Source organism: Paraliobacillus sp. JSM ZJ581 (assembly GCF_044383835.1).
Taxonomy (GTDB): Bacteria; Bacillota; Bacilli; order Bacillales; family Amphibacillaceae; genus Paraliobacillus.
The window spans coordinates 1-46664 of the sequence record NZ_JBISEP010000025.1 but is presented as its reverse complement, the minus strand read 5'-3'; the positions used below and the strand labels follow the sequence as shown (position 1 = coordinate 46664).

Annotated in this window: 49 protein-coding genes, 11 tRNA genes, 2 pseudogenes and 1 other annotated feature; of the genes and pseudogenes, 10 read left to right on the top strand and 52 right to left on the bottom strand. The window is 35.6% G+C overall.

Translation table 11 applies throughout. The features are described from left to right. Positions 1 to 76 precede the first annotated feature (76 nt). The 12 genes from ACH6CY_RS12725 to ACH6CY_RS12670 all read right to left on the bottom strand — a co-directional run bounded on the left by ACH6CY_RS12725 (position 77) and on the right by ACH6CY_RS12670 (position 1861). Positions 77 to 153, bottom strand: a tRNA-Ile gene (locus ACH6CY_RS12725). A gap of 6 nt (positions 154 to 159) precedes the next feature. Continuing rightward, positions 160 to 233, bottom strand: a tRNA-Gly gene (locus ACH6CY_RS12720). A gap of 34 nt (positions 234 to 267) precedes the next feature. Beyond that, positions 268 to 344, bottom strand: a tRNA-Pro gene (locus tag ACH6CY_RS12715). A gap of 3 nt (positions 345 to 347) precedes the next feature. Next, positions 348 to 424 (bottom strand) — tRNA-Arg (locus ACH6CY_RS12710). A 61-nt stretch (positions 425 to 485) separates the two neighbouring features. Continuing rightward, a tRNA-Leu gene (locus ACH6CY_RS12705) sits at positions 486 to 569 on the bottom strand. 27 nt (positions 570 to 596) lie between these two features. Further along, a tRNA-Lys gene (locus ACH6CY_RS12700) sits at positions 597 to 669 on the bottom strand. A gap of 111 nt (positions 670 to 780) precedes the next feature. Beyond that, positions 781 to 855 (bottom strand) — tRNA-Gln (locus tag ACH6CY_RS12695). Between the two features lie 4 nt (positions 856 to 859). Continuing rightward, positions 860 to 936, bottom strand: a tRNA-Asp gene (locus ACH6CY_RS12690). A 26-nt stretch (positions 937 to 962) separates the two neighbouring features. Then, positions 963 to 1034, bottom strand: a tRNA-Glu gene (locus ACH6CY_RS12685). A 15-nt stretch (positions 1035 to 1049) separates the two neighbouring features. Beyond that, a tRNA-Ser gene (locus ACH6CY_RS12680) sits at positions 1050 to 1140 on the bottom strand. A gap of 2 nt (positions 1141 to 1142) precedes the next feature. Then, positions 1143 to 1217: transfer RNA gene (locus ACH6CY_RS12675), tRNA-Asn, on the bottom strand. Positions 1218 to 1414: 197 nt separating this feature from the next. Further along, complete coding sequence (locus ACH6CY_RS12670) at positions 1415 to 1861, bottom strand: SprT family protein (protein WP_374067706.1); 447 nt, start codon at positions 1859 to 1861, stop codon at positions 1415 to 1417. A gap of 259 nt (positions 1862 to 2120) precedes the next feature. On the opposite strand from ACH6CY_RS12670, the gene cmpA reads away from it, so the two are divergent. Beyond that, positions 2121 to 2237, top strand: coding sequence for a cortex morphogenetic protein CmpA (gene cmpA, locus ACH6CY_RS12665; protein WP_374067705.1), 117 nt, complete (start codon positions 2121 to 2123; stop codon positions 2235 to 2237). Positions 2238 to 2255: 18 nt separating this feature from the next. On the opposite strand, the gene ACH6CY_RS12660 is transcribed toward cmpA, so the two are convergent. From ACH6CY_RS12660 to acpS, 15 genes are all read right to left on the bottom strand, one after another. Beyond that, positions 2256 to 4424, bottom strand: a complete 2169-nt coding sequence (locus ACH6CY_RS12660) for a Tex family protein (RefSeq protein WP_374067704.1) — start codon at positions 4422 to 4424, stop codon at positions 2256 to 2258. Positions 4425 to 4532: 108 nt separating this feature from the next. Then, positions 4533 to 5126 carry a PP2C family serine/threonine-protein phosphatase gene (locus tag ACH6CY_RS12655; RefSeq protein ID WP_374067703.1) on the bottom strand — a complete coding sequence of 198 codons (594 nt, stop codon included), beginning with the start codon at positions 5124 to 5126 and terminating at the stop codon, positions 4533 to 4535. 2 nt (positions 5127 to 5128) lie between these two features. Next, positions 5129 to 5914: an RNA polymerase sigma factor SigB gene (sigB, locus tag ACH6CY_RS12650; RefSeq protein ID WP_374067702.1), complete on the bottom strand. Its 786-nt coding sequence runs from the start codon at positions 5912 to 5914 to the stop codon at positions 5129 to 5131. After that, positions 5886 to 6362 carry an anti-sigma B factor RsbW gene (rsbW, locus tag ACH6CY_RS12645; RefSeq protein WP_374067701.1) on the bottom strand — a complete coding sequence of 159 codons (477 nt, stop codon included), beginning with the start codon at positions 6360 to 6362 and terminating at the stop codon, positions 5886 to 5888. Before rsbW ends, sigB begins: the two co-directional genes overlap by 29 nt. Further along, positions 6362 to 6697, bottom strand: a complete 336-nt coding sequence (locus ACH6CY_RS12640) for an anti-sigma factor antagonist (RefSeq protein ID WP_374067700.1) — start codon at positions 6695 to 6697, stop codon at positions 6362 to 6364. Before ACH6CY_RS12640 ends, rsbW begins: the two co-directional genes overlap by 1 nt. Positions 6698 to 6753: 56 nt before the next feature. Beyond that, entirely contained in the window at positions 6754 to 7764 is a 1011-nt protein-coding gene (locus ACH6CY_RS12635; RefSeq protein ID WP_374067699.1) for a PP2C family protein-serine/threonine phosphatase, read from the bottom strand. Between the two features lie 17 nt (positions 7765 to 7781). After that, positions 7782 to 8183, bottom strand: coding sequence for an anti-sigma regulatory factor (locus ACH6CY_RS12630; protein WP_374067698.1), 402 nt, complete (start codon positions 8181 to 8183; stop codon positions 7782 to 7784). A 2-nt stretch (positions 8184 to 8185) separates the two neighbouring features. Continuing rightward, on the bottom strand, positions 8186 to 8542 hold the full coding sequence (locus ACH6CY_RS12625; protein WP_374067697.1) for an STAS domain-containing protein: 357 nt from the start codon (positions 8540 to 8542) through the stop codon (positions 8186 to 8188). 5 nt (positions 8543 to 8547) lie between these two features. Beyond that, positions 8548 to 9417 carry an RsbT co-antagonist protein RsbRA gene (locus tag ACH6CY_RS12620; protein WP_374067696.1) on the bottom strand — a complete coding sequence of 290 codons (870 nt, stop codon included), beginning with the start codon at positions 9415 to 9417 and terminating at the stop codon, positions 8548 to 8550. Positions 9418 to 9874: 457 nt separating this feature from the next. Then, on the bottom strand, positions 9875 to 10225 hold the full coding sequence (locus ACH6CY_RS12615) for a type II toxin-antitoxin system PemK/MazF family toxin (RefSeq protein ID WP_374067695.1): 351 nt from the start codon (positions 10223 to 10225) through the stop codon (positions 9875 to 9877). A 4-nt stretch (positions 10226 to 10229) separates the two neighbouring features. Beyond that, on the bottom strand, positions 10230 to 10505 hold the full coding sequence (locus ACH6CY_RS12610; RefSeq protein WP_374067694.1) for a CopG family ribbon-helix-helix protein: 276 nt from the start codon (positions 10503 to 10505) through the stop codon (positions 10230 to 10232). A gap of 117 nt (positions 10506 to 10622) precedes the next feature. Continuing rightward, positions 10623 to 11738, bottom strand: a complete 1116-nt coding sequence (gene alr / locus ACH6CY_RS12605; RefSeq protein WP_374067693.1) for an alanine racemase — start codon at positions 11736 to 11738, stop codon at positions 10623 to 10625. Positions 11739 to 12197: 459 nt separating this feature from the next. Beyond that, positions 12198 to 13220, bottom strand: coding sequence for a LolA family protein (locus ACH6CY_RS12600; protein WP_374067692.1), 1023 nt, complete (start codon positions 13218 to 13220; stop codon positions 12198 to 12200). 56 nt (positions 13221 to 13276) lie between these two features. Beyond that, the gene (locus ACH6CY_RS12595) at positions 13277 to 14794 is read right to left on the bottom strand and encodes an NAD(P)H-hydrate dehydratase (RefSeq protein ID WP_374067691.1); all 1518 of its coding nucleotides are present in this window, start codon (positions 14792 to 14794) and stop codon (positions 13277 to 13279) included. Between the two features lie 63 nt (positions 14795 to 14857). After that, complete coding sequence (gene acpS / locus ACH6CY_RS12590) at positions 14858 to 15217, bottom strand: holo-ACP synthase (protein ID WP_374067690.1); 360 nt, start codon at positions 15215 to 15217, stop codon at positions 14858 to 14860. A gap of 177 nt (positions 15218 to 15394) precedes the next feature. Here acpS and ACH6CY_RS12585 point away from each other — a divergent pair, with 177 nt between their 5' ends. Next, positions 15395 to 16180 (top strand): rhomboid family intramembrane serine protease, encoded by a 786-nt coding sequence (locus ACH6CY_RS12585; protein ID WP_374067689.1) that lies wholly within the window; start codon positions 15395 to 15397, stop codon positions 16178 to 16180. Between the two features lie 134 nt (positions 16181 to 16314). Here ACH6CY_RS12585 and cshA read toward each other — a convergent pair whose 3' ends face one another. Then, positions 16315 to 17778, bottom strand: a complete 1464-nt coding sequence (gene cshA, locus ACH6CY_RS12580; protein WP_374067688.1) for a degradosome RNA helicase CshA — start codon at positions 17776 to 17778, stop codon at positions 16315 to 16317. A 595-nt stretch (positions 17779 to 18373) separates the two neighbouring features. Between cshA and ACH6CY_RS12575 the strand changes: the two genes are divergently transcribed. Continuing rightward, positions 18374 to 19231: a DegV family protein gene (locus tag ACH6CY_RS12575; protein WP_374067687.1), complete on the top strand. Its 858-nt coding sequence runs from the start codon at positions 18374 to 18376 to the stop codon at positions 19229 to 19231. Positions 19232 to 19535: 304 nt separating this feature from the next. On the opposite strand, the gene ACH6CY_RS12570 is transcribed toward ACH6CY_RS12575, so the two are convergent. From ACH6CY_RS12570 to ACH6CY_RS12515, 12 genes are all read right to left on the bottom strand, one after another. Then, on the bottom strand, positions 19536 to 20231 hold the full coding sequence (locus ACH6CY_RS12570) for an alpha/beta hydrolase (protein WP_374067686.1): 696 nt from the start codon (positions 20229 to 20231) through the stop codon (positions 19536 to 19538). Between the two features lie 121 nt (positions 20232 to 20352). Continuing rightward, a complete protein-coding gene (locus tag ACH6CY_RS12565; protein ID WP_374067685.1) occupies positions 20353 to 20721 on the bottom strand; it encodes a YppG family protein in 369 nt (122 codons plus the stop codon). A gap of 72 nt (positions 20722 to 20793) precedes the next feature. Beyond that, a complete protein-coding gene (locus tag ACH6CY_RS12560) occupies positions 20794 to 21039 on the bottom strand; it encodes a glutaredoxin family protein (protein WP_374067684.1) in 246 nt (81 codons plus the stop codon). A 254-nt stretch (positions 21040 to 21293) separates the two neighbouring features. After that, positions 21294 to 21758, bottom strand: a complete 465-nt coding sequence (locus ACH6CY_RS12555) for a MarR family winged helix-turn-helix transcriptional regulator (RefSeq protein WP_374067683.1) — start codon at positions 21756 to 21758, stop codon at positions 21294 to 21296. A 25-nt stretch (positions 21759 to 21783) separates the two neighbouring features. Then, the gene (locus tag ACH6CY_RS12550) at positions 21784 to 23196 is read right to left on the bottom strand and encodes a hypothetical protein (RefSeq protein WP_374067682.1); all 1413 of its coding nucleotides are present in this window, start codon (positions 23194 to 23196) and stop codon (positions 21784 to 21786) included. Then, positions 23193 to 23882: an ABC transporter ATP-binding protein gene (locus ACH6CY_RS12545; protein ID WP_374067681.1), complete on the bottom strand. Its 690-nt coding sequence runs from the start codon at positions 23880 to 23882 to the stop codon at positions 23193 to 23195. Before ACH6CY_RS12545 ends, ACH6CY_RS12550 begins: the two co-directional genes overlap by 4 nt. A gap of 44 nt (positions 23883 to 23926) precedes the next feature. Further along, positions 23927 to 24424: a GNAT family N-acetyltransferase gene (locus ACH6CY_RS12540; RefSeq protein WP_374067680.1), complete on the bottom strand. Its 498-nt coding sequence runs from the start codon at positions 24422 to 24424 to the stop codon at positions 23927 to 23929. Between the two features lie 122 nt (positions 24425 to 24546). Next, positions 24547 to 24879 (bottom strand): thioredoxin family protein, encoded by a 333-nt coding sequence (locus tag ACH6CY_RS12535; RefSeq protein ID WP_374067679.1) that lies wholly within the window; start codon positions 24877 to 24879, stop codon positions 24547 to 24549. Positions 24880 to 24929: 50 nt separating this feature from the next. After that, the gene (locus ACH6CY_RS12530; RefSeq protein ID WP_374067678.1) at positions 24930 to 25748 is read right to left on the bottom strand and encodes a DUF368 domain-containing protein; all 819 of its coding nucleotides are present in this window, start codon (positions 25746 to 25748) and stop codon (positions 24930 to 24932) included. 315 nt (positions 25749 to 26063) lie between these two features. Then, positions 26064 to 26975: an alpha/beta hydrolase gene (locus ACH6CY_RS12525; RefSeq protein ID WP_374067677.1), complete on the bottom strand. Its 912-nt coding sequence runs from the start codon at positions 26973 to 26975 to the stop codon at positions 26064 to 26066. A 49-nt stretch (positions 26976 to 27024) separates the two neighbouring features. After that, positions 27025 to 28191 (bottom strand): CapA family protein, encoded by a 1167-nt coding sequence (locus ACH6CY_RS12520; RefSeq protein WP_374067676.1) that lies wholly within the window; start codon positions 28189 to 28191, stop codon positions 27025 to 27027. A 75-nt stretch (positions 28192 to 28266) separates the two neighbouring features. After that, the gene (locus ACH6CY_RS12515; protein WP_374067675.1) at positions 28267 to 28959 is read right to left on the bottom strand and encodes a copper homeostasis protein CutC; all 693 of its coding nucleotides are present in this window, start codon (positions 28957 to 28959) and stop codon (positions 28267 to 28269) included. Between the two features lie 164 nt (positions 28960 to 29123). Between ACH6CY_RS12515 and ACH6CY_RS12510 the strand changes: the two genes are divergently transcribed. The 4 genes from ACH6CY_RS12510 to ACH6CY_RS12495 all read left to right on the top strand — a co-directional run bounded on the left by ACH6CY_RS12510 (position 29124) and on the right by ACH6CY_RS12495 (position 31072). Beyond that, positions 29124 to 29675, top strand: coding sequence for an HD domain-containing protein (locus tag ACH6CY_RS12510; RefSeq protein WP_374067674.1), 552 nt, complete (start codon positions 29124 to 29126; stop codon positions 29673 to 29675). A 12-nt stretch (positions 29676 to 29687) separates the two neighbouring features. Next, positions 29688 to 30467: an enoyl-ACP reductase FabI gene (locus tag ACH6CY_RS12505; protein WP_374067673.1), complete on the top strand. Its 780-nt coding sequence runs from the start codon at positions 29688 to 29690 to the stop codon at positions 30465 to 30467. 101 nt (positions 30468 to 30568) lie between these two features. After that, the gene (locus ACH6CY_RS12500) at positions 30569 to 30721 is read left to right on the top strand and encodes a YfhE family protein (RefSeq protein ID WP_374067672.1); all 153 of its coding nucleotides are present in this window, start codon (positions 30569 to 30571) and stop codon (positions 30719 to 30721) included. 129 nt (positions 30722 to 30850) lie between these two features. Further along, the gene (locus ACH6CY_RS12495; protein ID WP_374067671.1) at positions 30851 to 31072 is read left to right on the top strand and encodes an ABC transporter permease family protein; all 222 of its coding nucleotides are present in this window, start codon (positions 30851 to 30853) and stop codon (positions 31070 to 31072) included. A gap of 49 nt (positions 31073 to 31121) precedes the next feature. On the opposite strand, the gene ACH6CY_RS12490 is transcribed toward ACH6CY_RS12495, so the two are convergent. From ACH6CY_RS12490 to ACH6CY_RS12475, 4 genes are all read right to left on the bottom strand, one after another. After that, positions 31122 to 31931: a ZIP family metal transporter gene (locus tag ACH6CY_RS12490; RefSeq protein WP_374067670.1), complete on the bottom strand. Its 810-nt coding sequence runs from the start codon at positions 31929 to 31931 to the stop codon at positions 31122 to 31124. Positions 31932 to 32329: 398 nt separating this feature from the next. Then, positions 32330 to 34153 (bottom strand): translational GTPase TypA, encoded by a 1824-nt coding sequence (gene typA, locus ACH6CY_RS12485; RefSeq protein WP_374067669.1) that lies wholly within the window; start codon positions 34151 to 34153, stop codon positions 32330 to 32332. 149 nt (positions 34154 to 34302) lie between these two features. Then, positions 34303 to 35625, bottom strand: coding sequence for a sensor histidine kinase (locus tag ACH6CY_RS12480; RefSeq protein WP_374067668.1), 1323 nt, complete (start codon positions 35623 to 35625; stop codon positions 34303 to 34305). Beyond that, the gene (locus ACH6CY_RS12475; RefSeq protein ID WP_374067667.1) at positions 35622 to 36320 is read right to left on the bottom strand and encodes a response regulator transcription factor; all 699 of its coding nucleotides are present in this window, start codon (positions 36318 to 36320) and stop codon (positions 35622 to 35624) included. Before ACH6CY_RS12475 ends, ACH6CY_RS12480 begins: the two co-directional genes overlap by 4 nt. 473 nt (positions 36321 to 36793) lie before the next feature. On the opposite strand from ACH6CY_RS12475, the gene ACH6CY_RS12470 reads away from it, so the two are divergent. Continuing rightward, positions 36794 to 38107 carry a S1C family serine protease gene (locus tag ACH6CY_RS12470; RefSeq protein ID WP_374067666.1) on the top strand — a complete coding sequence of 438 codons (1314 nt, stop codon included), beginning with the start codon at positions 36794 to 36796 and terminating at the stop codon, positions 38105 to 38107. A gap of 163 nt (positions 38108 to 38270) precedes the next feature. On the opposite strand, the pseudogene ACH6CY_RS12465 reads toward ACH6CY_RS12470, so the two are convergent. From ACH6CY_RS12465 to ACH6CY_RS12445, 5 genes and pseudogenes are all read right to left on the bottom strand, one after another. Then, positions 38271 to 38519: pseudogene (locus ACH6CY_RS12465) on the bottom strand (transposase); the annotation flags it as partial. Positions 38520 to 39040: 521 nt separating this feature from the next. Further along, a complete protein-coding gene (locus ACH6CY_RS12460; protein ID WP_374067665.1) occupies positions 39041 to 39421 on the bottom strand; it encodes a transposase in 381 nt (126 codons plus the stop codon). Positions 39422 to 40058: 637 nt separating this feature from the next. Continuing rightward, positions 40059 to 40751, bottom strand: a complete 693-nt coding sequence (locus tag ACH6CY_RS12455) for a TraR/DksA C4-type zinc finger protein (protein WP_374067664.1) — start codon at positions 40749 to 40751, stop codon at positions 40059 to 40061. Positions 40752 to 40920: 169 nt separating this feature from the next. Next, complete coding sequence (locus ACH6CY_RS12450; RefSeq protein ID WP_374067663.1) at positions 40921 to 41220, bottom strand: hypothetical protein; 300 nt, start codon at positions 41218 to 41220, stop codon at positions 40921 to 40923. A 103-nt stretch (positions 41221 to 41323) separates the two neighbouring features. Next, positions 41324 to 41521 (bottom strand): cold-shock protein, encoded by a 198-nt coding sequence (locus ACH6CY_RS12445; RefSeq protein ID WP_374067662.1) that lies wholly within the window; start codon positions 41519 to 41521, stop codon positions 41324 to 41326. A 330-nt stretch (positions 41522 to 41851) separates the two neighbouring features. Between ACH6CY_RS12445 and trhO the strand changes: the two genes are divergently transcribed. After that, positions 41852 to 42820 carry an oxygen-dependent tRNA uridine(34) hydroxylase TrhO gene (trhO, locus tag ACH6CY_RS12440; protein ID WP_374067661.1) on the top strand — a complete coding sequence of 323 codons (969 nt, stop codon included), beginning with the start codon at positions 41852 to 41854 and terminating at the stop codon, positions 42818 to 42820. A 458-nt stretch (positions 42821 to 43278) separates the two neighbouring features. Further along, entirely contained in the window at positions 43279 to 43755 is a 477-nt protein-coding gene (locus ACH6CY_RS12435; protein ID WP_374067707.1) for a glutathione peroxidase, read from the top strand. Between the two features lie 61 nt (positions 43756 to 43816). Here the strand turns inward: ACH6CY_RS12435 and proS are convergent, their stop codons facing one another. The 3 genes and pseudogenes from proS to ACH6CY_RS12420 form a co-directional block, all read right to left on the bottom strand. After that, entirely contained in the window at positions 43817 to 45253 is a 1437-nt protein-coding gene (gene proS / locus ACH6CY_RS12430) for a proline--tRNA ligase (protein WP_374067660.1), read from the bottom strand. A 61-nt stretch (positions 45254 to 45314) separates the two neighbouring features. Beyond that, positions 45315 to 45523, bottom strand: a binding site (T-box leader). A gap of 278 nt (positions 45524 to 45801) precedes the next feature. After that, a complete protein-coding gene (locus ACH6CY_RS12425; protein WP_374067659.1) occupies positions 45802 to 46464 on the bottom strand; it encodes an ABC transporter ATP-binding protein in 663 nt (220 codons plus the stop codon). Then, positions 46461 to 46664 (bottom strand): annotated as a pseudogene (locus tag ACH6CY_RS12420) (peptide ABC transporter permease); the annotation flags it as partial. The gene ACH6CY_RS12425 and the pseudogene ACH6CY_RS12420, both read right to left, overlap by 4 nt.

The window sequence follows — 46664 nt, the reverse complement described above, 5'->3', positions numbered from 1 at the left end:
GTTCGCTCACTCATTACTTGACTAGCATGTTACTTCTTAACATATTGGTTGTTTTGTTCAGTTTTCAAAGATCAAATGGTGGGCCTGAGTGGACTCGAACCACCGACCTCACGCTTATCAGGCGTGCGCTCTAACCAGCTGAGCTACAGGCCCATTTATTGGAGCGGGTGAAGGGAATCGAACCCTCGACATCAGCTTGGAAGGCTGAGGTTTTACCACTAAACTACACCCGCGTAAATCATAAATGGGAATGATTAAATTATGAGATGGTCGGGAAGACAGGATTTGAACCTGCGACCCCTTGGTCCCAAACCAAGTGCTCTACCAAGCTGAGCTACTTCCCGTAATGGCGCGCCCGAGAGGAGTCGAACCCCTAACCTCTTGATCCGTAGTCAAACGCTCTATCCAATTGAGCTACGGGCGCTCAGTAAAGCAACACCTTTCAATATAACACATACTAACTTTTAAAGTCAATATTTTTTTGATGCGGTCGAGAGGACTTGAACCTCCACGGGGTTAACCCCCACTAGGCCCTCAACCTAGCGCGTCTGCCATTCCGCCACGACCGCATAAAGTGTCAGCCACACTTTAGTTGATGAGCCATGGAGGATTCGAACCTCCGACCCTCTGATTAAAAGTCAGATGCTCTACCGACTGAGCTAATGGCTCAAAATTACAAAACTACAATTTAATTTCAAGCTTCAAAACAGAAAACCTTCCGAAAACAAATTTGTTTCAAAGGTTTTGTGAAAGAAACATATTTGAATATTAAAAATAAAATGGCTGGGCTAGCTGGATTCGAACCAGCGCATGACGGTACCAAAAACCGTTGCCTTACCGCTTGGCCATAGCCCAAAAATGGCGGTCCGGACGGGACTCGAACCCGCGACCTCCTGCGTGACAGGCAGGCATTCTAACCAACTGAACTACCGGACCGGGCCTATTTGTTACAATATAATAAGTGACCCGTACGGGATTCGAACCCGTGTTACCGCCGTGAAAGGGCGGTGTCTTAACCGCTTGACCAACGGGCCATAAGACATAAAAAATGGCGGAGAAGGAGGGATTTGAACCCTCGCGCCGCTTACACGACCTACACCCTTAGCAGGGGCGCCTCTTCAGCCACTTGAGTACTTCTCCACTGGCTCCACAGGTAGGATTCGAACCTACGACCGATCGGTTAACAGCCGATTGCTCTACCACTGAGCTACTGTGGAATAGTATGTTTTTAAATAACTATCAGCGACGATAAAAATTATACCTTTTAAAAAACAGTTTGTCAACACACTTTTAAAACTTTCATCTCAAAGTGAAATCAAAGTACATTTTGCCAAACCTTTTTTAAATGCTTATATAATTTAACACGAAATATCTGTGCTCGTCAATGGTTTCCAACGAAATACAACATATTTTTTTATATTTCTTTTATAAGCTTGCCATAACATTTGCCACAACAAAACTTTGATGTATTTATTCTACGTTTTCTTCTATACACTTGTTTACATTTAGTACATCTATATTTGTGTAAAAGTTCGCTTTTTAAAGTCGGAAGTGGCTGACAATATCGCGGTGAACCGGTTTTACTTAGCAACCACTTGAAGTCCCTGTCACCATGTTTATACCCTTTTCCTTCAATATGTAGGTGATAATGACACAGTTCATGCTTAATAATCCCTTCAAATTCGCTCATCCCATAGACTGTTAAGTACTTTTCATTCAACTCAATTTTTCGTTGTGATGGTAAATACCTTCCTCCAGTAGTTCGTAATCGAGGATTAAATGCCACAGAATCAATGAAAGGTTTGTCAAAATAAGTTAATGATATACGATTAACTAATTGATGTAATTGTGATGCGTTCATAATCTCCCCCTACATTAAAATAAACCGAAGCAATTAACATTACTTCATTTAATAAAGGTCTTGGACAAATCACGATACAAGTCAATACGTCATAAAGTGTATTATCCTTATTCCTTTTTGACACAGCTCTTGCACGAAGTAAAACAAAAAGCACTTATCATTATACATCTTTTTTATGACCAATTTCCAATATTATATTCACTTCTTTTACTTAAAATACGTTTACTTACTTTATAACGAAAATTTGGAGGTGAAAGGAATGCCAAATTGGTTTAGAAAACAAATGGCCGATGCTTTTCTAACAAAAGATATTTGCCAAATTAAAATGTTAAATCAATGCTGGTTTTTTTATGTGGGTAGAAGGATATCAAAATAATTCGATACCCTTCAATAATTAATCTTCTTTTATCATCGTTAAAGCTATTCGTTGCTTTTGAACGTCAACACGATCTACCCAGACGGTGATTACATCTCCTACAGAAGCAATATCCATTGGATGTTTGACAAAGCTTTTCGACATTTTTGATATGTGAACAAGCCCATCTTGCTTGACACCGATATCAACAAATACACCGAAATCTACTACATTACGAACCGTCCCTTGCAATTCTAGCCCTGATTGTAAATCTTCCATAGAAAGTACATTTTTCTTCAATAAAGGTTTAGCCAAATCATCTCGCGGGTCGCGCGCTGGTGTTCGTAAAGCTTTCAAGACATCAGATAATGTGTGTTTCCCAATTTGCAACGTTTCTAATATATGATCTGTTTCAAGCGTATCTAGTTGTTGTTTAAGTTTATCTGTTCCGATGTCTTCTGATGTACAACCTAACATCTGGAGTAAATTTCTAGTCACTTGATAGCTTTCAGGATGTATAGGTGTTCTATCTAGCGGTTCTATTCCGTCAACGATACGTAAGAAGCCGATACTTTGTTCATAGGTTTTGTTTCCAAGTCGAGGTATTTTCTTTAATTGTTTTCGTTCAGTAAATTTCCCTAACTCTTCTCTTTGCTTAATCACATTGTTTGCTACAGTTTTACTTAGACCGGATACATATTGTAATAAGGAAGAAGAAGCTGTATTAACATTTACACCAACTTGATTTACCACTGTTTCTACAACAAACTTCAATGATTCATTCAAACTTTTTTGACTTACATCATGCTGATATTGTCCGACACCAATCGATTTTGGGTCAATCTTCACTAATTCAGCAAGTGGATCTTGTACACGTCTTGCTATTGATACAGCACTTCTTTCTTCAACTTGTAAGTCTGGGAATTCTTCTCTTGCTAGCTTTGAAGCAGAGTACACACTAGCTCCAGCCTCGTTTACAATCATATACGATACAGATAAATGATGTTTTGCTATTAGATCTGCAATAAATTGCTCGGTTTCTCTCGAAGCTGTACCGTTACCGATAGCAATTAATTCAACAGGATATTTTTTCATATATTCCAATACCATTTTCTCTGCACCTTTTACGTCATGCTTTGGCGCCGTTGGATAAATCACATTAATAGCATGTACTTTACCAGTTTCATTGACAACAGCTAACTTACAACCTGTACGAAACGCTGGGTCTACACCGAGTACTGTCTTTCCTTTTAAAGGCGGTTGTAGTAAAAGGTTCTTTAAATTTTTTGAAAAAATATCTATCGCTTGCTTTTCAGCCATTTCCGTTAATAAATTTCTAATTTCTCTTTCAATAGATGGTTGAATTAAACGTTTATAGCTATCTAATACTGCCTCACCCAAAAACTCTCGGATAACTTCTTGCGCACTCGATTTAATAATTTTACTCTTCAAATAAGATTCTATACTATCAACAGGTGATACAATTGAAACTTTGAGTATTCCTTCTTTTTCACCACGATTAACAGCTAATATGCGATGGGCAACTACCGTCCGAATAGGCTCCTCGTAGGAATAATACATTTCATATACGCCTTTTTCATCGTCAGTTTTGTCTTTTTCTTCTGTTTTAATTATGCCTTTTTTATATGTAGCATCGCGAATATACTCTCTGTATGCTGCCTCATCAGAAATCCATTCTGCAATAATATCATTTGTTCCTTGTAAAGCATCTTCAACTGTTAACAGTTCATCTTCTTCAGATAAATAGGCTTGAGCTTCTGTATGTAAGTCGATATTTTTTTGTTCCCAAATCAGCATCGCTAAAGGCTCTAAACCTTTTTCTTTTGCAACGGTTGCTCTTGTTCTTCTTTTTTGCTTAAACGGACGATATAAGTCTTCTACTCGCTGTAATTGTGTTGCATCAACAATATCTTTACGCAACGATTCCGTTAACTTTCCTTGTTCATCAATTAAACGAATAACTTCCTCTTTACGTTCAGCTAAGTTTAGTGCATAGCTCCATTTATCTTCAATTTGTTTTATTTGCACCTCATCCAGTGCTCCGGTCTGCTCTTTACGATAACGTGCAATAAATGGTACTGTATTGCCTTCTTCTAATAAAGCAATTACTTGTTTAATTGATGGTATGGCAATTGCCGTTTCTGTCGCAACCCATTTCATTAGTCCCTCTTGGTTCCATTCTGCCATCGTGCTACCTCCTAACTATTCCTTATATAGTGTATCAAACAATTTGCTATTTCCCAAGATTAACTCGACTGGAATAAAAAAGCTCTTATCTTTTACGATAAGAACTTTTCAAACTTTATACTTCATAACAAGTAATGTCGTATCATCATCCATAGCATCAGATAAATAATACTCAAATAATTCAGTGATTTTCGACACATCTTTTCCTAAAAAGTAATTAGAGGATAAATCTATAGAATCAACTCCATCAGAAAACATAACAAAAACCATTTCATCTAATAAATTATCACGTAAAACTTTTAACGGTCTCGGAAATCCGGCTAAATAGCCAGCGTTAGGAATGTTTCGTTTTTTTTCTGATTTATTAGAAATCGTCATGATACCAATATTACCAATGGAAGAAAATGTGTATTCTTTATCTTTAAAATCAATTTTTAATATACCTAGAACTACTCCACGCTTACCAATCAATTTTCCATTACACATTTTAACAATCTGTTCTATCGAAGCATCTGCATTTGATTCAATAATATCCATCACTAATTGTGAAGACTCTTTTGCATATTCTCCGCTACCTAAACCATCTGCCAGCGCACAAATAAAGCCTTGATCCGTTTCTTTATAGTAATAACTATCTCCACAATAATAGTTACCTTTTTTAGACTTTTGGAATACAGAGACGTCCATATGTGTTTGTGCCACGTTTATGCTCCTGTTCCATTAGCTTGTAAAGCTTCTCGAAGTTTTTTTAATGCTCGGCGTTGAATTCTTGAAACATGCATTTGAGAAATACCTAATAATTCTCCTGTTTCTTTTTGGCTTCTATTTTCAAAATAAGTGTATTGCAGGATGTTCTGTTCACGTTCCGATAAAATTGGTAAAATTTTCTCGAGTAACATGCGTTGATCCGTCATTTTAAAACCACTATCTTGTTCACCGATTAAATCTAAGATGGAGACTGTACTTCCATCAGAGTCTGCTTCAATTTGCTTATCAACAGAGAGTGCTTTATAACTTTGCCCCATCTCCATTGCTTCTAATATTTCTTCTTCCGATACTTCAAGGTATACTGCGATATCTCTCACAGATGGAGAGCGTTGTTGTTCGGTCATCAACTGCTCGGTTGCTTTTTTAATTTTTGGTCCTAACTCTTTAATTCGTCTTGGGACATGCACACTCCATGTTTTATCACGAATAAACCGTTTAATTTCACCAATAATTGTCGGAATAGCAAACGATTCGAATGATTTACCTAATGTTGGATCATATCTTCTAATTGCCGCTAACAATCCTAGCATCCCTACCTGTACCAGATCTTCATGTATCATACTATTCTTTGCATACTTTCTCGCAATGGAATGTACAAGATCTTGATACATCAAGACTACTTTTTCTTGTATTTCTTCGTCTTTAGGATTTTCTTGTAGATGCTGTATCCATTGGTAAATCTCATCCCCACGTTTATTGTGTGGCTGAGATTTGGTCGTCATCTAATCCCACCTCATTTGCATGAAGGTATTTTGTCATTAGTACAATTACCCCATACTCATTTTTTATCTCTACTTTATCCATTAGTGCATTAATTAAGAATAGACCAAAACCTCCCTCTCGTAGATCTTCAACTGATTCAGACTGGCGATATGGTCCTATTCCTTCTTTTACCTTAGCTAAATCAAAGCTTCCACCATGATCAGCTACCATAACTTCTAAACGATTATCATACAAGCCAAACCCTATCGTCACTTCCCCTTCGTCAGCTTCTTCATAGGCATGTGTTGTCGCATTGGTCATTGCTTCTGAGATTGCGACTTTTAAGTCTTCAATTTCCTCATAAGAAAAACCCATACGATTGGCTACCCCTGATACACTTAGGCGTACGACACCTACATATTCAGGTTTTGCAGGTACTTTTATTTCTACAAAATCAAATCGTTCCATTAATTCCCACCTCGAACTGTTGACTCGATTGTTATAATACTATCTAAACTTGTGATTTCAAATAAACGTCGTACTCGATCTTGAAGTTGAACTAATTTAAGTTTAGAATTATGTTCTTTTGATGATTTTAATGCACTAATAAAAACGCCTAAGCCTGTGCTATCCATATAATTTACCTTTTCTAAATCAACCAAAATTTCCATTCCAGTTCTTTTTGTCAAAGGTAGTAATTGTTCTTTTAAACTCGGCGCTGTATAAGCATCTATTTCTCCAGCCAACACTAAATGTAAAGCGGTCTCTTTTTCAACCAATTCCACATCTAAATTAATATTCATTTAGCTACCTCCAATAATCTTTAATTGCTTAAAACATTACCCTCTATTCATACCAACTAAACCATCTTTTGAATGATGATTAATGTGAAATCATCTCTAAATTGAAATTCTTGTAGTCGTTCAAAATGCTTGTATACTTGCTCCACTGCTTGTTGAGCTGGTAAATGTATGTATGCTTGGATCACTTCTAAAATTTCATCACGTTCAATAAATCGGTCACCAACCCGACATTCAGTCACACCGTCAGTTAGTAGAACAATACGATCATTTTTATTAATTTTCTTCTCATACTGCTGATAAACCGCATTATCTGTAGCACCTAACACTAATCCTTTCGCTTCAATTTCTTCAAATCTCTGATTGTCTGCGTGATAATAAAAACCCGGTTCATGCCCTGCTGAAGCATACGAGAACATTTCTGTATTTGGATTGTATAATCCGTAAAACATGGTAACAAACATGCTTGGATCAACATTTCGTTCTACAACTCTATTTAAATTTTCTAGAATGGCACTCGGATTCCTTTGGCTTTCCGGAAAACTATCCATTGAGTATTTAATCATAGACATTGCTAGAGCTGCTGGTATTCCTTTGCCGATCACATCAGCAATAGCGATACCTAATGTATCATCACGATCAGTTACAAAATGATAATAATCACCGCTCATTTGATTGGCAGCAACGCTAATAGCACCTATCTCTAAACCTTTTATTGTAGGTTTAACAGTAGATAAAAGTGTTTCTTGCATTTTTGCCGCTACAGATATTTCAGATTTCAATTCAGATTGTTTCTCTCTTAAAGTTTGAAATTCTTGATAAGCTAAGCCATATGAAATCATTGCTTCTAATAAAAAGTTCAACGAATCATCTACTTCTTCTGGCAAATCAGGATATAATTCTTTCAAGGCTTTAATATGAACATTTACAATTTCTTCAGGTGAAATATTATGTTGCATGGATAACTTACTAAACTGTTCTGCTTGATAGAGCGCTGTTTCATTTTTAGTTAATAAATATTCTTTTAATAATTTACGATAATGTTCCAAATCAAGTTTAATAGTTTCCAATTAAACACCTCCTAAAACTACCTTACCCACTTTGCTGTTCTAATTTCCGTTCCTTCTCCGTACGTAGAAATAATATCAAAATGATCCATCAATCTTTTCACACCAGGCAAACCTGCCCCTAAACCACCAGAAGTAGAGTAGCCATCTTCCATTACTTGACTAATATCCCTAATTCCAGGTCCGTCGTCTTTTGCGATAATTTCTAGACCTTTATGCTCTAAATCCTCAATAATTTCAAAACAAATCTTACCCGTACCTGCATAAAGATAAATATTTCGAGCAAGCTCTGAAATTGCTGTTGCAATCCGCGCTTGATCTACCGTGCCAAATCCAAGTTCTTTTGCTTTATCTCTTCCTAGCTGCCTAGCACCAACAATATCCCATTCTTTTCTAATGTGTACGCAGGATTTGAAGTTCATCCTCAGTCCTCCATTTCCTGGCGAAGTCTAATCAAACCTTGCTCCAAGTTTAATGCTGTTGGAACGTCCTGCAAATGAATCCCTAAATCAATCAATGTCATTGCCACTGCAGGTTGAATGCCAGTTAAAACTACTCTCGCCCCCATTAAGTCAGACATTGTCACTACATCACCTAACACTTTTGCAATAAAAGAATCAATAATATCAACAGATGTTAGGTCGATGACAACACCAGTTGCCCCGCTTTTATGAATTTTGCTCAATAAATCCTCTTGAAACTGAATCGCTGTTTGATCATCCAAATCAATTTGAATAGAAATTAATAAATAATTATGTAGCTTTAAAATCGGTATTCTCATGTTAATCACTCCTTTTTTAAAGAACTTAGCAGTTGCTCTACAGCCTGCTCTTTTTCCTGCGAATGAATAATCTTTCTATCTGTTAATTCAAGCGCTGTTTCAAACCCTTTTCTTAAGGAACTTTTTGTTGGGAATTTCCCTAAATCAATACCTAAATTAACAATAGTCTGTGCTATCTCTGGTCTAATACCTACCAAGATACAAGTAGAACCAATCAATCTTACTGCTTCTGCAGCCTGAATAATATGATGGGCAACCATAGTATCCACTACTGGCACACCCGTAATATCAATTAATACAACTTCTGCATTATGTTTAATGACGCCTTCCAATAAATTCTCCATAATTAACTTCGCACGTTCTGTATCGATTGTACCGATAAGCGGCATAATGGTAATGTTTTTCATTACAGGAATTAGTGGAGCGGATAATTCTTGTAAAGCCACACGTTGTAAGGAAACAGTGTGTTCCCAGCTTCCTGAATACTCATTTACTAAGCGATTAATAATTGGATCAACCCAACCATCAACCAAGTTTAAAACGGTAGAGAAATACTCTGAATCAATTTGCTCTGATTGACTTAAAATGAAATCAATCGTTACTCGTCTAAATGAATACAGCCCATCAGTGATATAGCTTAAAGGCCAACCTAAATTAATTAGTCGTTCAGAAAAATGTTCTAATTCAGAAGTTAAACCTTGTTTATCTAGGCTAGTAAATATAACATTAACAAATTCACGACTCGTACTTTGAAATAGCTCTTCAGAAATAGCAGATGTATACTCATTTTTTCTTTTTTCCGATATTTCTTCTAACCAGTTTTTAATAATCGTATCACTATTTTCGACAACAATCGACTGTAATTTTCTATGCATCAATAACCCTCCAATTTTAAATCTAATGTTCAATTTATTGTAACACTTTTTTCTGCCTTATTAATAATTTATCATTGTTTTAAAAAAAGAAACAGAATATTTTGTTCTGTTAAATTACAATTCTCCCTATTTTTCAACAATTCCAGTTAACCAAATGACTTAAATAAAACATTATTCCTTAATAGACAATACGAACGATGATTTTAATAGGTAGTAGCATATTAATACAACAACGCCAAACGTACTATTTAAATACATCAAAGACGATAGACATTTTATATTATCTTCCATACTGAAAACAACTAAAACGGCTTTAGCTCTAAATTACATAGAGCTAAAGCCGTTTTAGTTGTTTTTTATTTTTCCACTATCCACTTGACTAGAGGGCTTCAAAAAACCTATTATCATTTAGTTATTATCTTACCTTGTTTTCTTTTGTGCCAGACATTTATGTTATTTAAAAATCAGCTAATCCTAGGCTAATCTCTAATGCCTTATCGATTTTTTCCATCATATTATCGTCCAAATACGTAATTTTGTCGGTCAATCGTTGTTTATCTATTGTTCTAACTTGTTCTAATAAAATAACAGAGTCACGTTCAAATCTATACTTCTCTGCATCTATCTCTACATGTGTAGGTAGTTTTGCTTTTTGGATTTGTGCAGTAATTGCAGCTACAATAACTGTTGGACTAAAACGATTTCCTATATTATTTTGCAGGACCAATACTGGACGTATGCCCCCCTGTTCTGATCCAACAACAGGAGAAAGGTCGGCGAAATAAACTTCGCCTCTTTTTACTATCAAAACACTACACCCCGCTTACTAGGCGCTCTAATGTGTTTTCTGCCTCCCCTTCAGCCTGAAAAGCTTCTGAAGCAATATTTAAATTAATTTTAGCCATTTCCATATAACCACGTTGCATCGATTCACGTATATAACTTTTCTTTTTATCTCTTACATAGGATTTGGTTGCTTGATACACAATTTCATTTAGGTCGCTATTCTCATTTTTCATTAGATTATCCACCTCATTAAGTAGGTTTTTAGGTAATCGTACAACTACTTCTTGCACACTTTCTGACAAACCGTACACCTCCACCAAATCTGTATATCCGAATTATTCATCCAATATTATCATATCATTATGAAAAGAGCATTGCAAAGGCATTTTTATCTTTTTGAAAATTTGTAAAAAAATAAATTATTTTAAATAAATACGCGGAATTCGATCACTTAACATACAAGCTATTTCATAATTAATCGTTTCTAAACGTTCAGCAATTTCATCCATCGTGATTTCTTCATCAAACTGCTTGCCGATTAATGTAACCTGTGTGCCAATAGCATACGATTGGTCCAGTTTAATCATGCATTGATCCATGCAAATTTTCCCAACAATCGGTAGTTTCCTTCCTTTAATTAAAACATCCATACCTGTTAATCTTCTATCTATCCCATCAGCATAACCAAGTGGAATCGTACCTATCCATTCCGGTTTATCCGTTGTATATGTTGCGCCATAACTAATTGACCTACCAGCAGGCACTTGTTTGACATGAATTAATTTCGTGTGTAAAGACATCGCTGGAAGAAGGTCAATTGGTTTTTCTTTTTTAATAATTGATGATGGATAAAGTCCATACATACTTATTCCAAAACGAACAGCATGATTCATTTCTTTCGGAAAACGCATACTAGCAGCACTATTTCCCATGTGAAGTGTTAAATCACTTTTATACGCTTGAAGTGTTTGTTGAAAATCAGCCCAATTTAATTGTTGTCGATCATAATAAGTTAGATCCTTTTCATCAGCAGTAGAGAAATGGGTAAACGCACCTTTTAATTGCAACCGTGGATCATTACATAATGCTAAAAGTGTTTCTAATTCTGTTTTGGTAGTAACACCAAGCCTTCCCATTCCTGTATCTAATTTTAAATGAAGAGAAAGTTTACCTATGAAGGAGGATTGCTTGACTTTTTCTAACCAACTTTTCTGAAAAAAAGTCAATGTAATATCATGTTTCACCGCAACAGGAGCGTAGACCGGGTCGACCCATCCAAGTACAAGAATTGGCGCTAATATACCAGATTTTCTTAAGTGAATTGCTTCCTCCAACAAAGCAACAGCTAACATGGATGCTCCTGCTTCTAACGCTGCTTTTGCTATTTCCACATCGCCATGTCCATAGCCGTTCGCTTTTACTACTGCGAATATTTCTGTATTTGTTGGCAAATGTCTCTTTAATTGATTTATATTATAGTTAATTGCATCTAAATCTACTTCTATCCAAGCAGGACGGTATGAAACTTCTTCCATGTATAATCTCTCCTTAAGTAGAAAGAACAAAGGCACAAACACCTATTTAGCAATGTACAAACTAGAGCACTCCGCAATGAAGGTAAGGGGAACATGGTCAACTAGACGTAAACCAGTGTTGACTTATCATAGTAAGGAGCGTAACGTTTGCTAGTTACTGGGCGTTAGAGCCTGACGTGGCCGCTTCAGTTGAACTATTTAATACAGCCTAATTTTTATACTTTCATGTCCATCAAATAAAACGATCAATGTGTTATTGTGAATATATTTATAATCAATACTTTAACTCAATTCCTTATCACAAGCAACATCTACTTCATTAAACCCAAGATAATAATTAGTTCGATTGAGTGGAAAACATTACACATCGCCTCACCCTTTTTAGCCAAAAATAAAAGCAGAGCCCTTTGGTTAGAGGTATCTGCTTGTTAAGCATGTTCATTTATTTCTAAGCTTCTGTTATTTGGTCGTTTGTGTTGTTATTGAAGTGGCTACCTCAAGCATTTCTTCTTTCGTTAAGTCTTTGCTTGCTAAATAGTAATCTACCCCTTGGTAACTCCATTCAATGGAAGCAGCTGTTTGAGCAGCCACTGTAAATCCTAAACTTACTGGGTCACCAGACACCATTTTTGGGGATACCACAGTAGTTGGATATGCAGTAACTTTCTCTTGTACGAGTGTAAAATTCTTTTCCCCCTCATAAGTTAACAATACACGTTGACCTTCATCTAAATCTACTTCTGATGTCTCTGCTAATGTACTTCCTAATAATTCATTCGGGTACAATACCTTTAGCTCTTCATCTTTTTTTTCCGCTACGTCTTTGGCAACAGGGATACCAAATAAACTACTAGTCATATTATGATCCATCTCAAACATATTGTCTTCAAACTTAGGGTCTAGTTTGAATGTAGAAAAACTTACTTTCACAACAACTTTATCATCCTGATCTAACACTTTTACCATAACAGGGGTTAATTGTTTCTTATCAAAATAAATCTCTTGAGAAGGTAATGTATTGTTATTCTGATAATTTGTCTTTGTTTTAAAAACATAGTGATTCTCTGTTGTTTTAAATGTGGCATCTTTATCATTTAAAATATCGGAAACGAGTGATTGATACAGATACGGTTGACTACTATTGGTTGGCCAATCACTTTGAAATTTAAAGCTTTTGTTTAATGCAGGAGTTAATACAAAAACTCCATCATCATTTTTCAAAATGATTTGACTACCCGCTTCATCTTGATTATTCTTCAATAACACACGATAGTAAGCTTTCTTCTTATGCGCAATATCCATATCATAGCTTTGCTCTTTTTCACCTGTTTTAAGTTCCATTGTAGCTTCCGCTTGATAACCACTCATTTCTTCTAACGTTTTTTCTAACTTCGTAATGACATCTTCTTTGGATTTTTCACCACATGCACCAAGTATAACTAATGCAAAGATAACCAAACCAACGGTGAAATACTTTTTCATGGCCACAACTCCTTCGATTCAAGATCCAAGGACAAAGGGAATGACCAGCGTTTCCATCAATCTAAAAATGTACGAAAAACAGAGGGTAGTGCCTCAATCACGTCTGTTGCCAAAAGATCATAAGTTGAATGATTAAAATTAACTAATGTGTCAGCAGCTTTCCCGTGAATAAAGCAACTATTCATAATAGCTGATTCCAACGATTGTTGTTGCATAATCATGGCAAGTATAATTCCCGCTAATGTATCCCCACTTCCACCTTTAGCAAGTCCAGCATTTCCTGTTACATTTACCCATTGCTTACCTGTTGGAGTGGTAACAAGGGTATAGGTTCCTTTTAACACAAGATAAACTTGATAAGTCTGGGCAAATTCTTTTGTTACATCAAATGCATGATTAGTCACATCAGTTATGGAACTTTTCATTAAACTCGCCATTTCCCCAGGATGTGGTGTTAAAATAGTAGGCGCCTTTCGATCGGATAAAATTTTCAGGGAATCTGTTAAGTGATTTAACCCGTCAGCATCAACAATGATAGGGATATCTGCTTGACCCAGGAGACGGTTAGTAAATAACCGCGCCTCCTCCGTTCTGCCCATTCCCATCCCAATCACACACGCATCATAACCTGATAAATTCACTGTTTGATCTATAATTCCTCCATTTTGATTGACTAATGAAAGGAATGTAGCTTCAGGACACCTTGCAGCAATTGTAGAGATAGCTTGTTCAACCGTAGCAATAGTAAGTAAACCTACACCTGAACGAAGTGCCGCTTTTGCCGTCATTGTAATTGACCCTGGCATTCCTACACTACCTCCAACAATCATCCCTCTTCCATGTGTACCTTTATGAGAAAATGCTGAACGTTTTGGTAATGAAGCTTGTACGTTTTCCGCTTGCCAAATTCCTCTTTTAACTTGTTTAGAAATGGTTTCGATCGGCAAGCCGATAGGTACAACATCCCATTCCCCATAATAAGATGCATATTTTGGTAAAAATACACTGAGTTTTGACGCCTCAATCATATAGGTATAATCCGCACACACTACTTCTTCAACGTCTCCTATCCCATCTGCTGGCACACCACTAGGAAGATCAACAGAAATTGTTATACAGTTAGAAGCATTAACGGAAGCAATTATTTCCTTGATTGGTGAACGTACACTTCCTTTCACACCTAACCCAAGCATTGCATCAACTATGATATCTGCCGTTTCAATCATTGTTTTAAACTCAGATATTGACTTGAATTGCTCCACTTGCAGACCAAATCGCTCTAGCACACGTTTGTGATACACTGCGTCGCCTACTATTTTTTCATTTGAAACTACTTGGGCGATTCTTACTTGATAGCATTGGTTATATAAACTCCGTGCAATTACATACCCATCCCCACCGTTATTCCCGCTTCCCACAAGAATTAATACCTTAGTACGTTTATTAATATGTTGTTTGATTTTTTCTGTTAGAGCTTGTCCTGCATTTTCCATTAGAATCCTGCCATCCAACCCTTTATCCTCTGTTGCTATTCGATCGATTTCGTACATTTCTGATGCGGAAACAATATACACTTTATTCCCTCCTACCCGCAGTAAACTATATGTAACTACTTCATAAAATATGCTGAATTAACTTTATTTGCTTTCGATAACGACTTGCGCGACAGCATAATGCTCACTATGTGAAATGGAAACATGCACATGCTTGTCAGCAGTGAAGGCTGAATATACCGATGGAGCCCCTTGTTTATTAGTCGTCACTTCAATATCTTTAAATCCTAATTTACCAATTCCTGTTCCATAAGCTTTAGCAAATGCTTCTTTGGTTGCAAAACGCCCAGCTAAAAATTCAATTTTTCGTTTGTCTGTTGTACACTTGTTTAGCTGTTTCATTTCTTGATCTGTTAATATTTTTGCAGAAAATCGTGATTGTCTTCTATATATTTTTTTAACCCTATTTAATTCAATAATGTCTATACCAATGCCACTGATCATCTTTATTGATCACCCTTTTTGTTTATCTATCATTTAGTATATCGAATATCTGATCCTAATAACAGTCGTATGGTAATATAATAAAATAGAAATGTTTTTGGTATACATTTATCATGAAATGGTATACGCTTTTTATTGTTATATAAAACAAATGATACGAAATTTGATTAAAGGAGCATGGAAATGTTTTTTCGCACTGAATCTTTTAAAGATTTTATTCGATTCTATCCAATGATTACTGGAATTATTGCCATTCAGTTAGTGGTATGGTTGTTAACTACTTTTTCAAACACACTTGCAGAACTTATTATTTTTCAATGGGGTGGAGGTTGGAATTTAGCCATTGCTTCCGGACAATATTGGCGACTATTCACTTCTATTTTCATCCACAGCCCAGAATCATTTAGTCATGTCTTGTTTAACTCTTTTTCATTAGTGTTATTCGGTCCAGCTATCGAGCAAATGGTTGGTAAATGGAAATTCATTTTTATTTACTTGTTCACTGGTATTGCTGGCAATATTTTCACTTTCTTAATCGACCCCAGCCCAATGTATTTACATTATGGCGCATCTGGTGCAGTCTATGGATTAATTGGTTTATATATTTATATGACATTTTTCCGAAAAGATTTAATTGATCCTTCTAGTTCACAAATGATTGTGATCATCTCAATCATTGGACTACTGATGACATTTATACGACCTGGTATAAATATCTACGCACACTTATTTGGCTTTATTGCAGGTATTGCCTTAGGACCAATTATCCTAACGAAAGCAACACCCTTTTCTCCTTGGCGTAACAATAGGAGACAACAAAGAGACCCGAATGGAGTTAACTTCAATCCAAATCGATGGAGAAAAAGGAAAATACTAACTGGAAAAAATACCGGAAATATCATTTGGGGAATCATTATCGCTTTAGTCATACTAGGTTTCCTAGGCAACATTTTTAACTTATAAAAAAAAGAAAAAGCCAATGCACTTACTTGCACTGGCTTTTTCTGATTACATCACCTATTGACGGCAATTTATTTAGCAATAATAAATATCTACGAAATTAAAGAGCACAAGCTTAAACGTAAAACTAATTTAAATTATTGTTTCTTATTTGACGCTCGTTTATTTTGGAATTTACGGTTTCTACCACCAGCTTGTTTCCCTTTGCGATAAAAATTACGTTTATTATCTCCACGATAATTTTTACGTTTTGATTTATCATTTTTAGCTTTTTTCACACTCACCGGTTGCACAGATGAAAGTGTAACAGGTGTCTGTCTACGTTCTTTTGTCATCATTTTCAAAGCAGCCGCTACAACGGTAACAGAGTCATGTTGATTTAGTAATTCAGCAGCTGTTTCACGATAGTCTTGTAAATTTGCTTTTTCAATCGTACGATCCAGTTTTTCTACGGTAATCTGTTGTTGTCCACGACGCGCCTCATCAAACGATGGTGCTTGCATACGTGTCATTTTACTTTTTGTCGTTTTTTCAATTAAATGAAGATGTGGCATTTCTCTTGGTGTAATAAAGGAAATCGCTTCTCCACCTTTTCCAGCACGACCTGTACGACCAATTCGGTGCACATAGCTTTCTGGATCCTGCGGCACATCAAAGTTATATACATGAGTCACGCCAGAAATATCCAACCCACGAGCAGCAACATCAGTAGCAACTAGAATTTCAATACGACCGTTTTTAAATTTGTTTAATACAGACATACGTTTTCCTTGCGTTAAGTCACCATGAATACCTTCTGCACGGAAGCCTCTTGCATGTAAACCCTCTGTAACTTCATCTACTCTTTTCTTCGTGCGCCCAAAGATAATTGCAAGCTCTGGTGCATGAATATCTAATAGATTGGTCAGTGTATCAAATTTTTGCTTTTCATTGATTTCTACGAAGAATTGATTAATGTTAGAAACCGTCATTTCTTTTGCTTTCACTTTCACTTCTTCTGGTTTCTTCATCAGTGTTGTAGCAATTTCTCTAATTTCTTTTGGCATCGTTGCAGAAAAAAGTAATGTTTGGCGTTGTTCAGGGATCGCTTTTAAAATATCACGAATATCATCAATGAATCCCATGTTTAACATTTCATCTGCTTCGTCTAGTACAGCTGTGTGTACATGACTAATATTAATTGTCTTACGACGGATATGATCAAGTAAACGCCCTGGTGTTGCCACAACGATATGAGGGCCGTCTTTTAAGGCGCGAATCTGACGCTCCATATGTTGGCCACCATAAACCGGTAATGTTCGCACACCTTTAAATTTTCCTAGACGGTGAATTTCCTCAGAAACTTGGATGGCTAACTCTCTTGTTGGCGCTACAACCAAGCCTTGAATTTTCTTTTGATCTTTATCAATTTTTTCGATCATTGGAATACCAAACGCAGCCGTCTTTCCTGTACCTGTTTGAGCCTGTCCAATAACATCTTTTCCTTCTAGACCTAAAGGAATTGTTTGCTCTTGTATTGGTGTTGCTTCTTCAAAGCCCATTTTCTCAAGAGCTTTCATAATTGGTTTTGAAATACCTAAAGATTGAAATGTTGTTGTCACTTTCTTTTCCTACTCCTTCTTTTTATATCTCATAGTTCGCACGTTTAACACGTTAACAACTTCTTTTGTATGTTAAGATGTATTTATTTTGATCATTTATTGATTAAAATAACGGCTTTTCTGCCTTAATGATTGTCAGCATTTATTCTGAATCCAAACGTTCCTTGATAAGTTATTCCTAACTTACTCCAACAACAGTTTAGAGAAATACGTTCCGTTAGCTTTCGGATGAAAGAAGGGTATCATAAACCCTTGAATCATTAACGTGAAAAAAGCCTTCCTCCACACACGGAAGAGGCTTATTATCGAGCATTCAATGGATTATTACATCTTATCATACTCTCTTTATTAATTCTACATAGAAAAGCAATGTATTTCAAATTTTTATATTAAAAGGTAAACGAACTGTCAGAAGGGTTATCTTAATTTTGTCTTTATTTTTAACCAATAAAAAATAAATATACCTCCTTTTTGTCACGGAAACCTTCATGCTAGTTGGTACGATGTTAACTTTTTTCAATCTAAGTATTATTTTAGACAAATTACGATTAATAAATGGTATAATACAATTATATTTTTTCAAAAAGGTGATGACATGCAAGTACAATTAATTACAGATAGTAGTGCAGACTTACCAAAAGATTTAAAAGAAAGATTTAACATTATTACAACTCCATTATTTGTTCATTTTGGTAATGAGCAATATATTGGTGACGAACTGGACACGTCTACTTTTCTTAAAAAGTTAAACGAGTCTGATTCATTTCCGAGTTCCTCTGCCCCTGGCCCTCAGGAATATTATGAAGCATTCAAAGCAATCCCAGAAGAAGTACCAATTATATTTTTAGGTATTTCTAAAGGAATAAGCAGTGCCTATAATCATGCCGTCATGGGGAAAGACATGCTTTTAGAAGAACAACCGAATCGAGAAATAGAAGTTTTTAGTACCAACACATCTTCTCCAGGGTTAATATTATTGTTAAATGAAGCCGGGGAAAAACTTTCAGAAGGATATACTTTTGATCAACTAGTAACACACCTACACGATAGAGTTGATCAGACAGTGACCTTATTTGTTTTAAAAACAATAGATAATTTAGTTCGCGGCGGTCGTCTCGATAAAGTAAAGGGTGCCATTGCAAAAACATTAAATATTAAGCTATTATTACACGCAGATCAAGACGGAAAAGTTGAAGTGTTGGAGAAAGTTAGAGGAGATAAGAAAGCGTTAAGACGGTTTGTCGAGCAAATCGGTGACTATGTTAGTCATGCAGAAAATAAAGTGTTAGCGATAACACATTGCAACGCTAAAGAGCGTGCTGAACATGTTATACAAAACATTAAGGAAACGTATGGTTTTAAACAAGCCATATTATCTGACATCGGTTCTGTGATTTCCACCCACACAGGCGAAGGATCATTAGTTATTTCCTTTTTTAAAGATAAAAAATAACTACACTTAAATCTATTTTACTGATCTTAGATATGTAGTATTTCAACAGGTGTTTTCCACAATAATGTTATGTATGTGGTCAACACTGCTTTTTATAATGTTATGTCTCAAGAATTGTTATTGATCATTACAATCGTTACAATGATACGGTTATTCATTAGATTCCTTAATCATTCTAAGACACAAGTATAAACTGTCGATTTTGAAACGAAAGTCGACCGAATAACTTTTTATCTGTTAGATTGTAATTTTAAAAATGAAAATATGATGTTTAATTAGTAAAGAGAACAATTTCTATGTAATACTAAGTAGAAATTGTTCTTTTTAAAAATCGTAATACTGCATCATTTACCACATCTTTATCTTTCCCCAAACAAATATGATGCTTAGAGTCAGAATAGTAAATGACTTCAATATCTGTGGGAATCTCTTCAGCAAGGTAATGCGTTGACTTATATGGCACCATCCCATCCTGTATACCTTGGGCTACAAATACAGGACAAAATATATTTTTTAAAGCTGGTTTAGTGTATTTCATACACTTCAAAAATTCAATATAAGCTCGGAGTGGTACATGCCCTCTTTTATGTTGATATATTTTATATAATAAATTATCTTGTAATCGACCGACGATTCGATCTTTAATCATATCACCTATGTCTAAACCCATCTGCGCAATATTGATATACCTTCTAGAAGGTGACAATAAAACTAATTTAGCTACTTCATATTTCGAAGCCAAATAGGAAGCAATCATCCCCCCCATCGAAAACCCAATAATATATACCGTATCGACTTCTTGTTTCAACTCAATCAAAGCTTCTTCAGCTGTTTGGATCCACTCGGTATACGATACACCCTCTAATGCTAAATGCACACCATGACCAGGTAACAGTGGTGACTTGATGATCCATTCGGTATGCTCTTTCAAATATGCTACCAAAGGTTCTATCTCATATAACCCTCCAGTAAAACCGTGAATACATAAACACCCAATCATGTATACATCCCTTTCTTTTTATTTTACTATCCCCTTAATTATTTGTGCTTATACTTATTTAAACCCTATCTAAATAAAGTAAACCAAACAATGATCCTTGCCAATTAATTGACAAGGACCGCTACTTAAACCCCTTTAAAAATGATCCAATTCCTTTAATCATAGGTGTGACTTGTTGATACGTATTTGCCACTTGCCCCACTGTACTTAACATTTTATCTAAATCCATCTGTCCATCCTTATCTTGAAAATATTGGATAAATCCTTTTGCTTGTTGACCATACGTATTGAATGCACTTTGCGATTGTTCAGGATACCATTCCGCCGGGTGCGGTGGTTTTGAGAAATATTGATAAGGGGTTGAAACGTTTGTTTGTTTCTGCATTGCATTATTTTGTTTCTGACCATATGCATTTGGATTATTATAGAAATAAGTAGGATCATTTTGATAAGGCTGAAAAGGGAATGGAGCTCTTCTCTGTTTCGACATAGAAGCGAACACCTCTTTTTCAAGCTTTTTCTTTATCTTATGCAATAAACGATCCATTTGTTCTTTTATCAACTATGAAATCATTAGTTCACTTTCTAGTTTACGCTTCTGAAATCCTAGTATAACACGGTCATTAATCTGTGTTACTGGTGTTGCATAAATATGTTGTTCTTGAAGTTCTTTTAAATATTTTTTGTCTTCTGTAATATTTTTAAGTTTATAAGCAATATTTGCTTGTTTTAGAAAATCAATTAGCTTATTTGACTCAGAACAATTATTACTTACATAAATGATAACTTCTTGTTTCACTTCCATCATAGCCTCCTCCTCAAATATGTTTGTTTTTCAAGTTGATTACTAAACGGTACCTATTCACTAAGTTTTTGAAATCCATTCGTAATATATAGGTCTCTTTAACTAATTCACTTTATCAATTACCCACTATACGATTAATTAAAACTTATTTGTTACATCATTCTCATAATTGTCATATATTTTAAATATTTGTTTAGTAAATTAAATGGGAACGCTATAACTTTAGTGCCATCGTTGAGGAAGAGCAATATATTTTATTATTTCAAACGATCCGCATAGGTTCCTAGCTTTTTCAAAAGTTGAATAGCCCCTAGCTTCTCGGCTTCCGTTAAACCATTTGTAATTGCTTCAATTTGTTTCCAATGGGAAGGGAATATATCATTCAGTAACACTTCACCTTTTTCTGTGATGGAAGCATAAGTGATTCGGCGATCACACGTATCAGGGATTCGATTGATATATCCTTTTTTTTCTAATTTATTCACAACATAAGTAATACTTCCACTGGCTAACAATATTTTATCGCCAATTTTTTGTAACGCCTGATCTCCTTCGTGATATAACAGCTCTAACACTGCAAAGTCTGTCGTGTTTAAGCCTTTTTTTCTAATGTCATCTGCTACTTGGTCAGATACAGATCGATATGCTTTAGATAGTACAACAAATAATTTCAAAGAGGGGTCTTGCTTCTTACGTTGGTATAACTTTTTTTGCTCGTCCATACTTATTCCTCTTTCTAATAGTAATTTAATTTTTTTCCCGCTTTTTACGGATTATCATCCATATTAACACAACAGCTAACAAACTGACTGGTGGGGTAGTAAGACTCTTTATCACAGAAAAGAATAAGAGTACTAGCCATAATATAAGTATCATAGGTATTTTTTCAAAGGTTTTTGTTAACGTATTTATTTTTTCACGTAGTAACATTTGAATGCACGCATGGGCGACCATAGCGAAAAATAATAATTGGACAGGAAACCAGATGAATGACTCGGTAATAATAAGTAGTATGATCCCAGCAATCAGAAGTAAGCATCCACCTCCAACGTATATCCATTTTAAAAACGCTTGTTTCCATCTATCAATTTGCCATGGCAAACTATAGATTAATTTTTCTTGAAATAGACCAATAAAAAAGCTTACACTAATTTGGGCATAAAGAAAGATACTGATAGCCATCCCTATACCAAATAGTTGCTCGCTTTTAAAAATTGGAGCAATCATGACGACGAGTATACCGCCAACACCTTTAATCAGTTGGTCTTTATGTTGTGAAAAATATATCAACAGTAGACGATCGTACACCTTTTTAGATGCATCTATAGGAAAAGGTCGTTTTAATCGTTTATTACGTACATAATGATGGAATAGTCCTTTTCGTTTTGGAGGTTGAATCTTGATCTCTGACATTCTATTAATAAAAAACATATTCCAAATTAATTTATCATTTGTTTCAACAATTGTTTGCCAATTCACACGTTGAAATATTCGTTTCCAAAATAACAGGTTGATAATAAATAAACTGATTATTATAAACCCCACCAAAAATGCTTGAGCAGTTAAAAAGGAAAAAACGAACCCAAATATACTAAAAACAAAGCCCATCACTATAATAACAACCATTTTAATCAACCAAGATTGTTGGTAAAGTAACCATTGTGGAATAATCATTAACCATTGCGTAGTAATAAAAAGTAATAGCATCATACTTAAAAAAATAAATGAAAATGATGTAAAGACTTTCAGTACAATTGTAACCAAGATCACGTAGAGAGATAATCGAATATGCTTGTCTATTGCACAATAATACCAAAGCTGATTTCGTTGATAAGGAAGCATGCTGAGCATCAGTTCGGCACTAGAAAATAATACGCCAGGACGTGTAAAACTTAAGGATACAGCTCGCATAACTACAAAAAAGATTGCTAGATAATAATGGTTCGAAAGATAGTTCTCGATTCCTTGAAAGAAGGATTGGAATTGAAGAAGCGTGTCATAAGCAATCATTAAACCCATAATCATAAAGAAACCGCAATATGCCAAAATAACTTTATCAAAAGCAACACCAAATGCTAACTTATAAAGTTTTCGCTTCTTTTTCGAACGGTTATGCTGTATCTGTCGATAAGCATTGTAAGAGGAGATCACTATACTCATGTTTCAAACCTCCGTTTCAGTGATGTAAACTGTGTGATTTCTCCAATATCTATCACTCGCCCATGTTGTAACATGATATAGTTATCTGCTAAATCTTTTATTCGTTCCAATTGATGAGAAGTTAACAAGATCGTTGTCCCTGACTCAGCCTTTTCTTTTAAAATTCTTTCTAAAAACTCGGTCGCATAAATATCAAGCCCCATAAATGGTTCATCTACTAATAATAATGATACTTCTGGTAAAATAGCACAAATGGTTTGAACTTTTTGACGCATGCCTTTCGATAATTCTTCTGGATATTCATTAAGTTTGTCTGTAATTTCAAATGCTTTACTATAGTAGTCTATGTTCTCATGAAGCACTTCTTTATCGATTTGATAACTTTCACCATATAATTGAAAGTGTTGCATGACTGTTAGTTCAGATAATAGAAAAGGCTCTTCTGGTATGTATGCCAACTGCTTTTTAAATGCAAGAAAGTCTTCCATTTGCTTGATGCCATTAATAGAAATTGTCCCTTCTCTTTTTTCTTGCCATCCCAAAATTGTTTTCATAATTGTGGATTTTCCAGCGCCATTATGACCAATTAACGCATTGATCGTCCCTACATCTAGTTGAAAAGAAATACGATCAAGAATCACTTCTCTTTGGATCATTACAGTTACATCTTGTAAATTAACACTCATCACATTTTCCACCTTCCTGATCAGTATTTAAAAGAATTACAGATTCACAGAACAACTTTTTCAAAATACGCTAAAATTGGGGCTTTGTCATTTTCTTTTCTTGTTTGTACAAATCGAAATCCATTTCGCTTAAATACTTGTTGTGCATAACAGTTTTCATTATAAGTATCTGTATTTATAAGTGACACACATGATTTTAATGCTAGCTTTGTTGCAAAGGCAAAAAACTGATCGGCTATTCCTTTTCCTCTTAAACTAGGATCTATTGCTAAGCGCTTTAGGGTGAAAGCTTTTTGGTGTGGGGTCCAATTAATTAAATCATACGCTTCATGTCCTCTACTGCTAATTGTACAGACCCCTACTATTACAGAGTCCATTTCATACAGATATAGTTCTTCTCTATTGATATCTTTTTGGTAATCATTTGTTTGCGGATAGGAATCATTCCACTGGTAGCTCCCATGCGCATGCATTACCTTTACGACTCGTTTTACCATTCTCATTACGCTTGTTAAATCTTCATTCGTTGCTTTGCGAATCATCCGCCTATCCTCCGTTACTTTTACACGTATTGTACTACAAATCACCAAATGTTTGTGCGTATGTTTCAATCGATTCATCATATAAAAACGGACATCGATTGCGCGATGTCCGTTTGACTACGTTAATTTTTTTCTAAAAATGCTGTAACTTCTTCTGGCGTTTTCGTATAGGCACTATGCTGATGGGCTATTTTTTCACCATTTTTAAAAATGAGCAAACTAGGAATCCCCATTACTTCATATTCTTGTGCAATATCTTCAATTTCATCACTATTGACTTCATACCATTGATAATCTGTATACACTTCTAATATATCGTCAATAAACATGTCCATTCGTTTACAATCTGGGCACCAATCAGCATAAAATTTAACAATAACAGGCTGCTCTGATTGAATAACCTGATCGAACTCCTCTTTTGATTCAATATGCTTCATTATTTGCCTAACCTCCATTTTTTCACCATTAACTCTAACATTTCATTATTGTGCTTGCAATACGTCTGTTACACATTCTTATACTCTACACGACCAAGGATAAAAGCAACAAATAATCCTAATCCAAACGTAATAATACTAACGATTGCTTCCGTTATGCTTGTGGGCCACCCTGGAAAGATAACAAAGACAGAGCCAATAACAAGTCCTATAATCACAGCAAATGTAGCTGTCGTATAATTAGATAGAAAATAGTGAATCACCTTACTCATTATTACGATTCCAGCTGCAATTCCAATCCCTACAACTGCAATAATATCAAGTTTTAATTCGCTGATGGCATTAATAATTGTGTTATACGCACCTAATACTAATAATAAAAATGAACCACTAATCCCTGGTAAAATCATTGCAGCACTTGCAATAAAACCAGCTAAAAATAAAAATCCATAGGTTTGTATGCTCATAGTCGTAACTTCTTCCGTACCACTTGCTTTAAAAAACAGCATGGACGCGACAAGTACTATTCCAAAAAGAAGTAAAAAATAATGATTTACTTTAAATTTATATTTCGCTTCTGATTTATGAAACAAGTAAGGTAATACCCCTATAATTAGACCTAAAAAAGAAAACTGCGTCGGTCTCGGATAATGTTCAAATAAAAATTCAATTCCACTAGCCAACACGAATATTGCTGTTAGCACACCGATACCTAATGGAATCAAAAATGATAAATGTTTTTTCCAATCTTTACTTAATAATCCGTTTACCGCGGCAATTAAGCGATCATAAATACCAAGTACTACTGCAATCGTACCACCACTTACTCCTGGCACGACATCACTAGCTCCCATTAACATACCACGATAAATATTTTTCCATTCCATAACGTGTTATCCCCTTAATATATGTATATATGCACCTACTGCATTATAGCAAAAACGGATAAAAAATACATTCTTTTTTTCTTTATACTGACAGGAAAATATAACATTCCAGCATTGATCAACATTGATATATCAAAGGTTAAGAGCATTTGAATAATTTAAAAAATAAACATAGTTCAAGAAACAAGTATTTACGCCAAATATTATTGTGATGCTACACATTTAGTTTAATCCACACATCCATATTATTGTTAGCATAGCTGATATAACAAAGGATGAGAAATGGGAAATATGTAACTTCTTCCGTTTACAAAATTACGTTAAAGTAGACACTAACCACCGACAGACGTCTACCGTAACTTCTGCACGATTCTTTTCAAACAACATCTCATGACGTCCTTCTGGGTAAAAAATTACATCGACAGTTGATACGCCTATCTGTTTATAATCATTAACTACCCGTTTGACTCCTTTCGAAAAGTCACCAACCGGATCCTCATCTCCACTAATGAGCAGGATTGGCACATCTTTGTTTACTTTCCTTAGCTCCTGCTCTTTATGAAGTGTCTCAATCCCGGTCAATAGATCATGATAAAACTGACTTGTTGCGACATAACCACTAAGCGGATCCTCACGGTAAGCAGCCACAATTTCCTCGTCGCGTGACAACCAGCTACCTCTATTTTTAAAATGACGCTGATACTTACCAAAACTAAAACGGTCTAACAGTTTACTCCGATGTGTTTTACCAAACAGTTTCGTTTCGATTAAACTGAGAAATTGACCGACTTTACCTAATAGACCTTGATGATAGCCAGTTGCTGATAAAATAACCGCCTCTTTTACATCTGGATAATGTTCAATAAATCGCCTCACTAGAAATGAGCCCATAGAGTGCCCCATGATCACGTGCGGGGTATCAGGGTAACGCGCATAAATGTCATCATGAATCATTTTTAAATCTTTTACAGCTTTTTCAAAGCCATTATGATCATCATAGTGACCAAGCACCCCATTTCTTTCAGCTGTTTTTCCATGCCCTCGGTGATCATTCGCAAAAACAAAAATGTCACGGTCAAGTAAATACTGAAAGAAATCGTGATAGCGTCCTGCATGTTCACCCATCCCGTGGGCAAATTGCAAAACCAGTTTAGGCTTTTTGTCACTCGTATAGCTATAGAAAAATAATTCCTGGTTATCTTCTGTTTTAATAAATCTGGTCTTCATTTATTTCTCCCCCTACCAGCGGATAACCATAACAATTGACATAAATAGTTTATTTTTCAATAAACGTTAATTCAGGCATCCACTGTGATAGATGTTGTTTTATTTCTTGATAATGCTGTTCATGATCGATTAACTCCTCATCCGTTAACTGATACATTGGTATCACTTGATAATCAGACTTTGATGCTTCGGTAAAATCAACAAATGTTGGTAAAAACTTAGGAGCAGTTAATGTGGTTGTTGCTTTCCCGTCTTTTTCATACTTTTTTTCAATAGTTAACTGAACCATGCCACCAATCCGACGATAAAACGCCTCTTGTCCAGATAAGAAGTTTCCTAATGAATAGACAACAAAGGTACGATTTCCATTCACCCCTTCCACCCATTCTATCGGTTGCAATACATGTGGATGATGACCGAAAACAATATTTACACCTAAATCAGCTAGATATTGCACGAGATCTTTCTGCGATTGATTTGGCATTCGCTCATATTCGTCACCAAAGTGTAATTGCGTAACAACAACATCCGATACTTCCCTTGCTTTTTTCACATCTTTAGCTATTTTTTTACGATCAATACGATTAACAAGATATTCCTTGCCATCAGGCGTAGGAATCCCATTCGTTCCATAGGTATAACTTAAAAAAGACAAAGCGATATCTTCTTTTGTTTCAATCACGCGAATTTTCTCACTATCCGATTGACTTTGATACGATCCAACATAAGACATATTTATTTTATTCCAATGAGAAATAGATCGTTGTATCGCCTCCTCACCACGATCTAAAGTATGGTTGTTTGCAAGCGATACGATGTCAACTCCAATTTCCTTTAATGCATCTCCAACAGCGACGGGGCTATTAAAGCGAGGATAAGACGATAACCCTATCACTTCTCCCCCAATCATTGTTTCTTGATTTGCCGTCGTAATTGTTGGTTGAGATAAGTATGTCTCGACTTTTTCAAGCATAGGCATAAAATTAAAGCCATCAGCTTCTTTCGCATCATTATATACCCGATCATGAATTAAAAGATCCCCGACAGCAGCAAGTTGAATAGCACGCGTTCTATTTATTTGTTCTTTCAAGACAATATCCTTCTCGTTACGTGCAGCATGATCACTAGCCTCATATTCTCCTTTGCTATTTTGACACGAAAGTAAACTGACAGCCATGAATAGCAGGAAAACAATGAAGCTAATTTTCTTTTTCATTACACTCACCACCTTGATGAAGTGATTTTTCTTGCTCTACCTACTGAAGAGTAAATTTTTCGAGAGTTGATCACCTTACCCTTTAAGAATATTTTCAATTTCTAAAAAGGAATCATCATCAAACCCTTTTGCTAAAGAACTGTCCTCTCTTACCGCTTTACCGAAGTGATATTGCGTTGCTCCAATATACGAATGAATTTCCGTTATATTGATAGCATCTAGACCACTTCCTGCTAAGATTTCAGGCCCATTAAGCTCATTCGCTAATTTCACCAATTGCTTTAATTCGTTTTTTCCTTGTTCACAAGTAGCTGCTCCGCCTGACGTTAAAATTCTTTTCACTTGGTCAGAATAGCTTACCAGTGTACGATAGGCATCTTTTTGAGATACTACCTGATCGAAGGCTCGATGAAATGTAATATCCAGCTGAGGTGCTAGCTCGATGATTTTATTCAATGCTTGTTGATTTATTGTATTATCTTGATTTAGAGCTCCGAAAACAATTCGGTTTCCACCAAGGGTAATGACATTTTTTATATCTTCTAAAATAATTGCTAAATCGGCTTCATCATAATAAAAGTGATTGCTATGCGGACGAATCATTACTTGCACAGGAATATTCACTTGTTGTAACACTTGCTTTATCGTTCCATAGCTTGGAGTTAATCCACCCTCACTAATTGCTGATACTAATTCTAGTCGGTCAGCACCTAATAATTCTGCCTCTTTTGCATCTTCTGCATGCTGAACGATTACTTCTATTTCCATGATCATGCCCACCTTTTTCTAAATTAAATTCATTTCAAAAATAGCACCTTTCGATCATATTTTATCAATTCCATTATAGAAAAGATAGTCTATAAAGCAGTGATCACTTTATAAATCTAAAGTATTCAAGTTATACTATTATTAGAAAAGAAGAGGTGATTCGAGTGTTGGCTAATAAATTGATCCAAGCGATCACATACGCAACGAAAAAACACGAAGGACAAATAAGAAAAGTAGATGGTGTGCCATACATCGTACATCCCTATCGCGTAGCTATGCTCTTGAAAGACGAAGGATATGATGATGACATTGTCATTGCCGGACTATTACATGACGTAGTAGAAGACACTGACGGCACAATCAGAGAAATTTCTAATTTATTCGGTGATCAAGTCGCCCAATTGGTATCCGTTGCTACAGAACCTGATAAAATGAAATCTTGGAAAGAACGAAAAAAACATACCATTCAGCAACTAAAAGAAGCGCCGTTAGAAGCTAGGCTCGTTGTATGTGCAGATAAGATTGACAATCTACGTTCTATCTTAGAAAATGAACAAGCATTAGGTAATGATATTTGGAAGCATTTCAACAGTAGTAAAGAAGCACAACAATGGTATTATCAAGAGATATATAAAAGTTTACAAACAAATCTTCCTACCACTTCTACACCAGCATTATTTAAGCAATTAAAACAATTAATCGATCAATTTAAGTAAGGAGAATACATGATGAACGATTTAATACAATTACACAACAAGTCGATTTTAATTATGGGGGTAGCAAACGAACGTAGTTTAGCTTGGGGAGTAGCAAAAGTACTGCACCAAGCTGGCGCTAAGCTTGCTTTTACTTACCGAAAGGAACGCTCGTATCAAAAGTTGTCAAAGCTGTTGGAGCAAGAAGGAATGACTGACGCAACGGTTGTTTGTTGTGATGTAAATGAAGACGAAAGTATAAAGCATGCTTTTTTTACCATTAATCAAAAAATAGGAGCCATTGATGGAATCGTTCATGCTATTGCGTTTGCTCATGGTGAAGACCTTCAAAATGATTTTATTGAAACGACTAGAAGCGGTTATGCCTTTGCTCAAGATACAAGTGCCTATTCATTAATTGCTGTTGCTCGAGAAGCACGACCTTATTTAACATCAGGAGCATCAATTGTAACAATGAGTGCATTAGGTGCTGAGCGCGTACTGGATGGTTATAAAGTGATGGGTGTAGCAAAAGCGGCATTGGAATCAACTTGTAAGCATTTAGCACTTGATTTAGGGCCGAATAATATTCGTGTCAACGCAATTTCAGCTGGTCCAATTCGAACGTTAGCCTCTCAAGGTGTACCAACCATTAAACAAATGCTCAAAGATACGAAAGAAAAAGCACCATTAAAACGAAATGTGACACAAGAAGAAGTAGGAAAAGCCACTTTAATGTTATTAAGCCCTCTTTCTAGTGGTATTACGGGAGAAGTATTGCACGTTGATGGTGGATACAACATTATGGGATAAAAAAATATAATATAACATGTTTAGTACAATAACTCACCGGGAAATATATATTATATAGCCATACGCAACCAATCAAATAGATGAAAGGATGTATATCACATATGGCGCGTAAACAACAGTATCAACCAACAAAAAAAGCCGGTGTAGAATTATCTGATGCACAAGAAGTGAATTATAATCGTGCATTTAAACAGGCTGATATTGCTGGCGGGTTTCGCAAGGAAAAGCTAGATCAAATTCGCCGTGAAAACTAATCACCGTTTTCTATAAACTAGGTAGTCTTCCCGCTACCTAGTTTTTTTATTTTATTTTTGCAAAAAGATGAGCTTTTTTGTGTCTTTCTTTCGTCTTTATTATTAAGAACAATAAAGCAGGAGGAAAAAATGATACAAATTAGTTTATTTGTAAATTTTATTGTGCCATTAATAATAGAGGCAGCTTTTCAAGAAGAACTACCTGAAGGATTTAAATTTTCAGCAATACCACTAACATTAGTTATTATCGCTATTGTTATTTGTTTAGTTGTTACCATCATTTCTGGCTCTAGACCAGCAAAAAAAGCAACAAAGATTGATATACTAAAAGCAATGCGCAGAGAAATATAGAAAAAAATCCCATCGAGTTAAAATTCAACTCAATGGGACTTTTAATATTTTATCCAAGAGCAACATCTAAGATCATCATAACAACAAAACCAACCATTAAACTCATCGTTGTTAATTGAATGTGTCCTCTTTCTTGTGACCCTGGTATTACCTCTTTTGCAACGACAAAAATCATTGCACCAGCAGCGAAGCTTAATGCATACGGTAGTAACGGTTCAATAAACATAACTGCCACTGCACCTATCACTGCAGAGATAGGCTCAACCATTCCTGAAAACTGACCATAGAAAAAGCTTTTCTTCGTACTCATTCCTTCTCGACGCAAAGGAATAGATACAGCTGTCCCCTCCGGAATGTTTTGTATACCAATTCCCAATGCTAAAGCAACTGCACCAGTTAAAGAACCAGTCGTAAAGTCTGAAGCTAGCGCACCAAATGCAACGCCGACCGCTAAACCTTCTGGAATGTTATGCATTGTAATCGAAAAAATCAGCATAGCTGTGCGATGCTTTGCTTTTCGATCGGCAATCTCTTTAAAGTATAAATCTTCATTAATCATTGGTAAAATCCGATCAACTAATAATAAAAATAGACCACCTAACAAGAAACCTACTGCTGCTGGAACATACGCCGGCACGCCTTGTGATTCAGCCATTTCAATTCCAGGTGCTAATAATGACCAAAAACTAGCCGCGATCATTACACCTCCAGCAAATGCAAGCATACTATCAAAAACCAACGGATTCGCTTTTTTTGTTGAAAAAACAAAAGACGCTCCAAATGCAGTACATCCCCACGTAAACAACGTCGCCAAAAACGCTAAAAGTATTGGATTTAAATCTGCAAGCGATTCAATCATTCTGCCTAACTCCCTTTTATAAAATAATGTGATTGTTTCAACGTTAAAATTTTGCACTAGGTCAAAAAAATAACCTCACTCCAATATTTTATGCGTAAAGCGGATCATCTGTCAATCATTTCAGTCAGATATTCTTTCAAAATGTAAGATTTAGATCAACTTGAATGGTTAGGATAGAAATAATGGCGCTTTAATCTTTTTCGACTAAGCTCTTCGATGATTTTCTGGGATTGTCAATATACAACAGGTATGCAGTTGCACAAAACAAAAAAGTAAGTACGTGTCCATGTTTGACAAATATTCAAACTAAAAGTACTGTAACAAGTTTTATATCACTGTTATTTCGACAGTATAGAAAAAAACCAGCGCATAGTTCACTGGTTTTTTTAAAAAAATATTTATTTTTTCTTCTTTGCAGCTTTTTCTCGTTCATTTTTGTTCAATATCTTTTTACGTAGACGAATAGCTTCAGGTGTTACTTCACAATATTCATCATCATCCAAATACTCAATAGCTTCCTCTAGTGTTAACGTTCGTGTCTTACGTATGGTTGACGTTTGATCTTTGTTTGCTGAACGAACATTGGTTAAATGCTTTTCTTTTGTAATATTAACCGTTAGATCATTCTCCCTGTTATGCTCTCCAACGATCATCCCAGCATATACTTCTGTACCAGGCTCAACAAAAATCGTTCCACGATCTTCTAATCCCATAATACCGTAAGTGGATGCTTTTCCATTTTCTAAAGCAACCAAAACACCTTGTCTTCTACCTCCAACAGAACCTTTTACAACTGGTTGATAGGAATCAAATGTATGATTAATAATTCCGTAACCACGCGTTTGCGTCATAAATTCTGTAGAGTAACCAATTAAGCCACGGGAAGGTATATGGAACTCCATCCGTACTTGTCCATTACCTTGGTTTACCATATCAAGCATTTCACCTTTACGTGATCCTAATGATTCCATCACTGCTCCTGTATGCTCTTCAGGAACGTCTACTTGCACACGCTCAATCGGTTCACAAGGTACACCATCTACCTCTTTAATAATAACTTGCGGTTTAGACAACTGTAGCTCATAGCCTTCACGGCGCATATTTTCTACAAGAATAGATAAGTGTAATTCTCCACGTCCAGAAACAACCCACGCATCTGGTGATTCTGTTGGGTCTACACGCAAACTGACATCTGTTTCAAGTTGAGTTAATAATCGTTCTTCAATTTTTCTAGAAGTGATATACTTTCCTTCTTTACCTGCAAACGGACTATTGTTCACTACAAAAGTCATTTGAAGTGTTGGTTCATCAATGCGTAAAATAGGTAATGCTTCCTGGTGATTTACAGGACATACTGTTTCCCCAACATTAATATCTTCCATGCCAGACAACGCAATAATATCACCGGCTTTAGCCTCTTGAATTTCGATTCGTTTCAAGCCAATAAACCCGAATAATTTTGTTACACGGAAGTTTTTAACTGATCCATCTTTTTTCATTAAAGCGACCTGTTGTCCCACTTTAATGTTCCCTCTGAAAATACGCCCAACTCCTACACGACCAAGGTAATCATTATAATCAAGTAGTGTTACTTGAAATTGCAATGGGGCTTCTGAGTTATCAACTGGTGCAGGAATGTGACTTAAAATTGTTTTAAACACTGCTTCCATAGATTCTTCTTGCTCTTCAGGCTCTTCTCCTGATGTACCGTTTAATGCTGATGCATAAACGACTGGAAATTCTAACTGTGCGTCATCCGCTCCTAATTCGATAAACAAATCAAGTACTTCATCAATAACTTCATTCGGACGAGCATTTGGTCGGTCAATTTTATTTAATACGACAACCGGCGTTAGCTTTTGTTCTAAAGCCTTTTTTAATACAAAGCGCGTTTGGGGCATACAACCTTCATATGCATCCACAACTAACAATACACCATCTACCATACGCATAATCCGTTCTACTTCACCACCAAAATCTGCGTGTCCAGGTGTATCAAGTATATTAATATGTGTATCGTTGTAATTGATTGCTGTATTTTTTGCTAAAATGGTAATGCCGCGTTCTTTTTCTATATCACCTGAATCCATTGCACGCTCATCTACTTGCTCATGCTCATGAAATGTTCCAGAATAACGTAACAATTGGTCAACTAGCGTCGTTTTACCATGGTCAACGTGTGCAATGATCGCAATGTTACGAACATCTTCTCTTAATTGCATCCCTCTTTCAACTCCTCTTTCTAATACGTACGATTTTCTCAATAACTGTAAAATTGTATCATAATTATTGAGAGATAGCAAATTTTTCGTGGTTTTTGTCATATGTTTTTACAGTACAACATAGGCCTGTCGCACAATGATTTATAGTGTTAATGCAAAGGTAACGTTATAGTGAACTGCGCACCGCCTAATTCCGATTGACCAACAGAGATAGAACCATTCGATCTTTCAATAATTGCACGCGAAATGGCTAACCCCAAACCAGTTTCACCATCTTTTCCTTTTGTGAATCGTTGGAAAAGTTGTGGTAGCATTACTTGATCAATCCCCTCTCCATCATCCTCCACTGTAATTTTCACTTGTTGATTTTCTACAGATGCTTGTATGACTACTTTTGATTGTGCATGTCTAACTCCATTGGAAACGATATTCATCATCGCTCGTAGCAACTTGTCTGTATCAATATATAACGTTGCATCTGTTTCCACATTGTGATCTATTTTCACTCGTTTTTCACTAGCTATTGGCAACGCACGATCAACTGTAGAAGTTATCACACCACTTACTTTCACTTCTTCTTCCTTATATATATTTTCTTCACTGTCTAATTTAGCTAGTAGAATCATTTCATTGATAATCTTTTTTAAACGACTAATCTCTGCAACAATTACTTCTAATCCTCGATCAGATGCTTCTTCTTCAAAAATACCATCCCGAATTCCTTCCGCATAACCCTGAATCGTCATTAATGGGGTTTTTAACTCATGACTAGCATTTTGAAAAAAATGATGTTGCGATTGAATATAGCGATTGAGCTCGTTTGCCATATCGTAAACACTTTGTTCTACTTCTTTAATCTCCCCAGTCGCCTTCACACGTTGTACATCATCAAATTTACGTTTTTCAATTTTCTTTAATTGAAATTTTAATTTTGTTAAAGGGGTGACTAGTTTCTTTGTGAGATAATGACTTAATATACTTATAATTCCTATCCCAATAAGAAATACGAAAATTAACCGACTGAATAAATCCCTTTGCACCTCTTGTAAATCATCTAACGGGGTAACTAATACAAGCTCTTGATCCAACAGGTCTGGATAGATAGGTAAAATCGAGACAACATAACGTTCATTTCCAGCCTTCCATAAAGGCTGGTCATATTCGGTAATATCATAATTTTCCATCCAATATTGAATCAAATTTTCTGGTAATGTGCTTAAAATAACTTGATCTGTATTGCCATCGTAAATAAACAATTGTAGTGATTCATCACCAAACAATTGGCCAAAATTATTAATATTTACTTCGCTCATTAAAAACTGAATAAGAATATCACCTTTTTCTTGCAATTGATCTCGTTCATTTTGAATCAACACATCTAAAATAAGCGAATAAATCATAACAGAGACAACGGACATGATAATAACCAATAATGTAGTAAAAGCGATGGTTATTTGTGTTTGTAGTTTCATTCGACATCCTCATTTATATTACTTAACCGATAGCCATAGCCCCAAACCGTTTCAATCGGTAACCCATCTAACTTTTTCCGTAATCGTTTGATTAAATCGTCCACCGCACGATCACTGCCAAAATAATCTTCCCCCCAAATTAATGAAAGTAACTCATCTCGAGCAAAGGCCCGATTTTGGTTTCTAATCAAAATATGTAACATATCGAATTCTTTCGCTGTTACTTCCACTTCATGTTCTTTCCAAAACACTCTTCTACCTTCAACGTGAAGCTTCAACTCTCCCAATTCATACGTATCATTATTATGTTGTTCACTAACAGCGTGGGAATTATCCACCCGTTTAAATAAACGCTTCACACGGGCAACTAATTCCCTTGGACTGAATGGTTTGGTTAAGTAATCATCACTACCTAGCTCCAAGCCAAGAATTTTATCTACTTCTTCATCTTTTGCTGAAATAATAATAATCGGGACTTCACTCTGTTGCCTAATTTTTTTACATAATTCATAGCCATCCATACCTGGAAGCATAATATCTAAAATCCACATATCTGGTGATTTCTCTCTTGTTAATTCCCACGCATCTTCTGCATTATCAGCCATGGAAACTTGATAACCCCCTTTATTTAAATAAGCAGATACAATATCACGTATATTCGGATCATCTTCTACAATAAAAATACTATAATTCATTGCTATAACCTCCTATAATATGTTTAAGCTACTTTATTAGTCTATCGATTCTTACTAATTCACGAAATAATTGTCTTTATCACTCCGTTACCTTTCATTGCTGGCGGACGCTTTTCGAGGGCATGGCTTAATCCTCTTCGGAAGAATATCTTTTCCTGTGGGCCTCAAGACAAATGCTTTTCCAGTCAAAGTCATCACTATCCGCTCAAGGTAACTCGCTATGAGGTTTATTTCTTTCCATTAATATAAATAAATTACTTAAAACACTGCTGTTAGTTTCAGTTAAAATTGCTCTTATTGGCACAATACTGCAACCTTATTACACTTATTTTCGCATATTATGAACGAAATGCCTAATTGCATATATTACATACTTTTTCCACAATTGTACCGAAAACCTGCCAAACCTATTGTCTATAATAAAAAATGCAAGAAAGAGTTATAACATAGTAAGAGAAAGGTGGTATGAACAGATGAGTTATCAAGACGATTACAATAATCAAGAGCATTCAGATGAACAATCATATAATAACAATGAAGATCACACATTTGTGGATGAACAAACAACAGCAAGAGAGGAACTATTACAATCAAATACTCCCTCTACTCAACAGTCACCAAAACAAAATCGTTGGGCGTTGTTTTTAAGTAGTTTGGCAGGAGGAATCACTGTCGCTATATTAGGGTTTATTTTATTATTTACTGGTATTATACCAATTGATACAGACCAAACAATGGATACAACCAATTCAGATGATGCAGAAACAAGCAACGTAATTCAAACATCGACCAATGAAGATGCTATATCTTCTGATACGTTAACCAATGTTGGTGATGCGGTAGTTGGTGTATCAAATATTCAAACGGCAGATTTATGGAGTCAATCTCCTGATTCAGGTACAGGATCGGGAGTCATTTATAAAAAAGAAAATGGAAAAGCTTATATCGTAACGAACCACCATGTAGTAGCTAATGCCAATGAATTAAAAATCACATTACCCAACGGTGAGAGTGTTAATGCAGAATTACTAGGTTCAGATGAATTAACAGACTTAGCTGTATTAACCATTGACGGAGAAAAGGTAGATACAGTTGCTAAATTAGGGACTTCTTCCGATTTAGTCGTTGGAGAAACCGCAATTGCAATCGGAAATCCACTAGGAACAGAATTTGCAGGTTCTGTAACAAAAGGAATTATTAGTGGATTAGAGCGCTCTGTAGAAATAGATTTAAATGGGGATAACGTTGCAGATTGGACAACGGAAGTAATTCAAACAGATGCTGCAATTAATCCTGGAAATAGCGGGGGTGCATTAGTTAACAGTAATGGGGAAGTTGTCGGAATTAACTCGATGAAAATCGCATTACAAGCTGTAGAAGGAATTGGCTTTGCTATTCCAATTGATGATGCAAAACCAGTCATTGAACAGTTAGAAACAAAAGGAAAGGTATCACGACCATTCATTGGAATTAGCGCAATGCCACTCTCTGCAGTACCAGATCGTCACATTGAAGAAACATTGCAACTAAGTAAAGAAGTGACAGATGGAGTTGTCATCGCAGAAGTACAACAAGGCTCTGCCGCTAACCAAGCTGGTCTAAAACGTTACGACGTAATTACTAAAATTAACGATAAAGAAATTTCCTCAATGATGGATTTAAAAGAGTTCTTATATTCCGAAACCACCATTGGCGATGAGGTTCAGTTAACATATTATCGTAACGGAGAAAAACAAAAAACAACACTTACCTTAACGAAGCAACAAGAAGAAACAACACAACAGTAAAGGATTATATTCCTAGTGGAGCCTTCTCCACTAGGAATATTTTTTAAAAAGAAGAATACCACATTTATAGATGACATGTAGTTATTACATTTAATAAATAAATCATTCTGTTTTGGATAGACCTTCTTTCTACCTTAACCAGAATCTTATATAGTTTTATTTGTCAAATTAAGCGAGACAAAGTATCCTTGCCGACATGCTTCATCAAACACTCAATTGGTGTTTGATAATTTAATGATTTTCTTGGAATGTTGTTTCTTCTAGAAGCAACAGTTGATATATATTCTTGTGTAACGGAATTGAAATCCATTTCTTTTGGTAGACCGTTTTTACGTAGTAGACCATTCGAATTTTCATTCAATCCTCTTTGTAATGGCGTTCCTGGATCAGAAAAAGACATGTCAATATCATGGCATGTCTTTTTTAGTTTTCTTAGTGTCTCGCTTAATTTTACAATCAAAGATTCTTTCTTTTAAATAAACTTAGACATAATTTAAATAACATTAGTATCAAGGATGCGATCATTATAAAACCAATTGTAGGAAAATCTATTTTACTATATAAGATAATGCTCATAATACTAGCGACAATAAGTAAAATAAATATATCAAGAGCAAATGACATAAATTTATTGTTCAATTTAGCACACCTCCACTCTGAATGATACTTTCAACACAAGATAAATTTACAGAATACTTAATACCTTATTACAATTACACTATACCATAAATGCCCAGTAAGTCATTAGATTTTTTAGGAAATACTTACTATCTCAATACTGATTGTTTATGTGTTGCGTTAACATTAAGTGAAATATAAGTATTGTTAGAAAAACTTGTATTTATCGTTACCACAAAATTTTGGTTCTATGTCAAATGACGTTGGTGAGTCTAAATAGTCAACTGACTAATTTTTGTTCACGTCCTGAAGTAGCTATGCTGCTTTAGGACGTGTTTTGTTTTTCATTTGTTTATTTGTTTTTCGTTCCACTGGTTTGAGTTTAAATTGCAACAGTATTCGGTTTTTGTAATTTGTAAAATTGCGATAGCCATATGCTACGCGATTTAACACTTTCTCTTTATTGATCATTCCTTTGATACGACCGTTATTATACGAGTAAGCAAAGCTATTATTTATAAAGAGGGAATGCTTTCGTAAGGTTTTCATACTTGTTTTGAGATAAGTGGAAATGTCTTGATGACAATCTTGATTCAATATCATCTCTAACTTATGGTTATCCTTTTGATAGATTGTGTGTAATAAACCTTGATACAACTGATAATTCTTTCGCAGCTTTGAATCATAATCCAACATTGCTTGAACAATAGTATAGAAGTGCTTTCTTTTTTTATATGACAATGCGGACAATGTATCGCTTCATATGTTAATGTAGCATGGATAAACTTATAGGTGCGAACTTTATATTCCTCAATCGTGATGCCTTCTCCGTCGATATAAATATTTTTATCTTGAATATCTAACAGTTTTCTTGTAAAGTTTGTAATAGACAAGTGAGTACCCTCCTAGGATTGGTTTTCGTCGACTTTTATTCTACAGGGAAACTCACTTGTTTTCTATTTTTAAAAGACATTTATGTGATAATAATATTCTTATAGTAAACATCTACTGTTGAAAGACGCAGAGCGGAGGAAATAGGCGCGACTCCTCGAAAATAAAGGGCCATTTTCTTCGTGCGATGCGTTGCTGCCGTAGCATTCCTTGTCCTGCGGGAACAGCGCGAGCCGAAGATCCACTTGGTAAAGTGATTTTCTTTACCAAGTTAGCTGAGGCCGTGCTTGCGGAAAGCAAGCCTATTTCCGCAGCGTAACAAACATTATCCCCCCTTCTTTTATAAATGTTCAAATAAAGATCACACCATCACTTAAAACATGAATTTAAAAATGACGTTAGTGAGTTTTTTTACTCACCAACGTCATATATTGTACAACCTTTATTCGTCCATCATTGAATTTACATCTTGATCATCTAGATAATCTTCATAGCGTTCATGTTGTTCATTTACACCGATAAATTTTCCATCACTGTCACTTAATAAAAATCCTTCTAATTCTTCCACACTTCCTACTTGCTCATCTGAATCAAAAAACATATCTTGATACGTTTTTTCTGTATCATAAAAATCAGACGGGGTTTCTGATGAGCCGTATTTACCTACACGTTGCCACGCATCTTCTGCATCAAACATGACGGTATCATCTTCATCATCTCTACTAATATCACTATCAAGGATATCTTCTTCGACTGGGCGCGTGCGCTCAACAGTCTGTTCCTTCGTATGAGTGACACAGTACAACGTGGTTGGTAACACTTCTAGCCGTTCTATCGGTATATCTACATGACAGACGGCACATTGGCCATACGTTCCTTGCTCGATCGCTTTTAAAGCATGATTGATTGCCGCTAATTCTGTTTCACTATGCTTGTTTAAGGCAATGTCTTTTTCTCTTTCAAATAATTCTGTCCCCGTATCGCCTGGGTGATTATCATAATTCGATAACTCTCCAACCGATTCATTCACTTGTGCGGTCATCATACCATAATGATCAGCCAAATGAGCCTCGATCTCATTTTTTTGCTGTATTAACTGTTTTTTAAATAAGTCAATCTGTTGATTGGTTAACATCTATCCTGCCTCCCCTCATTCAATTTTTGAGGCAGGATTAGTATAACCAATGCGATTAGCTTTCACTCGATTATTTATTGGAAACAAAAAATTGGAACGATAACGTTAACACTCTATTCTAAATTAGAAGAGTAGAGGGTTTTTTTATGAAGCAATACTACAATTTTAGTCACTTGATTTTTTCTTTTTTTTGGCTATACCCAGCTACAACGAAAGCTAAGTCATCATTACCAAACGCTTGCAGCACTTGCAAAAGCAATTCGTGATCAATCGCATCTGATTCATTTGCATCTACCGTATCTTCTAACACTTCTTCTAATAATGTGTTTATCGGCTGCATCGGATATGCTTCTTGATAAACAGCTTTTGGATCTAATTTATAATTGATACACCACTGTGCAAATAGTAAAATCATGTCTCTTTCTTGCTCTTGATAATATTTAATCACTTGTTCATCGCGTGCATTCATGTTATCTCTCCTCTACAAAAACTTATCTAACGTCAATTTTATCATAATGAAAAAAGGTGCACCTCTCATTACAAGAGATGCACCTTATGAAGTTTGTTTAAACTTATAGAGCTACAACGTTAGCTGCTTGTGGTCCACGGTCGCCTTCAACAATTTCGAATTCAATTGTTTGACCTTCGTTTAACGTTTTGAAACCTTCAGCTTGAATTGCTGAGAAGTGTACGAATACATCGTCACCGTCTTCACGTTCGATGAATCCGAAACCTTTATCTGCATTAAACCATTTTACTGTTCCTGTCATGCTCATCGACCTCCTTACAATAAAACTACAAAAGTAATGGAACTAATAGTATTACCTTTACACCCTTATTGTGGAGAGACCGTAAAGAAATATACTACTTCCAATTGCTTTTACAATACAAATGTACTATTTTTTTATTACAAAATCAACCGTCTAAACTGGAAACAATACATAAAATTACAAACACATCCGGAAATTATACTTTTCGCACCATTAAGTTGCTAAAATAGCTGTTCTTTTGTATAATAATTGCTTGCAAGAGACATGCAAAAAAATTTTCACCCCTACACGCGTATCTTGCAAATACGAATGAATAGGTGGTTAACCGAAATGGAAAAGTATCAAGTATTATTGTATTACAATTATGTACACATGGAAGATCCAGAAGGCTATGCAAAAGAGCATTTAGCTTTTTGTAATGAATTAGGATTAAAAGGACGCATCCTTGTTGCAGAAGAAGGCATGAATGGTACGGTTTCAGGTACAGTAGAAGCAACGAATAAATACATGGAAACGATGCATCATGATCCGCGTTTTGCCAACATGACGTTTAAAGTAGATGAAGCTGATAGACACGCATTTAAAAAAATGCACGTTCGTCCTCGTCCAGAATTAGTAACCCTTCGATTAGAAAATGATATTAATCCTAAAGAAACAACTGGTAATTATTTAACACCAAAAGAATTTTATCAAGCAATGCGTGATGAGAACACCGTTGTTATCGATGCAAGAAATGATTACGAATATGATTTAGGTCATTTTCGTGGTGCCATTCGTCCAGATATTCACACATTCCGTGAATTACCAGAATGGATAGAACAAAACAAGGAACAATTTGAAAATAAAAAAATCTTAACCTATTGTACTGGTGGTATACGTTGTGAAAAATTCTCTGGCTGGTTAGTTGAACAAGGGTTTGAAGATGTCAACCAATTACACGGTGGTATTGCTACGTACGGAAAGGATCCGGAAGTACAAGGCGAACTTTGGGATGGACAAATGTATGTATTTGATGAGCGTATTAGCGTACCAATCAATCGAAAGGAACACGTCATTGTAGGAAAAGATTATTTTGACGGCAAGCCATCCGAACGTTATGTGAATTGTGCTAACCCTGAGTGTAATAAACAAATCCTATGTTCAGAAGAAAACGAACACAGATATATGCGTGGTTGTACACATGATTGTCGTGTATCTCCAAGAAACATGTATGTAAAAGAACACGGCTTAACAGAAGAAGACATTCATGCAAGAATACAACGAATCAAAGAAGAAGATAGTATTTCAACAGCTATATAAATTAGATAAATAAAAAAGTCGCTACAACACGTAGCGGCTTTTTTGTTTCCTTTATCGAATAGAGTTGATCACCCTTTTAATTATAAATGCGTGCTTTTTTTGCACATCTAGCAGGGCTAAGTTACCGTTTGAGAAGATTATAGGCGCTGACGGTAACTTAAAGTGGTTGTAAGTTACCGCACGAGAAAGTTATGGACACTTTCGGGCACTTAAAGCGAGTTTATGTTACCGGTCGAGAAGGTTAATTATGTTTTCGGGCACTTAAAACGGTTTTAGGTTACCGAACAGGTGAAAAAAATTAGAAATCGGTAACTTAGAGCTATTTGCAAATTAAAAATGCGATACCTACCTTTGTAAAAATCATGCCCTCTCAAACGGTGATGTAAGCCTCTTACTTTGACATTACATACCTCTACTGCTATCTTTTAAATTACATAAGGGGAGGGAGCTGTTAAATAATTACTGTTTATAACTATGAAGTAAAAACGATTGCTGGTGAGGATAAATCTTTAGCAGATTATCAAGGGAACGTATTGCTAATTGTTAATACAGCTAGTAAGTGTGGCTTCACACCTCAGTATGAAGGATTACAACAACTTTATGATAAATACCATCAAGACGGCTTTGAAGTTCTCGGCTTTCCAAGTAATCAATTTATGAACCAAGAACCAGGTTCGGATGATGAAATCAGTTCTTTCTGTCAACAAAACTATGGTGTTACTTTTCCAATGTTTAGTAAAATCGATATAAACGGAAAAGCCGCACATCCATTATTTCGTTTTCTTACAATAGAAGCGCCTGGTTTTCTAACCGACCAAGTAAAGTGGAACTTCACTAAATTTCTTATTGATAAGGAAGGTAACGTATTGAAGCGTTATGCCCCAAAGACGAAGCCCGAAGAAATAGAAGCAGATATTCAAGCAGCATTAGCATAAAAAAAGGGTTATACCTAGGCCTTATAAAACTATGGTATAATCCCTTTTTTGCACACTTTTTCTAGTAAGCCTTAGCCCAATACACCATGTCTGTTGCTGGGTTACCGCAACAAACACAAGTATCACTCACATCTTTTTGTTCAAGTGGAATACAACGAGAGGTAGCGGTTGTTTCTTCTTTTATTTTATCTTCACACCCTTGATCGCCACACCACATCGCTTGAATAAAGCCTGGGTTCGTTTCTAATACTTCCTTAAACTCTTTCATATTCATTGCAATTGATGTTTTTTGCTCACGATGATTGCGTGCTTTTTTTAATAAATCTTCTTGGATCTCTTCAAGTAGTTCTTTAACGGCGTTCTCTAATGTGTCCAGTACTACAAAATATTTCTCACTCGTATCACGGCGAACGATCACCGCTTGGCCTTTCTCAATATCTTTCGGTCCGATTTCCACTCTTAATGGGACACCTTTCATTTCATACTCATTAAACTTCCATCCCGGCATTTTATCACTTGCATCAATGTCCACACGCGCGACGTTTGCTAATTGATCTTTTATCGCATATGCCTTGTCTAAGACACCCTCTTTATGCTGTGCAACAGGAATAACCATTACTTGTGTTGGTGCAATTTTCGGCGGAATAACCAACCCTCTATTATCCCCATGCACCATAATCAGTGCCCCAATTAATCGTGTAGTAATTCCCCAAGATGTTTGATGTACAGGCTGTGATTCACCTTGTTCATCTGTATAACGAATATTAAACGATTCAGCAAAACCAGTACCTAAATGATGCGATGTTCCTGCTTGTAATGCTTTTCCATCATGCATTAAGCTCTCGATCGTTAATGTATATTTCGCACCCGCAAATTTTTCTTTATTTGTTTTCTTTCCTCGAATCACTGGCATAGCTAAATATTTTTCACAGACGTCGGCATAGAGATTGAGCATTTGGTCTGTTTCTACTGCTGCTTCTTTATTTGTTGCATGACACGTATGGCCTTCTTGCCATAAAAATTCTAGGGAACGAAGGAAAGGACGAGTCGTTTTTTCCCAGCGAACGACATTACTCCATTGGTTATAAAGCTTTGGTAAATCTCGATACGAGTGAATGATTTTAGAATAGTGTTCTGCAAACAGCACTTCAGAGGTCGGTCGAACGACTAGTCTTTCTTGTAGTTGTTCATCTCCACCATGTGTAACCCAAGCTACTTCAGGCGCAAAACCTTCAATATGATCTTTTTCTTTTTGCAGTAAGTTTTCAGGAATAAATAATGGAAAATACATATTCTCATGTCCTGTTGCTTTTATTTTCTCATCCAAAACGTCTCGAATGTTTTCCCAAATCGCATAACCATATGGGCGAATAATCATCGTTCCACGAACAGATCCATAATCAACAAGATCTGCTTGCTTGACAACATCTGTATACCATTTTGCAAAATCATCTTCCATTGCTGTTACTTTTTCAACAAATTGCTTTTTCTTAGCCATTTCACTTTCCTCCACTTACTCTAGATTTTCAATAAAAAAATCCCAGTCTCCTTATCAATAGATAAGGGACCAGGATACGGTGGTACCACCCTTGTTTACAAGCAGACATTCCACTTGCACACTTTTTTTGATATCGGAGACACGCTCCGTTTGTATTTTATCAATCAAACACTCAAAGATAGGTTCAATAGCGTTTTATAGAATTTTTCACCAACCAATTCCTCTCTAACATAAAACATACTATTTACTATTTCTTTTCATCGCTTAAAAATAGAATTTAATTATACATACTATAGAGTAAAGCTGCTTTCATTGTCAAGCTTAATTGAAAAAGACGAATAAAATAATCGTTTCACTCAGATTCCACATACAACTCATTTATGATCGATTCTTACTGAGGTCTTGCCAGATAAACAGCAAAAAGAATGAGAATAATTCCTAGCACTATGAAAAACTTGTATAAAAAATTCCGTTTCCTACGAGAAACACCAAGAATGGCTAAAAATATGCCAAGTATGAATGACATGATCATTATATAAAACCCCATTTTATTCATTCCTTTCGAGAGTAATTATTCGTTCATGACGATTGGCTAAATCTAAATCATGAGTCACTGTAATAACAGTAGTATTAAATTCTTTATTCATATCAAAAAGTAGATTGATAATTTTTTCTTTGTTTTCTAAGTCTAAAGATGCAGTTGGTTCATCTGATAAAATTATTTGGGGATTCATAATTACAGCCCTAGCAAAAACGGCTCTAGCTCGTTGACCACCAGAACAATCAAGTGGTTTCTTTTTCAAAATGGGCTCAATCCCAATTTTATTAATAATTCGTTTAAAGTGATCTTGGATAGTTATGTCTTTTTTAATGTTAGCATACATAAGCGGCAATTTAATATTATCCTCTATGGTCAAAGAATTAATTAATGCGGACTCCTGAAGAACAAAACCAATTTTTTGATTACGCCACTCAGCTAGTTTATTTCGTGATAAATCCTTAACAGATGAATCAAAAAGCTCATAGTACCCTTGATATTGTGTATCAAGTAGACCAATAATATTAAGCAAAGAAGTTTTTCCAACTCCAGACTCCCCTACAATAGAAAGCCTTTCCCCAGGTTCAACTTCCAACTCAAAATCATTTAAGATAGAAAAACCTTTCTCCTTGAATGTTTTTTTCTGGATTTCCAGTTTAATGATACTATTCATTGTAACACCCCCACGGAGATCGGAATACTTTTAATTTTTCTTATTGTAAGTTCAACAATCGTAAATCCAATAATAATATCTATAAAAAGGACAATAAGTAAAGCCAACCAATCCATACTTATTAAGCCAAATATCCCGTAAGTAGCAAAGGTTGAGTCTTTTCTTAACCAAAAACCGTATCTATTGAGAGCGGTTATCCC

Coding starts and splice junctions, on each gene's coding strand:
- ACH6CY_RS12555 (WP_374067683.1), bottom strand. CDS start 21,758: ATGGACGAGCAAAAAAAGTTATACCAACGTAAGAAGCAAGACCCCTCT.
- ACH6CY_RS12550 (WP_374067682.1), bottom strand. CDS start 23,196: ATGAGTATAGTGATCTCCTCTTACAATGCTTATCGACAGATACAGCAT.
- alr (WP_374067693.1), bottom strand. CDS start 11,738: ATGGAAGAAGTTTCATACCGTCCTGCTTGGATAGAAGTAGATTTAGAT.
- ACH6CY_RS12670 (WP_374067706.1), bottom strand. CDS start 1,861: ATGAACGCATCACAATTACATCAATTAGTTAATCGTATATCATTAACT.
- sigB (WP_374067702.1), bottom strand. CDS start 5,914: ATGACGACCAAATCTCAGCCACACAATAAACGTGGGGATGAGATTTAC.
- ACH6CY_RS12475 (WP_374067667.1), bottom strand. CDS start 36,320: ATGAATTATAGTATTTTTATTGTAGAAGATGATCCGAATATACGTGAT.
- ACH6CY_RS12540 (WP_374067680.1), bottom strand. CDS start 24,424: ATGATTCGCAAAGCAACGAATGAAGATTTAACAAGCGTAATGAGAATG.
- cmpA (WP_374067705.1), top strand. CDS start 2,121: ATGCCAAATTGGTTTAGAAAACAAATGGCCGATGCTTTTCTAACAAAA.
- ACH6CY_RS12490 (WP_374067670.1), bottom strand. CDS start 31,931: ATGATTGAATCGCTTGCAGATTTAAATCCAATACTTTTAGCGTTTTTG.
- ACH6CY_RS12575 (WP_374067687.1), top strand. CDS start 18,374: ATGCAAGTACAATTAATTACAGATAGTAGTGCAGACTTACCAAAAGAT.
- ACH6CY_RS12470 (WP_374067666.1), top strand. CDS start 36,794: ATGAGTTATCAAGACGATTACAATAATCAAGAGCATTCAGATGAACAA.
- ACH6CY_RS12630 (WP_374067698.1), bottom strand. CDS start 8,183: ATGAACTTCAAATCCTGCGTACACATTAGAAAAGAATGGGATATTGTT.
- ACH6CY_RS12495 (WP_374067671.1), top strand. CDS start 30,851: ATGATACAAATTAGTTTATTTGTAAATTTTATTGTGCCATTAATAATA.
- ACH6CY_RS12600 (WP_374067692.1), bottom strand. CDS start 13,220: ATGAAAAAGTATTTCACCGTTGGTTTGGTTATCTTTGCATTAGTTATA.
- ACH6CY_RS12560 (WP_374067684.1), bottom strand. CDS start 21,039: ATGATGGAAGTGAAACAAGAAGTTATCATTTATGTAAGTAATAATTGT.
- ACH6CY_RS12425 (WP_374067659.1), bottom strand. CDS start 46,464: ATGAATAGTATCATTAAACTGGAAATCCAGAAAAAAACATTCAAGGAG.
- ACH6CY_RS12480 (WP_374067668.1), bottom strand. CDS start 35,625: ATGAAACTACAAACACAAATAACCATCGCTTTTACTACATTATTGGTT.
- ACH6CY_RS12545 (WP_374067681.1), bottom strand. CDS start 23,882: ATGAGTGTTAATTTACAAGATGTAACTGTAATGATCCAAAGAGAAGTG.
- ACH6CY_RS12565 (WP_374067685.1), bottom strand. CDS start 20,721: ATGTCGAAACAGAGAAGAGCTCCATTCCCTTTTCAGCCTTATCAAAAT.
- ACH6CY_RS12530 (WP_374067678.1), bottom strand. CDS start 25,748: ATGGAATGGAAAAATATTTATCGTGGTATGTTAATGGGAGCTAGTGAT.
- ACH6CY_RS12450 (WP_374067663.1), bottom strand. CDS start 41,220: ATGAATGCACGCGATGAACAAGTGATTAAATATTATCAAGAGCAAGAA.
- ACH6CY_RS12445 (WP_374067662.1), bottom strand. CDS start 41,521: ATGACAGGAACAGTAAAATGGTTTAATGCAGATAAAGGTTTCGGATTC.
- trhO (WP_374067661.1), top strand. CDS start 41,852: ATGGAAAAGTATCAAGTATTATTGTATTACAATTATGTACACATGGAA.
- ACH6CY_RS12515 (WP_374067675.1), bottom strand. CDS start 28,959: ATGGAAATAGAAGTAATCGTTCAGCATGCAGAAGATGCAAAAGAGGCA.
- ACH6CY_RS12500 (WP_374067672.1), top strand. CDS start 30,569: ATGGCGCGTAAACAACAGTATCAACCAACAAAAAAAGCCGGTGTAGAA.
- ACH6CY_RS12520 (WP_374067676.1), bottom strand. CDS start 28,191: ATGAAAAAGAAAATTAGCTTCATTGTTTTCCTGCTATTCATGGCTGTC.
- ACH6CY_RS12535 (WP_374067679.1), bottom strand. CDS start 24,879: ATGGAGGTTAGGCAAATAATGAAGCATATTGAATCAAAAGAGGAGTTC.
- ACH6CY_RS12455 (WP_374067664.1), bottom strand. CDS start 40,751: ATGTTAACCAATCAACAGATTGACTTATTTAAAAAACAGTTAATACAG.
- acpS (WP_374067690.1), bottom strand. CDS start 15,217: ATGATCAGTGGCATTGGTATAGACATTATTGAATTAAATAGGGTTAAA.
- ACH6CY_RS12660 (WP_374067704.1), bottom strand. CDS start 4,424: ATGGCAGAATGGAACCAAGAGGGACTAATGAAATGGGTTGCGACAGAA.
- ACH6CY_RS12525 (WP_374067677.1), bottom strand. CDS start 26,975: ATGAAGACCAGATTTATTAAAACAGAAGATAACCAGGAATTATTTTTC.
- rsbW (WP_374067701.1), bottom strand. CDS start 6,362: ATGGAACGATTTGATTTTGTAGAAATAAAAGTACCTGCAAAACCTGAA.
- ACH6CY_RS12640 (WP_374067700.1), bottom strand. CDS start 6,697: ATGAATATTAATTTAGATGTGGAATTGGTTGAAAAAGAGACCGCTTTA.
- ACH6CY_RS12585 (WP_374067689.1), top strand. CDS start 15,395: ATGGAAATGTTTTTTCGCACTGAATCTTTTAAAGATTTTATTCGATTC.
- typA (WP_374067669.1), bottom strand. CDS start 34,153: ATGCAATTAAGAGAAGATGTTCGTAACATTGCGATCATTGCACACGTT.
- proS (WP_374067660.1), bottom strand. CDS start 45,253: ATGGCTAAGAAAAAGCAATTTGTTGAAAAAGTAACAGCAATGGAAGAT.
- ACH6CY_RS12505 (WP_374067673.1), top strand. CDS start 29,688: ATGAACGATTTAATACAATTACACAACAAGTCGATTTTAATTATGGGG.
- ACH6CY_RS12570 (WP_374067686.1), bottom strand. CDS start 20,231: ATGATTGGGTGTTTATGTATTCACGGTTTTACTGGAGGGTTATATGAG.
- ACH6CY_RS12625 (WP_374067697.1), bottom strand. CDS start 8,542: ATGAGAATACCGATTTTAAAGCTACATAATTATTTATTAATTTCTATT.
- ACH6CY_RS12460 (WP_374067665.1), bottom strand. CDS start 39,421: ATGTTGGATTATGATTCAAAGCTGCGAAAGAATTATCAGTTGTATCAA.
- ACH6CY_RS12620 (WP_374067696.1), bottom strand. CDS start 9,417: ATGCATAGAAAATTACAGTCGATTGTTGTCGAAAATAGTGATACGATT.